The sequence below is a fragment of the Duganella sp. GW821-FHT07G03 genome (genome assembly GCF_059418605.1).
Genome location: NZ_JBWKQE010000017.1, coordinates 1 through 56453, shown reverse-complemented (window position 1 = coordinate 56453; position 56453 = coordinate 1). Strand labels below are relative to the sequence as shown.

The 56453-nt window shown below is 65.1% G+C and carries 53 protein-coding genes and 2 tRNA genes (1 of these 55 running past the window's edge); 21 read left to right on the top strand and 34 right to left on the bottom strand.

Annotation, left to right across the window (positions count from 1 at the left end; all coding sequences use genetic code 11):
• The 4 genes from AC07OK_RS20510 to AC07OK_RS20495 all read right to left on the bottom strand — a co-directional run.
• Positions 1-279, bottom strand: partial view of a bifunctional diguanylate cyclase/phosphodiesterase gene (locus tag AC07OK_RS20510; RefSeq protein ID WP_494692019.1) — the beginning only. 2382 nt of this gene lie to the left of the window's left edge; only the first 279 of its 2661 coding nucleotides appear in the window; its start codon is at positions 277-279; the stop codon falls past the left edge of the window.
• A complete protein-coding gene (locus AC07OK_RS20505; protein WP_494692018.1) occupies positions 276-701 on the bottom strand; it encodes a type 2 periplasmic-binding domain-containing protein in 426 nt (141 codons plus the stop codon). Before AC07OK_RS20505 ends, AC07OK_RS20510 begins: the two co-directional genes overlap by 4 nt.
• A 10-nt stretch (positions 702-711) precedes the next feature.
• Entirely contained in the window at positions 712-1971 is a 1260-nt protein-coding gene (locus tag AC07OK_RS20500) for a hypothetical protein (RefSeq protein WP_494692017.1), read from the bottom strand.
• A gap of 334 nt (positions 1972-2305) precedes the next feature.
• Positions 2306-3220 carry a LysR family transcriptional regulator gene (locus AC07OK_RS20495; protein ID WP_494692016.1) on the bottom strand — a complete coding sequence of 305 codons (915 nt, stop codon included), beginning with the start codon at positions 3218-3220 and terminating at the stop codon, positions 2306-2308.
• Positions 3221-3345: 125 nt separating this feature from the next.
• Between AC07OK_RS20495 and AC07OK_RS20490 the strand changes: the two genes are divergently transcribed.
• On the top strand, positions 3346-4350 hold the full coding sequence (locus AC07OK_RS20490) for a zinc-dependent alcohol dehydrogenase family protein (RefSeq protein WP_494692015.1): 1005 nt from the start codon (positions 3346-3348) through the stop codon (positions 4348-4350).
• 32 nt (positions 4351-4382) lie between these two features.
• Here the strand turns inward: AC07OK_RS20490 and AC07OK_RS20485 are convergent, their stop codons facing one another.
• Positions 4383-5492 carry an alkene reductase gene (locus tag AC07OK_RS20485; RefSeq protein ID WP_494692014.1) on the bottom strand — a complete coding sequence of 370 codons (1110 nt, stop codon included), beginning with the start codon at positions 5490-5492 and terminating at the stop codon, positions 4383-4385.
• Between the two features lie 124 nt (positions 5493-5616).
• On the opposite strand from AC07OK_RS20485, the gene AC07OK_RS20480 reads away from it, so the two are divergent.
• The 5 genes from AC07OK_RS20480 (at position 5617) to AC07OK_RS20460 (ending at position 9624) form a co-directional block, all read left to right on the top strand.
• Positions 5617-6501, top strand: coding sequence for a LysR family transcriptional regulator (locus tag AC07OK_RS20480; RefSeq protein ID WP_494692013.1), 885 nt, complete (start codon positions 5617-5619; stop codon positions 6499-6501).
• A 112-nt stretch (positions 6502-6613) separates the two neighbouring features.
• Positions 6614-6910: an MFS transporter gene (locus tag AC07OK_RS20475; protein WP_494692012.1), complete on the top strand. Its 297-nt coding sequence runs from the start codon at positions 6614-6616 to the stop codon at positions 6908-6910.
• Positions 6911-7009: 99 nt separating this feature from the next.
• The gene (locus AC07OK_RS20470; protein WP_494692011.1) at positions 7010-7309 is read left to right on the top strand and encodes a Gfo/Idh/MocA family protein; all 300 of its coding nucleotides are present in this window, start codon (positions 7010-7012) and stop codon (positions 7307-7309) included.
• Positions 7310-7330: 21 nt separating this feature from the next.
• Complete coding sequence (locus AC07OK_RS20465; protein ID WP_494692010.1) at positions 7331-8107, top strand: Gfo/Idh/MocA family protein; 777 nt, start codon at positions 7331-7333, stop codon at positions 8105-8107.
• A 68-nt stretch (positions 8108-8175) separates the two neighbouring features.
• A complete protein-coding gene (locus tag AC07OK_RS20460; protein WP_494692009.1) occupies positions 8176-9624 on the top strand; it encodes an aminotransferase-like domain-containing protein in 1449 nt (482 codons plus the stop codon).
• A gap of 3 nt (positions 9625-9627) precedes the next feature.
• Here the strand turns inward: AC07OK_RS20460 and AC07OK_RS20455 are convergent, their stop codons facing one another.
• Positions 9628-10548: a bestrophin family protein gene (locus tag AC07OK_RS20455; RefSeq protein WP_494692008.1), complete on the bottom strand. Its 921-nt coding sequence runs from the start codon at positions 10546-10548 to the stop codon at positions 9628-9630.
• 4 nt (positions 10549-10552) lie between these two features.
• Positions 10553-12904, bottom strand: coding sequence for an FdhF/YdeP family oxidoreductase (locus AC07OK_RS20450; RefSeq protein WP_494692007.1), 2352 nt, complete (start codon positions 12902-12904; stop codon positions 10553-10555).
• 142 nt (positions 12905-13046) lie between these two features.
• Between AC07OK_RS20450 and AC07OK_RS20445 the strand changes: the two genes are divergently transcribed.
• On the top strand, positions 13047-17483 hold the full coding sequence (locus AC07OK_RS20445) for an Lhr family helicase (protein WP_494692006.1): 4437 nt from the start codon (positions 13047-13049) through the stop codon (positions 17481-17483).
• A gap of 1 nt (position 17484) precedes the next feature.
• Here the strand turns inward: AC07OK_RS20445 and AC07OK_RS20440 are convergent, their stop codons facing one another.
• A complete protein-coding gene (locus AC07OK_RS20440; protein WP_494692005.1) occupies positions 17485-18057 on the bottom strand; it encodes a type 1 glutamine amidotransferase family protein in 573 nt (190 codons plus the stop codon).
• A 145-nt stretch (positions 18058-18202) separates the two neighbouring features.
• On the opposite strand from AC07OK_RS20440, the gene AC07OK_RS20435 reads away from it, so the two are divergent.
• Together AC07OK_RS20435 and AC07OK_RS20430 are read left to right on the top strand one after the other, a co-directional pair.
• Positions 18203-18616: a carboxymuconolactone decarboxylase family protein gene (locus tag AC07OK_RS20435; protein WP_494692004.1), complete on the top strand. Its 414-nt coding sequence runs from the start codon at positions 18203-18205 to the stop codon at positions 18614-18616.
• A complete protein-coding gene (locus AC07OK_RS20430) occupies positions 18589-18771 on the top strand; it encodes a hypothetical protein (protein ID WP_494692003.1) in 183 nt (60 codons plus the stop codon). The genes AC07OK_RS20435 and AC07OK_RS20430 overlap by 28 nt, the downstream gene beginning before the upstream one ends.
• Before the next feature lie 9 nt (positions 18772-18780).
• On the opposite strand, the gene AC07OK_RS20425 is transcribed toward AC07OK_RS20430, so the two are convergent.
• The 5 genes from AC07OK_RS20425 to AC07OK_RS20405 form a co-directional block, all read right to left on the bottom strand.
• Positions 18781-20112, bottom strand: a complete 1332-nt coding sequence (locus AC07OK_RS20425; protein WP_494692002.1) for a sigma-54-dependent transcriptional regulator — start codon at positions 20110-20112, stop codon at positions 18781-18783.
• Positions 20109-21983, bottom strand: coding sequence for a sensor histidine kinase (locus AC07OK_RS20420; RefSeq protein ID WP_494692001.1), 1875 nt, complete (start codon positions 21981-21983; stop codon positions 20109-20111). The genes AC07OK_RS20425 and AC07OK_RS20420 overlap by 4 nt, the downstream gene beginning before the upstream one ends.
• A 38-nt stretch (positions 21984-22021) precedes the next feature.
• Entirely contained in the window at positions 22022-23014 is a 993-nt protein-coding gene (locus tag AC07OK_RS20415) for a porin (protein WP_494692000.1), read from the bottom strand.
• Between the two features lie 22 nt (positions 23015-23036).
• Positions 23037-24308 (bottom strand): dicarboxylate/amino acid:cation symporter, encoded by a 1272-nt coding sequence (locus AC07OK_RS20410; RefSeq protein ID WP_494691999.1) that lies wholly within the window; start codon positions 24306-24308, stop codon positions 23037-23039.
• 215 nt (positions 24309-24523) lie between these two features.
• Positions 24524-25435 carry a sulfurtransferase gene (locus AC07OK_RS20405; protein WP_494691998.1) on the bottom strand — a complete coding sequence of 304 codons (912 nt, stop codon included), beginning with the start codon at positions 25433-25435 and terminating at the stop codon, positions 24524-24526.
• Positions 25436-25569: 134 nt separating this feature from the next.
• Between AC07OK_RS20405 and AC07OK_RS20400 the strand changes: the two genes are divergently transcribed.
• Positions 25570-26271 carry a PEP-CTERM sorting domain-containing protein gene (locus tag AC07OK_RS20400; protein ID WP_494691997.1) on the top strand — a complete coding sequence of 234 codons (702 nt, stop codon included), beginning with the start codon at positions 25570-25572 and terminating at the stop codon, positions 26269-26271.
• Here the strand turns inward: AC07OK_RS20400 and AC07OK_RS20395 are convergent.
• The 11 genes from AC07OK_RS20395 to cysS all read right to left on the bottom strand — a co-directional run bounded on the left by AC07OK_RS20395 (position 26256) and on the right by cysS (position 36189).
• Positions 26256-26951, bottom strand: a complete 696-nt coding sequence (locus AC07OK_RS20395) for a MipA/OmpV family protein (RefSeq protein ID WP_494691996.1) — start codon at positions 26949-26951, stop codon at positions 26256-26258. The genes AC07OK_RS20400 and AC07OK_RS20395 overlap by 16 nt on opposite strands.
• Complete coding sequence (locus tag AC07OK_RS20390) at positions 26948-28183, bottom strand: beta-ketoacyl-[acyl-carrier-protein] synthase family protein (RefSeq protein WP_494691995.1); 1236 nt, start codon at positions 28181-28183, stop codon at positions 26948-26950. The genes AC07OK_RS20395 and AC07OK_RS20390 overlap by 4 nt, the downstream gene beginning before the upstream one ends.
• Positions 28180-28425, bottom strand: coding sequence for a phosphopantetheine-binding protein (locus tag AC07OK_RS20385; protein WP_494691994.1), 246 nt, complete (start codon positions 28423-28425; stop codon positions 28180-28182). The genes AC07OK_RS20390 and AC07OK_RS20385 overlap by 4 nt, the downstream gene beginning before the upstream one ends.
• Positions 28426-28450: 25 nt before the next feature.
• Positions 28451-29281 carry an alpha/beta hydrolase gene (locus tag AC07OK_RS20380; RefSeq protein WP_494691993.1) on the bottom strand — a complete coding sequence of 277 codons (831 nt, stop codon included), beginning with the start codon at positions 29279-29281 and terminating at the stop codon, positions 28451-28453.
• Between the two features lie 250 nt (positions 29282-29531).
• Complete coding sequence (locus AC07OK_RS20375; protein ID WP_494691992.1) at positions 29532-29855, bottom strand: FlxA-like family protein; 324 nt, start codon at positions 29853-29855, stop codon at positions 29532-29534.
• Positions 29856-30011: 156 nt separating this feature from the next.
• Positions 30012-30104 (bottom strand) — tRNA-Ser (locus AC07OK_RS20370).
• A 114-nt stretch (positions 30105-30218) separates the two neighbouring features.
• Positions 30219-31466: an aspartate kinase gene (locus AC07OK_RS20365; protein ID WP_494691991.1), complete on the bottom strand. Its 1248-nt coding sequence runs from the start codon at positions 31464-31466 to the stop codon at positions 30219-30221.
• 143 nt (positions 31467-31609) lie between these two features.
• Positions 31610-33025, bottom strand: coding sequence for a tRNA lysidine(34) synthetase TilS (gene tilS / locus AC07OK_RS20360; RefSeq protein WP_494691990.1), 1416 nt, complete (start codon positions 33023-33025; stop codon positions 31610-31612).
• 63 nt (positions 33026-33088) lie between these two features.
• Positions 33089-34063: an acetyl-CoA carboxylase carboxyltransferase subunit alpha gene (locus tag AC07OK_RS20355; RefSeq protein ID WP_020706147.1), complete on the bottom strand. Its 975-nt coding sequence runs from the start codon at positions 34061-34063 to the stop codon at positions 33089-33091.
• Between the two features lie 75 nt (positions 34064-34138).
• Positions 34139-34798, bottom strand: a complete 660-nt coding sequence (locus tag AC07OK_RS20350) for a DNA-3-methyladenine glycosylase family protein (RefSeq protein WP_217946319.1) — start codon at positions 34796-34798, stop codon at positions 34139-34141.
• Positions 34798-36189 carry a cysteine--tRNA ligase gene (cysS, locus tag AC07OK_RS20345; protein ID WP_494691989.1) on the bottom strand — a complete coding sequence of 464 codons (1392 nt, stop codon included), beginning with the start codon at positions 36187-36189 and terminating at the stop codon, positions 34798-34800. Before cysS ends, AC07OK_RS20350 begins: the two co-directional genes overlap by 1 nt.
• Positions 36190-36461: 272 nt before the next feature.
• Between cysS and AC07OK_RS20340 the strand changes: the two genes are divergently transcribed.
• Genes AC07OK_RS20340 through AC07OK_RS20330 form a run of 3 tightly spaced genes read left to right on the top strand, consistent with a single transcriptional unit; the run spans position 36462 to position 38420 of the window.
• Positions 36462-37088: a peptidylprolyl isomerase gene (locus tag AC07OK_RS20340; protein ID WP_494691988.1), complete on the top strand. Its 627-nt coding sequence runs from the start codon at positions 36462-36464 to the stop codon at positions 37086-37088.
• Positions 37089-37145: 57 nt separating this feature from the next.
• A complete protein-coding gene (locus AC07OK_RS20335; protein WP_494691987.1) occupies positions 37146-37640 on the top strand; it encodes a peptidylprolyl isomerase in 495 nt (164 codons plus the stop codon).
• Positions 37641-37643: 3 nt separating this feature from the next.
• Positions 37644-38420, top strand: a complete 777-nt coding sequence (locus tag AC07OK_RS20330) for a UDP-2,3-diacylglucosamine diphosphatase (RefSeq protein ID WP_494691986.1) — start codon at positions 37644-37646, stop codon at positions 38418-38420.
• Here AC07OK_RS20330 and AC07OK_RS20325 read toward each other — a convergent pair.
• A complete protein-coding gene (locus AC07OK_RS20325; RefSeq protein ID WP_494691985.1) occupies positions 38407-39027 on the bottom strand; it encodes a transglutaminase-like domain-containing protein in 621 nt (206 codons plus the stop codon). The two genes, AC07OK_RS20330 and AC07OK_RS20325, sit on opposite strands and share 14 nt — an antisense overlap.
• 78 nt (positions 39028-39105) lie before the next feature.
• On the opposite strand from AC07OK_RS20325, the gene AC07OK_RS20320 reads away from it, so the two are divergent.
• The gene (locus AC07OK_RS20320) at positions 39106-39885 is read left to right on the top strand and encodes a substrate-binding periplasmic protein (protein ID WP_494691984.1); all 780 of its coding nucleotides are present in this window, start codon (positions 39106-39108) and stop codon (positions 39883-39885) included.
• Here AC07OK_RS20320 and AC07OK_RS20315 read toward each other — a convergent pair whose 3' ends face one another.
• On the bottom strand, positions 39886-40638 hold the full coding sequence (locus AC07OK_RS20315) for a tetratricopeptide repeat protein (protein ID WP_494691983.1): 753 nt from the start codon (positions 40636-40638) through the stop codon (positions 39886-39888).
• 79 nt (positions 40639-40717) lie between these two features.
• Positions 40718-41227, bottom strand: a complete 510-nt coding sequence (locus tag AC07OK_RS20310; RefSeq protein ID WP_494691982.1) for a DUF6622 family protein — start codon at positions 41225-41227, stop codon at positions 40718-40720.
• A gap of 247 nt (positions 41228-41474) precedes the next feature.
• Here AC07OK_RS20310 and AC07OK_RS20305 point away from each other — a divergent pair, with 247 nt between their 5' ends.
• Both AC07OK_RS20305 and AC07OK_RS20300 read left to right on the top strand, forming a co-directional pair.
• The gene (locus AC07OK_RS20305; RefSeq protein WP_494691981.1) at positions 41475-43007 is read left to right on the top strand and encodes a DUF1800 domain-containing protein; all 1533 of its coding nucleotides are present in this window, start codon (positions 41475-41477) and stop codon (positions 43005-43007) included.
• A gap of 9 nt (positions 43008-43016) precedes the next feature.
• Complete coding sequence (locus AC07OK_RS20300; protein WP_494691980.1) at positions 43017-44405, top strand: DUF1501 domain-containing protein; 1389 nt, start codon at positions 43017-43019, stop codon at positions 44403-44405.
• Positions 44406-44408: 3 nt separating this feature from the next.
• Here AC07OK_RS20300 and AC07OK_RS20295 read toward each other — a convergent pair whose 3' ends face one another.
• A complete protein-coding gene (locus AC07OK_RS20295) occupies positions 44409-44969 on the bottom strand; it encodes a DUF1439 domain-containing protein (protein WP_494691979.1) in 561 nt (186 codons plus the stop codon).
• Positions 44970-45131: 162 nt separating this feature from the next.
• Here AC07OK_RS20295 and AC07OK_RS20290 point away from each other — a divergent pair, with 162 nt between their 5' ends.
• Genes AC07OK_RS20290 through AC07OK_RS20275 form a run of 4 tightly spaced genes read left to right on the top strand, consistent with a single transcriptional unit; the run spans position 45132 to position 48047 of the window.
• Entirely contained in the window at positions 45132-45503 is a 372-nt protein-coding gene (locus AC07OK_RS20290) for a GntR family transcriptional regulator (protein ID WP_494691978.1), read from the top strand.
• Positions 45500-46357 (top strand): ABC transporter ATP-binding protein, encoded by an 858-nt coding sequence (locus tag AC07OK_RS20285; protein ID WP_494691977.1) that lies wholly within the window; start codon positions 45500-45502, stop codon positions 46355-46357. The genes AC07OK_RS20290 and AC07OK_RS20285 overlap by 4 nt, the downstream gene beginning before the upstream one ends.
• On the top strand, positions 46354-47307 hold the full coding sequence (locus AC07OK_RS20280; RefSeq protein WP_494691976.1) for a hypothetical protein: 954 nt from the start codon (positions 46354-46356) through the stop codon (positions 47305-47307). The genes AC07OK_RS20285 and AC07OK_RS20280 overlap by 4 nt, the downstream gene beginning before the upstream one ends.
• A gap of 2 nt (positions 47308-47309) precedes the next feature.
• On the top strand, positions 47310-48047 hold the full coding sequence (locus tag AC07OK_RS20275) for a hypothetical protein (RefSeq protein ID WP_494691975.1): 738 nt from the start codon (positions 47310-47312) through the stop codon (positions 48045-48047).
• Between the two features lie 28 nt (positions 48048-48075).
• Here the strand turns inward: AC07OK_RS20275 and AC07OK_RS20270 are convergent, their stop codons facing one another.
• From AC07OK_RS20270 to rnr, 4 genes are all read right to left on the bottom strand, one after another.
• Entirely contained in the window at positions 48076-48753 is a 678-nt protein-coding gene (locus tag AC07OK_RS20270) for a YceH family protein (RefSeq protein ID WP_494691974.1), read from the bottom strand.
• Positions 48754-48764: 11 nt separating this feature from the next.
• On the bottom strand, positions 48765-49511 hold the full coding sequence (cysE, locus tag AC07OK_RS20265; protein ID WP_116989837.1) for a serine O-acetyltransferase: 747 nt from the start codon (positions 49509-49511) through the stop codon (positions 48765-48767).
• A gap of 123 nt (positions 49512-49634) precedes the next feature.
• Complete coding sequence (rlmB, locus tag AC07OK_RS20260; protein ID WP_070359161.1) at positions 49635-50381, bottom strand: 23S rRNA (guanosine(2251)-2'-O)-methyltransferase RlmB; 747 nt, start codon at positions 50379-50381, stop codon at positions 49635-49637.
• Positions 50382-52850: a ribonuclease R gene (gene rnr / locus AC07OK_RS20255; RefSeq protein ID WP_494691973.1), complete on the bottom strand. Its 2469-nt coding sequence runs from the start codon at positions 52848-52850 to the stop codon at positions 50382-50384.
• A 343-nt stretch (positions 52851-53193) separates the two neighbouring features.
• Here rnr and AC07OK_RS20250 point away from each other — a divergent pair.
• Positions 53194-53278, top strand: a tRNA-Leu gene (locus AC07OK_RS20250).
• Positions 53279-53343: 65 nt separating this feature from the next.
• Here AC07OK_RS20250 and AC07OK_RS20245 read toward each other — a convergent pair.
• Complete coding sequence (locus AC07OK_RS20245) at positions 53344-54444, bottom strand: serine hydrolase domain-containing protein (protein WP_494691972.1); 1101 nt, start codon at positions 54442-54444, stop codon at positions 53344-53346.
• Positions 54445-54573: 129 nt separating this feature from the next.
• Positions 54574-56190, bottom strand: a complete 1617-nt coding sequence (locus tag AC07OK_RS20240) for a response regulator (protein ID WP_494691971.1) — start codon at positions 56188-56190, stop codon at positions 54574-54576.
• Between the last annotated feature and the right edge of the window lie 263 nt (positions 56191-56453).

The window sequence follows — 56453 nt, the reverse complement described above, 5'->3', positions numbered from 1 at the left end:
CGCCCCCTTGCGCTCGACCGCGTATTTGAGCACGCGCAGCGTCTGGTCGATGCCGTCCAGGCTACGCGCCACCTGCGCCTCGTAGGTGCCCATCATTTCACGCAGTGTATCGGTGGCGGCTTCGCGCGCGTGGGCGCGCTCGGCGTCGACCTCGTGAAAAGTCACCACCCAGATCGCCACCAGCAGCAGCAAGGCAAACAGCGGCAGCGAGAAATGCGTGTCCAGCCCGCGCCGCAGCCAGCGCTTGCGCAAGGTGTCGCCTCGGGCACGCACTGTCATCGCGTCACCAGCACGGCTTTGACGCTGGCGTCCAATGCCGCGCGGTCGATATAGCCGATCATCGATGGATTCTCGGCCACCATCTTGCGCACGGCAATGCTGTTGGCCAGCTCGCGCGGCGGCTGGCCGCGGCCGGTGAACACCATCTTGGTCCAGTAGGCCTTCATCAGCGCCGGCGACTTGGCCGCCACCTTGCTGTAGAACTCATCGCGCAGCGGGCTGCCGAGCGGCAGGTCCAGCGCCATGGCTTCGTCGCCGCCCGGGAAGCGGCCGGTCTGCGCCAGGAAGATGTCGGCCACCTGCTCGGGACGCAGCGCCGACATGGGATTCCTGGCCGAGACAATGACAACCAGTTCGGCCGCGCCGGCGCCGGCGCAAGCCAGTACCAGCAGCAACAGGGGGATCAAGCGAAGGCTAGTCATGTCATCCCCTTCAGAACACAAAATCGATCGACGCGCTCATCACGCTGATCAGGTGGCCGGACTGGAAGCCCGGCTGCACATTGATGAAGGTGCCGTTCGAGCCGTGCTGCGGCGTCAGGCGGTCGTATTGCAGCTTGAATGCGTAGTTGGCGCGCAGGTCCCAGCGGATGCCGGCGGTGATGCTGCGCTGCTGCGGTATCGCGTCCAGCATCTGGTTCAAGCCAGCGTTCAACTGGACGCCGGCGCCGGCCAGTTGCGGCGGCAGGCCGCGCAAGTCCAGGCCCGCGATGCGGGTCGGCATATTGGCGCGCGAGACGGCATAGGACAGGTAAGGCGTCAGGTCGCCGTAACGATAGCCGCCGCTGATATAGGCCGCGGTCTTGTCCCCCAGGTAGGAGCGGGCGTTCATGCGCCCCACTTCGCCCATCAGGAACCAGGCGCCCGGATCGTAGCTGGCGCCCAGCGACACCACGTCGGCCCGTTTGGCGTCGACATCGTAGCGCGCAGTCAGCGCAGCGCCTTGCGGCCCGAACTGGTTCAAGCCGGCGAACAGTTCGCGCGCCAGCTTGAGCGTCAGTTCGGTGCTCATCGCGCTGGCGCGCACGGTCAGCGCGCCGCTGGTGGTGGTGTTGGACAGGCCCGTCATCGCGCGCGCCGTGGCATGGGCCTGCGGCGTGGCGATGACATCGGTGTGCCCGAAAAAGACCTGGGTGACGTTGTTGATGCCGGCCGCGCTCCAGCGGTAGCTGGCGTCGACGCCGTCGCTATTGCTGATCGGGATGGCGCCGTACACCTCGACCGGCGGCCGCACCCACGGCAGGGCATAGCCGGCCTTGCGATAGTCGCCGGCCAGGAACAGCGGCAGCGCGATGCGCCCCACCCGCAGGCTCAGGTCCGGCGTGGCCTGGTATTTGACGTTGGCCCATTCGACCATCGGCGCATAGCCGCTTTGCAGCGTACGCTCGGACACCACCTGCAGCACCGCCGACCAGCGGCTATCCAGGTTCAGGCCCAGTTGCATGCCCACGCGGCTGTCCACCGTGGCGCTCCATTCGTGGCTGGCGCCGGCGTTGCCGGGATTGAGGACGTTGCCGGTGAAGTCGGACTGGCTGTCGTTACTGTGCACCAAACCCAGCGTGCCATAGCCGCCAAAGGTCCAGCGCGGCGCGGCGGCGCCGTCGTCGGCTTGCGCCACGGCGCAGGTCAGCATCGTCAAGCTAAAGACCAGCGACACCTGGGTGGCGCGCAGCGGTGAAAAATCAAACGTCATTCGTGGTTCCTGTCTATCGTTACATAGGGCGTGTTCTGCCAAGTGCACCGTGTTCAGGACGCGCGAAGACGCGGACGCCGTCCGCAAGCGCGGGCGGTCAAGCTCAACAAGGTGGGAAGTTCGCGGCTAGCGCGCGTGGCACATGGCTGGGGTGCCGTTCCGGAGAACTGATACGGATGTAAGTACTTTATACTGCCGCAAAGCAACTGTCGATGCATTAGAGTACAACACCAAAAAATCTATCGAAAAACCACGGATTTTGATAAGCAATTGCCAATACAAATAGTATTTGACCATCAAATGTCTTGCATCGCCCATCATCTTGCGAAGGCGACTACACGCGCCTTACACCGACCGCGGCGTTCCTGAACAGGGCGTCGACAAAGTCGACGAACACCTTGATGCGGGCGGCGCGCTGGTGCCGCTGCGGATACAGCAACGATACATCCGGCCCCGGCGCCTGCCATTGCATCAGCAGCGGCACCAGCGCGCCGCTGCGCAGCGGCTCGATCAGCGACACCGACAAATGCTGCACCACGCCCCCGCCGCTCACCGCCATCTCGATCAACGACTCAACATGGTCCATCGCCACCGCGCCGCGCGGCGTGGTGGTGAACGGTTGGCCATCTTGCTGGAAGACCCACGGCCGCAGCTGGCGCGCCTTGGGATAGACGAAGTTCAGGCACGGGATGTCGTTCAGGTCATCGGGATGTTGCGGCCGGCCGTGGCGCGCGATGAACGCCGGCGAGGCGCAACAAATGTAGCGGTTCTTGAAGACGCTGCGCGCCACCAGGCCGGAATCGGGCAGCTCGCCGATACGCAGCATCACGTCCACGCCCTCGTCCACCATGTCGATCAGGCGGTCGTTGGCGGTCAGGCGCACACTCAGCTCGGGATACGCAGCCAGGAAGCCCGGCAGCGCCGGCGCCACGAACTGGCGTGCCAGGCTACCCGGCATGTCGACCCGCAGGCTACCGCGCGGCGCCTGGTGGGCGTCGCTCATGCTGCTTTCCAGTTCCTCCATCTCCTCCAGCAGCCGGCGCGCCTGTTCGACGCAGCGGCGGCCTTCATCGGTCAGCGACATGCTGCGCGTGGTGCGGTTCAGCAGCTTGACGCCGAAATGCGCCTCCAACACGCCGATCTGGTGGGTCACCGAAGACGTCGAAATCCCCAGCTTGGCGGCCGCCCGGCTGAAGCCCCCGGCATCGACGACGGCGCAAAAAACTTTGAGGGCATCCAGACGGTCCACTTTTTCTCCTTGTTCCAGCCTGATTATCCACGATTCCGGGATACTGAATGCGGCGCGGCCTACTTTTTCCCGCCGCCGTCCGGCAGCAGAATAGCTCCATCAACCCATCACCAAGGAGCCCCACCATGAACACCATGCAAGCCGTCGTACTGAACACCTTAGGCGCACCGCTGTCGGACCAGCAGATCGCCCGCCCTGCGGCGGCCGCCGGCCAGGTGCTGGTGCGCGTAATCGCCAGCGGCGTCAACCCGCTCGACACCAAGATCGCCGCCGGCAAGGCCGACCACGCCCAGGTCCAGTTGCCCGCGGTGCTGGGCATCGATATCGCCGGCATCGTCGACAGCGTCGGCGACGACGTACAGGGCTTTGCCGCCGGCGACCGCGTCTTCGGCATGACGGGCGGCATAGGTTATGTACAAGGCTCGCTGGCGCAGTACGCGGCGGTGGACGCACAACTGCTGGCGCGCATGCCATCCCAGCTGAGCATGCGCGAAGCGGCAGCCCTGCCGCTGATCTTCATCACGGCATGGGAAGGCCTGGTCGACCGCGCCCGCGTCGGCGAGGGAATGAAAGTGCTGGTGCACGGCGGCGCCGGCGGCGTCGGCCACATGGCCGTGCAACTGGCGAAGGCGCGCGGTGCGCAGGTGTACGCCACCGGCAGCGCCGACCAGCGCGAGACCATCGAGAAAATGGGCGCGACCTTCATCGACTACCAGACCACCAGCGTCGATCAATACGTCCAGCAGCACACCGACGGCGAAGGCTACGACGTGGTCTACGACACCGTGGGCGGCGCCACGCTGGACGCCTCGTTTCGCGCCGTGCGGCAGTATGGCGGCCACGTGGTGAGCTGCCTGGGCTGGGGTACGCATGCGCTGGCGCCGCTGTCGTTCCGCGCCGCGACCTACTCCGGCGTGTTCACGCTGCTGCCGCTGTTGTCCGGCAAGGGCCGCGCCAACCACGGTGCGATCATGAAGGAAGCCGGCGCGCTGGTCGCCGCCGGCAAATTGAAGGTGGCGCTGGACGCAGGCGTCTACACGCTGGACGCGGCCAGCGTCACCGCCGCCCACACCGCGCTGGCCGAAGGCAAGGCGCGCGGCAAGGTGGTGGTGCAGGTGGCCGACATTTAAGGCTTGGGCGTGTCGGCCTCGCCAACCGGAACTCAGGCCGCCAGCGCCTGCCCCTGGTAAAACGGATAGTCGGTGTAGCCTGCTTCCGAACCGCCGAAGAAGCTCAGACGGTCGTAATCGTTCAGCGGCCAGCCGTTGCGGAAGCGCTCCGGCAGGTCCGGGTTGGCGATGAAGTGGCGGCCGAAGGCCACCAGGTCGGCATCGCCCGCCGCCAGGATCGCTTCTGCCGATTGCTGGTCGAAGCCGCCGGCGGCGATGATGGCACCGGTGTAATGCTTGCGGATCAGCTGCGCGGCCAGCGGCGCCTGGTTCTTGGTCTCGTCCTCGATGTTACCGGCGATGCGGGGCTCGATCAGGTGCAAATAAGCGAGCTTCAGCTCCGACAGCCGTTCCGCCACATAGGTGAACAAGCCTTCGGGATCGGTGTCCGACATATCACCCCAGCTGCCGCTTGGGCCGATGCGCACCGCCACCTTGTCGCTGCCCCATACCGAGATCACCGCCTTGGTGGCGTCCATCAGGAAGCGCGCACGGTTTTCAAACGAGCCGCCGTACATGTCGGTGCGCTTGTTGCTGCCGTCTTGCAGGAACTGGTCGAACAGGTAGCCGTTGGCGGCGTGCAGCTCGACGCCGTCGAAGCCCGCTTCACGGCCACGGATGGCGGCCAGGCGGAAGCTCTCGACCAGGCCGTCGATTTCGGCGATCGTCAACGCGCGGTTGGGCGTGTTCGGCACCCAGCCTTCGGTGGTGTAGGCCACGCCGCCGTGCGGCACTTCCGATGGGCCGACCGGAATGCTGCCGGCCGGCTGCACGTCCTTGTTGGACTGGCGGCCCGCGTGGTACAGCTGGAGGAAGATCTTGCCGCCCTTGGCGTGCACGGCGTCCGTGACCACCTTCCAGCCGGCGATCTGGCTGTCGTTATACAGGCCGGGCGCGCCAAGGTAGCCGTTGCCGTTCTCCGCGGCGATGGTGGCCTCGCCGATCAGCAGGCCGCCCTGCGAGGCGCGCTGCGCATAGTATTGCGCCATCAGCGGGCCGGGTTTGGCGCCGGCTTCGGCGCGCATGCGGGTCAGCGGCGCCAGCACCACGCGGTGGTTGAAGGTGTAAGAGCCGATTGCGACAGGGGACATCAGGGTTTTCATGATTTGCTCACTTGGTTAGGAATACAGCCAATGTAAGGGATATCCATCGAAAGAAAAATAGCTTGCAATTCCCAAGATATCGGACAGATACTTCCGCAATAGATCTTTACCTGCGAGTCACCCCATGGATAGCCTGAGCGGTATTTCGATGTTCGTCACCGTCGCCGAGACGCGCAGCTTCACCAAGGCCGGCGCGCAACTGGGGGTGTCATCGTCCGCGGTCGGCAAGGGCATCGCCCGCATGGAAGAGCGGCTGGCGGTGCGCCTGTTCCACCGCAGCACCCGCAGCATCACGCTGACCGCCGAAGGCGCGCTGTTCCTGGAACGCTGCCGGCGCATCCTCGGCGAAGTGGAGGCGGCGGAGGCCGAACTGTCGGAGCTGTCCGGCACGCCCAGCGGCCGCCTGCGCGTCAGCACCCCGCAGCTCACCGGCCTGGTGATGCCGACGCTGACAGGCTTCATGCGCCGCTATCCCGACATCGCGCTGGAAATCGACCTGTCCGAGCGCATGGTCGACATCATCGAAGAAGGCTTCGACGCCGTGATCCGCACCGGCACCCATCACGATTCGCGCCTGGCCTCGCGCCGCATCGGCGCCTGCCCGCAGGTGGTGGTGGCATCGCCCGGATACCTGGCCAGGCACGGCACGCCGTCGCATCCGCGCGATCTGGCGCGGCACGACTGCCTGCTGCACAAGTTCCCCGCCACCGGCCGCATCGAACGCTGGCCTTTCAAGCTGGCGGCGGACGAACCGGAACCCCAATTGAAGGAGCGCATGACCTGCAGCACCATCGAGGCGATCACCTACGCGCTGCTGCAGGGCGAAGGCATCGCCTTCCTGCCCACCTTCATCGTCGAGGATGAATTGAAGGACGGTCGCCTGCAAATCATCCTGGCCCACTATATGGAGCAGACGGTGACGTTTTCGATGCTGTGGCCGGCCAGCCGCTACGCCTCGCCCAAGCTGCGGGTGTTCATCGACTACGTGGTGCAGAACATGCGCATCTAGCGGCGCACGCTCGATATCGGAATAATTTGTCCGATATCTTCGGAATTGCAGCCTGTTTATCTCTGGACGGCATGGGCCCACACTGGGTTCATCGCACTTTTCGGAGTAAATCATGGCATCGCAATCACCGCAGTACATAACCGGCAGTTCCCCCATCCTCACCGCGCTGACCAGTTATATCGGCCGGCGCACCCTGCTGATCGTCGCGATCGGCGTCTATGCACTCTCCAATGTCGCCGCGTGGTCAGCACAGGACTACTGGCAGTTGATGACGGCACGCGTGTTGCTGGCGTTCGCTGCCGGACTGTACGTCCCCGGCGCCAACGCCCTGGCCAGCGGCAAGGCGATCGACCGCCATGGCCCGCGCGCCGTGATCCCGCCAGCGTCCTGGGCTACGCCAGCGCCCTGAGCATGCTGGCCGCACTGGCGCTGACCACGGCCAACGGCCGCCGCACCCACAACACAACACTCAACCCGGCCTGATTCGGCCGTCGTCAAAGGAAGCATCGTGAACAACACCCAAAAAATCCGCGTCGGCATCGTCGGCGCAGGCACCTGGGCCGAATATGGCCATATCCCCTCACTGAAGCTGCTGCCGCAGTACGAGATCACCGCGATTTTCAGCCGCAGCCAGGAGAAGGCCGACACTGTCGCCGCGCAGCACGGCATCAAGTACGCCGTGAACTCGCTGGAGGCGCTGGTCACCCATCCCGAAGTCGACCTGGTGCTGGTGCTCAATCCCGCGCCCAGCCACGAGCAGGCGATACGCACCGCCATCGCCGCCGGCAAGGACGTCTACAGCGAATAGCCGCTCACCCCTAGCAAGGCCGTGTCGCAGGAATTGATGGCGCTGGCCGACCGCGCCGGCGTGCGCCACACGGTCGGCCTGCAACGCCGCCTCGGCCCGGACTACCGCTACGTGCGCGACCTGCTGCGCGACGGCTACATCGGCGAACTGCGCTCGGTGCGGCTGCACGTCAGCGTCGAATACTTCCAGAGGGAGCGCCTGCAATCGCTGTACTTCACCGTCCCGGCGGAGAATTTTTCCAGCCTGCTGTCGATCTACGGCGGCCACTTCTTCGACGCCGTGTTCAACATCACGGGCCATCCGGACAGCATCCACGCGCTGACGGTCAACCAGTTCAAGGAAGTGACGCTGATCGAAACCGGCGCAATCCTGCCGCACACCTTGGCGGACCAGGTGGTGGTGAGCGGCAGCTTCGCCAACGGCGCCGTGCTGGCGGCCCACCTGGAAGCGGGCAAGCGCAATAACTTCGGCTGGCAGCTGGACCTGACCGGCTCCGCCGGCGACCTGAAAATATCCAGCCACACCAGCTTCGGCAACGCCTTCAACGTCATCGAGGGTGCGCAAGGCGATGCCCAACCCATGCGGGTGCTGCCGGTGCCCGAGATGTACAACTGGCTGCCGGCCAGCGACCTGGGTGGCAGCCAGCTGGAACTGACCAACCTGTACGCGGCCTACGCGCGCGACGTGCAGGATGGCACACATCTGGCGCCCACCTTTGCCGATGCGCTGGTAATGCACGATCTGATTGACAAGATCGAAGCGTCCAGCAGCAGCGGCCTGCGGGTGCGGCTCAAATAGCCACACCGGCGACTCGCCAGCTCGCGGTAAAGTGGCAGCCGCGCGCGGATTCCGTTACGCTGCCACCTATGAAAACCGCGAAACTCTATGAAACCCTGGCCGATTCCATCGCCGGCCAGGTCGCACAAGGCGTGCTGCGCGAAGGCGAGCGCATACCGTCGGTGCGCCAGACCGCCCAGCACCATCAGTTGAGCATCTCGACGGTGATCCGCGCCTTCCTGCTGCTGGAGAGCCGTGGCGTCATCGAAGCGCGGCCGCAGTCCGGCTACTTTGTGCGCCGCCGGCCCGATGGTGCAGCCCAGGCCAACGCCTCGCCGGCCCCGATGTCGCCGGCCGAACTGGCGCGCGCTCCGGCGCTCGACACCAGCACGCTGGTGCTGACGACATTGCGCTCCATCGACCAGGGCAGCATCCCGCTAGGCTCGCCCTTCCCCGACCCGACACCCTTCCCGTGGGCGCGGCTGAACTACCACGCCGGCGTCATCTCCCGGCGCGGGGGCCAGAACCAGCTGCTGTCCGACCTGCCGCCGGGGAATCCGGAACTGATACGCCAGATCGCCCGCCGCCATCTGGAGAACGGCCTGACCGTGGATGCGGCCGAGATCATCATCACCACCGGCGCCACCGAAGCGATCAACCTGTGCCTGCAAGCGGTGGCCAGGCCCGGCGACCTGGTGGCGGTCGAATCGCCGACCTACTACGCGCTGTTGCAGGCGCTCGAGCGCATGGGCGTGCGGGTGCTGGAGATCGCCACCGACGCCATACACGGCATCGATGTCGAGGCGCTGGAGCGCGCCATCGTTGATCAGGGCGTCAAGGCCTGCATCCTGATGCCGAACTTCCAGAATCCGCTGGGCTTCCTGATGAGCGATGAGCGCAAGCGCGCGCTGGTGGAGATGCTGGCGCGGCACGACGTGCCGGCGATCGAGAACGACGTCTATCACGAGCTGTATTACGGCGACAGCCATCCCGGCTCGCTGAAGCAGTACGACACGCGCGGCCTGGTCCTGCACTGCAACTCCTTCTCCAAGAGCCTGGACACCGGCCACCGCATCGGCTGGACGCTGCCCGGCCGCTACCGCGCGCAGGTCGAGAAGCTCAAGTTCCTCAACTCGCTCAACACCGCGGCGCTACCGCAGCTGGCCATTGCCGAATACCTGAAGAACGACGGCTACGACTATCATCTGCGCAAACTGCGCAAGGCCTACGCGCAGCAGGCCAGCATCATGTCGGCCGCCGTGCTGCGCTTCTTCCCGCCGGGGACCGGCGTATCGCAACCGGCCGGCGGCTATCTGCTGTGGGTGACCATGCCGCCGGCGGTACGCGCGCTGGAACTGTATGCGCGGGCGCAGGAGCGCGGCATCAGCGTCGGCGCCGGCAATATGTTCGCCACCGGCGACGCCTATCAGCATTGCATCCGCCTGAACTACAGCTATCCCTGGACCGCCGAGGTGGAGGCGGCGGTGCGCATGCTCGGCCAGCTGGCCGGCGAGCTGACCGCTGCGCGCCTCGGTTGAAGCTCAGTTGATGCTATAGCGCGCGCAGGGCGCAAGCTGCGCGGGTTTGGGCTGACCGCACTGCTCCAGCAACGAACGCTCGATATTGCGCGTCATCGCGTGCAGCGCCAGGCAGTTCGGATCCGTGCCGAAGGGCTCCGAAATCTCCTGGGCGATCGCCTCCAGCGCGAACAGCGTGTAGGCGACAAACACGGATATCAGCGGCGTCGCGAGGCCGATGGCGTCCACCAGGCCGAAAGGCAACAGGAAGCAGTACAGGTAGACGGTGCGGTGCACCAGCACGCCGTATGGATACGGAATCGGCGTATTGCTGATACGCTCGCAGCCGCCGACGGCCGCCGCCAGTTCACCGACCTGCGCGTCCAGCATCCACAGCATCTGTTCCGGCCCCTGTCCCCGGCGGGCGGCGCGCGCCAGCATCAGGCGCAGACGGTCCAGCAGCGCCACGGGGATGTAATCCAGGCCGTCCAGCCGCGCCATATCCTCCTCGTTCAGATAGCGCGCCAGGTCCGGCTTGGGATCGGTGCCGCGCAACTGGTGCGCCAGCGCGTAGACAAAGGCGATCAGGCGCCGCACGAACAGCTTGCGGGCAAAGCCTTCGTCCTCCTGCGGCAGGTAGTTGAGCGCCTGCGACGTCAACGAACGCGCCGCGACCAGGATGCGGCCCCAGATCTGCCTCGCCTCGACAAAGCGCGCATACGCGGCGTTGTTGCGAAAGCCGAGAAAGATCGCCAGGCTGACGCCGACCAGCGGAAACGGCGCCGTATCGAGCGGGATCTTGACGCCGTCGATGCGGCCGCCGGTGGCCACCGCCAGTGTGCTGATCGCCAGCATCAGCAGCAACTGGGGAATGATGGACTTGAGCACCGAGCCGTCCCAGACGAACAGCATGCGCAGCCAGTTGGTGGGTGGACGAACGATCATGGCGTCACCTCCCGCCGTTGGCCGGTACGGCGCCCGGCGACAGCAGCACCGGGATCGACTTCGACGTCGGCGTGCCGGCGCCGTCGGCCACGCTGGACAGCGGCACCAGCGGATTGGTCTCCGGGTAGTAGGCGCCGATGCAGCCGCGCGGGATATCGTAGGCCACCAGCATGAAGCCGTCGGCGCGGCGCTCGACATCGTCGTCCCACACGCTCTGCACGTCGACCCAGTCGCCGGCCTTCATGCCCAGCATGTCGATATCGGCCGGGTTGATGAAGATCACCCGCCGCATGCCGAACACGCCGCGGTAACGGTCGTCCAGCGCGTAGATGGTGGTGTTGTACTGGTCGTGAGAACGGGTGGTCATCATCACCATCAGGCGCTGACCGTGGCGGATGCGGGCGCGCGCGATCGGCGTGTCGCGCTCGACCTGGTGCGGCACGAACTGCGCCTTGCCGCTGGCGGTGTTCCATTCGCGCTCGCGCGAGGCCACCTTCAAATGGAAGCCGCCCGGCACTGCTATCCGCGCGTTGTAGTCGTAGAAATCGTCGAACACCTTTTCGATGTCGTCGCGGATGCGCGCATAGTCGTGGCGGTAGGCCGGCCATGCCAACGCATGCCGTCCGCGCCCTGCTCCGCTGCCCAGCGTGGCCTCCGCCATGTGCGCGACGATGGCGATCTCGGACAGCAGCGCCTCCGATGCCGGCTTGTTGATGCCGTACGAAATGTGCACCATACTCATCGAGTCTTCCACCGTGACGCCTTGCGCCCCCCCGCCCTGCACGTCGATCTCGGTACGGCCCAGCGTCGGCAGGATCAGCGCCTGGCGGCCGTGGATCAGGTGGCTGCGATTAAGCTTGGTGGCGACATGCACTGTCAGCTCGCAGGACTGCAAGGCCTTGAAGGTCAGTGGCGTATCCGGCGTGGCGACGGCGAAATTGCCGCCCAGGCCAACGAACACCTTGACCTTCCCTTCCGCCATCGCGGCGATGGTGGCCACCACGTCGTAGCCGTGATGGCGCGGCGGCTCGAAATCGAAGACTTCCCGCATGCGGTCCAGGAAGGCCTCGGTCGGGCGCTCCTCGATGCCCACCGTGCGGTCGCCCTGCACGTTGGAGTGGCCGCGCACCGGGCACAGGCCCGCGCCACGGCGGCCGATATTGCCGCGCATGAGCATCAGGTTGGACAGCATCTGTATCGTCGGCACCGAGTTCTTATGCTGCGTCAGACCCATGCCCCAGGTGGCGATCACACGCTCGCCGCGCAGATAGACTTGGGCCAGCGCTTCGATCTCCGCGCGCGGCACGCCGGATTCATCGATCAGCAGCGACCAGCTCTCCTTGCGCAAATCCCGCGCAAACTCGTCGAAACCTGCGGTGTGCTGCGCGATGAAGTCCACATCCAGCAAGCGTTTGGAGCCATGCAGCAGCGCGTGGTCGTCCAGCTCCAGCAAGCGCTTGGCCAGCGCCTTGATCAACGCGAAGTCGCCGCCCAGGCGTGGCTGGACGAACATGGAGCAGATCGGGGTGCTGGACATGGTCAGCATCTCGACCGGGTGCTGCGGGCTGGTGAAGCGCTCCAGGCCGCGCTCACGCAGCGGATTGATCGACACGATGGCGGCGCCGCGCCGCGCGCATTCGCGCAGCTCGCCCAGCATGCGCGGATGGTTGGTGGCGGGATTCTGGCCGAAGATCAGCAGCGTATCCGCGTGTTCGAAGTCGTCCAGCGTCACCGTGCCTTTGCCGATGCCGACGGTCCCGGGCAGGCCGCGACTGGTCGCCTCGTGGCACATGTTGGAGCAATCGGGGAAGTTGTTGGTGCCGTAGGCGCGCGCGAACAGCTGGTACAGGAAGGCCGCCTCGTTGCTGGCGCGGCCCGAGGTGTAGAACGCCGCCTGGTCCGGATGGTCCAGCGCATTGAGCTCGCGCGCCACCAGCGCGAACGCCGCCTGCCACGAGATCGGCACGTAACGGTCGCTGACGGCGTCGTAGCGCATCGGCGCGGTCAGGCGGCCGTGCTGCTCCAGTTCATAGTCGGATTGTTCCAGCAGCTCGGCGACGGTGTGACGGGCGAAGAAATCTTCGGTCACGCGCTTGCTGGTCGATTCCGCCGCCACCGCCTTGACGCCGTTTTCGCAGAATTCGAAGGTGGAGCCGTGCTCGCGGTCCGGCCACGCGCAACCGGGACAATCGAAACCGTCCGGCTGGTTCTGTGCGAACAGCGATTTGTAATTGACGCCGCTGACGCGCTCCTTGAGCAGGTTGAGGGCCACGTACTTCAAGGCGCCCCAGCCGGCGGCCGGGTGGGTATAGGGTTCGATCTTGCCTGCGGGGGCGGCTGGTTTGTTGTCATCCATGGCGATGGTGCTCCTTATGTGGTCAGGTCGAGCATAATTCCCGCCGCCCCCTCCACATGAGTACAGATCGCGTCACCGCCGGCAGGTACAGTCGCCGCCGGCGGCGATTGACTTCCAACGCGACATCCCCAACTATAGCGGCATGCGCAAACCGTCCACCGTCGCCGACCTGTGGCAAGACTTCCACCCCGCCGTGGCGGCATGGTTTCGCTCGGCCTTTGCCTCGGCAACCGAGGCGCAGCGGCGCGCCTGGCCGCTGATCCAGGGCGGCCGGCCGACGCTGATCGCCGCCCCCACCGGCTCAGGCAAGACGCTGACCGCCTTCCTGGCCGCCATCGACGCGCTGGTGGCGGAAAGCGCCGAAGCGCCGCTGCCCGACGAGTTACGGGTGCTGTACGTGTCGCCGCTGAAGGCGCTGTCCAACGATATCCGCCTCAATTTGCTGGCGCCGCTGGAAGGCATCAGCCGCGAGCTGGCCGCGATGGGGCTGGCCGACCACGGCATCCGCAGCGCCGTGCGCACCGGCGACACCACCCAGACCGAACGCAACGCCATGCGCCGCCGCGCGCCGCACATCCTGGTGTCGACGCCGGAGTCGCTGTATGTGCTGCTGGGTTCCGACAGCGGCCGCGCCATGCTGTCGACCGTGCACACGGTGATCGTCGATGAAATCCACGCGGTGGCCGGCAGCAAGCGTGGCAGCCACCTGGCCCTGAGCCTGGAGCGGCTCGACGCCTTGTGCGCGCGGCCGCCGGTGCGGGTGGGTCTGTCGGCCACGCAAAAGCCGCTGTCGCTGGTGGCGCAGTTCCTGGTCGGCGCCGGCGGCGATTGCGCGGTGGTCGACGTCGGCCACGTGCGCGCGCGCGACCTGGGCCTGGAACTGCCGCCGGTGCCGCTGGAGGCGGTCATGGCCAACGAGGTGTGGGAGCGCGTCTACGACCGCCTGGCCGAACTGGCGGTGCTGCACAAAACCACACTGGTGTTCGTCAACACGCGGCGCATGGCCGAGCGCATGGCGCGCCATCTGGGCGAACGGCTCGGCGTGAAACTGGTGGCGGCGCACCACGGCAGCCTGGCCAAGGAATACCGGCTCGACGCCGAACAGCGCCTCAAGCGCGGCGAGCTGCGCGTGCTGATCGCCACCGCCTCGCTGGAGCTGGGCATCGATATCGGCGACGTCGATCTGGTCTGCCAGATCGGCTCACCGAGGAATATCGCCGCGCTGTTGCAGCGCGTGGGCCGCTCGGGCCACCAGGTGGGCGGCCTGCCCAAGGGCCGCTTATTCCCCATCTCGCGCGATGACCTGATCGAATGCGCGGCGCTGCTGGACTGCGTGCGCCGCGATGAGCTGGACCTGCTGCATATTCCATCCGCGCCGCTGGACGTGCTGGCGCAGCAGATCGTCGCCGAAGTGGCGTGCCGCGAATGGCGCGAGGACGAGCTGTTCGACATGGTGCGCCGCGCCGCGCCCTACGCGCAGCTGGAGCGCGCCAGCTACGACGCCGTGGTCCGCATGCTCTCCGAGGGCTACACGGGCCGCAACGGCGTGCGCGGCGCCTACCTGCACCGCGACACGGTGGCCGGCGCGCTGCGCGGACGGCGTGGCGGCAAGCTGACCGCCGTCACCTCCGGCGGCACCATACCGGACAACGCCGACTACACGGTGGTGCTGGAGCCGCAGGGCCAGATGGTCGGCACGGTGCACGAAGACTTCGCCGTCGAGAGCCTGGCCGGCGATGTCTTCCAGCTTGGGAATACGTCGTACCGCATCCAGCGCGTCGAAGCGGGCAAGGTGCGGGTGGAGGATGCGCACGGCGCGGCGCCCAACATCCCCTTCTGGCTGGGCGAGGCGCCGGGCCGCAGCGACGAGCTGTCGATGGGCGTGGCGCGCCTGCGCGGCGAGATCGAACGGCAACTGGCCGGCATCCCGAACGCGCCCCCGGACGGCGCGGCCGCCATCGAGCGCGCCGTCGACTGGCTGTTCGAGCATCTCGGCCTGGCCGATGACGCCGCGCGCCAGATCGTCGAATACCTGGCCCGTTCGCGCGCCGCGTTGGGCGCCCTGCCCACCCGCGACACGCTGGTGATGGAGCGCTTCTTCGACGAATCGGGCGGCATGCAGCTGGTGCTGCACTCGCCCTACGGCAGCCGCATCAACCGCGCCTGGGGACTGGCGCTGCGCAAGCGCTTCTGCCGCAGCTTCAACTTCGAATTGCAGGCGGCGGCCACCGAGGACGCCATCGTGCTGTCGCTGTCGACCGCCCACAGCTTCCCGCTGGACGAGGTGTGGCGCTATCTGCGTTCGGCCACCGCCGAACACATACTGATCCAGGCATTGCTGGACGCGCCGCTGTTCAACGTGCGGTGGCGCTGGAACGCCACCACCGCGCTGGCGCTGCCGCGTTACGCCGGCGGCCGCAAAGTGGCGCCGCAACTGCAGCGCATGAAAAGCGACGACCTGCTGGCCTCCGTCTTTCCCGACCAGGCGGCGTGCCTGGAAAACATCGTCGGCGAGCGCGAGCTGCCCAGCCATCCGCTGGTCGACCAGACCTTGGACGACTGCCTGCACGAGGCCATGGACTGCGAAGGCTGGCTGGCCCTGCTGCGCCGCATGGAAGCGGGCGCAGTGGCCTTGATCGCGCGCGACCTGCCGGCGCCCTCGCCGCTGGCGATGGAGATCCTCAACGCCCGCCCCTACGCCTTCCTCGACGACGCGCCGCTGGAGGAGCGCCGCACCCAGGCCGTCATCAACCGGCGCTGGACCGATCCCGCCTCCACCGACGACCTGGGCGCGCTCGACGCCGGCGCCATCGCCAGCGTGGCGGAAGAAACCTGGCCCAGCGTGCGCAACGCCGACGAGATGCACGAGGCCTTGATGTCGCTGGCCTGCATCACGCAGGCGGAGGCGGCCTCCAACGACGGCTGGAGCGGCTGGCTGGAGGCGCTGGCGGCCGGAGGACGGGCGACGCGCCTGCGCGGCGATGCCGCGGCGGCAGGCGGCATCGACTTCTGGGTGGCGCTGGAACGCCTGGCCTGCGTGATGGCCGCCTATCCGCAGGCGCGCACCACGCCGGCGCTGACCGCCCCCGCCGATGCTAGCCTCGACGCCGATGGCGGCTGGACCGCCGATGCCGCGCTGGTTGAAATCCTGCGCGCGCGGCTGAGCGGCTTCGGCCCGCAGACGGTGGCCGCCATCGCCGGCGCGCTCGGTCTGACGGCCAGCAGCGCCACCATCGCCCTCACGCAACTGGAAGGCGAAGGCTATGTGATGCGCGGCCGCTTCTCGCCCGGCTCCGCGACGGAGGAATGGTGCGAACGGCACCTGCTGGCGCGCATCCACCGCTACACCATCAAGAGCCTGCGGCGCGAGATCGAACCGGTGGAGCGCCAGGACTTCATGCGCTTCCTGTTCGACTGGCAGCACCTGTCGCCGGACACCCAGCTGCAAGGAGAGGAATCGCTGCCGCTGCTGCTGGCCCAGCTGGAAGGCTACGAGGCCGGCGCCGGCGCATGGGAAAGCGATCTGCTGTCGCTGCGCATGCAGGACTATTCGAAAATCTGGCTCGATGACCTGTGCCGCAACGGCAAACTGGTTTGGACCCGCATCGGCGCGCCGTCCAGCGCCGCCGGAGGACCGGTGCGCAACACGCCGCTGGTGCTGCTGCCGCGCCGCCAGCTGGGCTTGTGGCATGCGCTGCCGGCGGTGGCCGGCGAGATCGAAGTATCGCCCCGCGCCGCGCGCGTGCTCGACGCGCTGCGGCGCGACGGCGCCATGTTCTTCGATGAACTGGTACAGGACGCGCGCCTGCTGCCGGTGGAACTGGAAAACACGCTGGGCGAACTGGTGGCGACTGGGCTGGTCAACGCCGACAGCTACGCCGGCCTGCGCGCCATGCTGCTACCGGCGAACAAGAAGGCCAGCAACGACAAGCGTCGCCACCGTGGCGCCGGCGCGGCGCCGTCGATGGAGGAAGCCGGCCGCTGGGCGCTGGTGCGGCGCGGGGACGGCGTGACGATCCGCGAGCGGGTCAGCGACATCGCCACCGCCATCAAAGCGCCAGCGGCCGCCGACGACAAAGCCCTTGCCACCCGCGTCGTCGCCCCGCAACGCAAGCCACGCACCGATCCCGCAACGCTGGAACACATCGCCATGACGCTGCTGCGACGCTACGGCGTGATGTTCTGGCGTCTGCTGGAGCGCGAGGCCGCGTGGATGCCGTCGTGGCGTGAGCTGCTGCCGGTCTACCACCGCCTCGAAGCGCGCGGCGAGATACGCGGCGGCCGCTTCATCGCCGGCCTGTCGGGCGAACAGTTCGCCCTGCCCGAAGCCATTCCGCTGCTGCGCGACGTGCGCCGCCGCCAGCACGACGGTGGCCTGGTATGCGTCTCCGGCATCGACCCGCTCAACCTGTGCGGCACGCTGCTGGCCGGCGAAAAAGTCCCGGCGCTGGCCGGCAACCGCCTGCTGTTCCGCGACGGCCTGCCGGTGGCGACCCTGGTGGCCGGCAAATTCAACTACCTGTACCAGCCGTCCGCAGCGGAACGGGAAGCGCTGCATGGCGCGCTGGTGCACGCCTGAATCAGCTGCCCCGGCTGTGCTCGGCCGCGTGCATGGCCAGGTAGGCCTTCAGATTGTCGTCGCCGATGCCCATGGTGCGCAAGATTTCCGCCATGAAGCTGACCGGCGCGCTGCCAGGCGCCGTGACCACGCGTTGATCGGCAACGGCATAGGGCACGTTCTGGTAGTGGGCGGCGCCGGCATAATTGAGTTGCGACAGGTTCAGCGCCGAGTTGGATGTATGGCGGACATGATCGAGCACGCCCGCGCGCGCCAACGCGCGGGTGCCGTCGCAGATGCCGGCGACGACTATGTTGCGGCTGTGGGCTGCGGCCAGCAGCGCGCCGATCTCGGGCGCCCGGTCGGTCTGCCAGATGGTGCCGCCACAGACGATCAGCAGGTCCAGCCCGTCGAGCTGAATGGCGTCGATCGCCAGCTGCGGCGTGACCTTCAGCCCACCGGACGAGGTGACCGGATTGCCACCGGGGCTGGCGTATCCCGTGTCGAAGCCATAGTAGCCGCGCGCGGTTGAATTGATCAGGGCGGTTTCCCAATCGGAAAAATCTTCCGTGAGGATGGTGATGGAACGTTTCATGGCGACCTCCTATTTCGGAAAACACCAGCGTAGCCGAATCGCCTGTCAATTTGTGTCAGGAGCCGTAAGGTGTGATGGCGCACAGAGTACACGGAGATTGCCGCATATCTTGGCGGCTGACAGTTTAACCAACGAAGGAACCGCCATGCGCCTGCCCCTGATCGCCCCGCAAGACCTGACGCCCGAACAAAAGCCGCTGTACGACAATATGCGCAAGGGCATCACCAGCAACTTCAACGACTTCATCGCGGTGCGCGAGGACGGCGCGCTGATGGGACCATGGAACCCGTGGCTGCACGAGCCCGGCATTGGCAAGGCGATCTGGGACCTGACGCTGGCGATGACCGCCAACGCCACGCTGCCCGACAACGCGCGACAGATCGCCATCCTGGTGGTGGGCGCCAGCTACAACGCGGCCTACGAAATCTACGCCCACATCGCCGTCGCCGAGCGCGAAGGCATGTCGGCCGAACGCCTGGCCACGCTGATGGCGGACGTCAAGCCTGCGGACTTGAACAAGGAAGAGAAAGCGTGGCCTATGACATGGCCTATGCGTTGAGCCGTGGCGGCACGCTGCCGGAGCCCTTGTACCGCCTGGCCGTTAACACCTTCGGCCAGCACGGCGCCAATGAGCTGATCTACCTGGTCGGCCTGTATGCGCTGGTGTCGGTCACGCTGAACGGCTTCAACGTGCCGGTGCCCGAACGCGATTAAGACTCGGGCTTATTTGTAGTCGTCCGGCGTCAGCGCGTACTTCTGCATTTTGTAGTACAGCGTCTGCTTGGGCACGCCCAGCGCGGCGCTCACTTCGGTGACGCTGCCGCTGGCCCGGCGCAATTCCTGTTCGATGACGGCGCGCTCGAAGCAGCCCACCTGATCGGCCAGCGGCAGCGGCGCCATGCTGCGCGCCGACAGCAGGCCGTCGGCCCCGCTGGACAATCCCAGCACGAAGCGCTCGGCGATGTTGCGCAGCTCGCGCACATTGCCCGGCCAGTCGTGCGCCATCAGCGCCTGCATCAGCGGTCCCGGCACCGGCGGCGCGCTGCGCTTGTAACGCGCGGCGGCGCCCAGCAGGAAGTGCTCGAACAGCAGCGGGATGTCCTCGCGCCGCTCGCGCAGCGGCGGCAGGTTCAGCACGATCAGGTTGAGGCGGTAGTACAGATCGCTGCGGAACTTCTGCTGGTCCGACCATTCCTTCAGGTCGACCTTGGCCGCCGCGATCACCCGCACGTCCACCGGCACCGGACTGTTGGAACCGAGCCGCTCCACATAGCGCTCCTGCAGCACGCGCAGCATCTTCACTTGCAGCGCCATCGGCAGGCTTTCGATCTCGTCGAGGAACAGCGAGCCGCCGTCGGCGTGCTCGATCTTGCCGATCTGGCGCTTGCCGGCGCCGGTGAAGGAGCCCGACTCGTGGCCGAAGACTTCGCTCTCGAAGATGGTCTCGGGGATCGCGCCGCAATTGAGCGCGACGAAATGACGCTGGTGGCGGCGGCTGAACTGGTGCAGGCAGCGCGCCACCATCTCCTTGCCGGTGCCGGTCTCGCCGTAGATCAGCACGTCGGCCGGTTCGTCGGCCAGGTCGAGGATCAGGCGGCGCAGGTCGCGCATCGCGGCCGAGTCGCCCAGCAGCGTCGCTTCGATGCCTACCCCGTGTTCGATGCGGTGGCGCAGCGCGGCCACTTCCAGCACCAGCCGCCGGGTTTCCATCGCGCGCTGCACCACGTCGGTCAGCTGCTCCGACGAATACGGCTTGGCGATGAAGTCGTAGGCGCCGTCGCGCATGGCGCCGACGGCCATGGTGATGTCGCCGTGGCCGGTCACCAACACCACCGGCAACTGCGCGTCGATGGCTTTGACGGCGGCCATGAAGTCCAGGCCGCTCATGCCGGGCAGGCGCACGTCGCTGACCACCACGCCGTCGAAGCCGGGCGTGACCAGGGCCAGCGCCTGTTCGGCGGTGTGGAAGGCTTGCACCTCGATGCCCGCCAGGTCCAGCGCCTGCGCGCTGCCGGCGCGCACGGTGGCGTCGTCTTCGATCAATAATACTTTCATGCTGTCTCCTGCTGCGCAATGGGCAACTCGATGATAAACCGGGCGCCGCCCGCGGTGGTGGATTCGGCCAGTAGCTGGCCGCCAAACTCGCGGATGATCTGCTCGGATATCGCCAGTCCCAGGCCAAGGCCCTGCCCTTGCGGTTTTGTTGTGAAAAATGGTTCGAATAAATGACTGCGGACCGATTCCGGTATGCCCGGGCCCGTGTCCGAGACGGCGATCATGGCTTTCTTGAAACTGCGGGTCACGCTGACGGTGAGCTGACGCATGTCGCAGCCGGCCATCGCGTCGAGCGCGTTGGTGAACAGGTTGACCAGCACCTGCTCGAGCCGGTTGCTGTCGCACAGCGCGTACACGTCCTGGCTCAGCATCGACATGCGGAAGTTGACCCGCTCCTGCTCCACCCGCCGCTCCACCAGGAACAGCGCGGCGGTGATCGCGGCCGCCACCGGCACCGGCCTGAGGCTGGCGTCGGACTTGCGGGCGAACTGGCGTAGCTGGCCGGTCAGCGCGCCCATGCGGCCGACCAGTTCCGAGATGGTGGTCAGGTTGTCCTTGGCTTCGTCCAGGCGGCCGCGCTCGATCAGCACGCGGGCGTTGTCGGACATGGTGCGCAGCGCCGTCAGCGGCTGGTTCAGTTCGTGCGTGACGCCGGCCGACATCTGGCCCAGCACCGCCATCTTGCCGGCCTGGACCAGCTCGCTCTGCGCCTGGCGCAGCTTCTGCTCGGCCTCGCGGCGCACGACGTTTTCCTCGCTCAGGTTGTGGGTCATCTGTTGCAGGCTGGCGGTGCGCTCGGCCACCATGGTTTCCAGGTGGTCGTAGGCGCGCTGCAAGTCCACGCGCGCGCGCTGGCGTTGCCGTCCCAGCCGGCGGCGCTGACGGGCGTACAGCACCAGCATCAGCAACAGCGCCTCCGACAGCAGCGTGAACAGGAAGGCATTGCGGGCGCTGGCCTCGGCCGGCGCCAGGTCGGACAGGTAGACGAATTGCCATTTGCGCGGCGCCAGCGAACGGGTCTGGCTGAGCATGCGCGCATGCTCGGCCGGCGCCGGCGTGGCGACGATGGTGGCGCCGCTGTCGAGCTTGCGCAATTCGCGCATGCCCAAGGGCAGCAAGGCGTGCGAGAAATACTGGCGCGACACTTCCAGCTCCAGCAACACCTCCGCCGACAGCGGCGCCAGCGTGCGGTATTTCCAGTCCTGCACCGAGCTGAGGAAGACGACCCCGTGCGCATCGGTCAGCATCACCTTGTCGGCGCCCTGCACCCAGCCGTTTTCCAGCGTCTCGATGTTGACCTTGACGGTGGCCACGCCCAGCATGCGGCCGTTGTGATAAATGCCGTGCGCGAAGAAGTAGCCCGGCTCGCCGCGCGTGGTGCCGACGCCGTAGAAGCCGCCCGGCGTGCGCCGCAGCGCATCGCGCACATAGGGACGGAAGGCGACGTTGTCGCCGACGAAGCTGTCCGGCTCGCGCCAGTTGCTGGAGGCCTGGGTCAAGCCTTGCAGGTTGACGATGTAGATGGTGGTGGAGCGGGACAGGCGGTTGACCTGTTCCAGGTAGGCGTTGACCTCGGCGCGCAGGGCTTCATCGTCCGGCCGTTGCAGCAGGGCGATGACGTCCTTGTTCAGTTCTAGCGTGCCGGGCAGGAAGTCATATTTGGACAGCAGGTTTTCCAGGCTGACGGCATAGCTGTCGAGCCGCTGGGCGCCGGCCAGGCGCAGCTTGTCGGTGGCTGCGTTTTCGGTCCAGCGCCAAGCCAGCAGCGCCACCGCGAGGCAGCACAGCAGCACCAGCACCCACGGCGCGACCCGGCGCAGCAGCCGGCGGCCCGGCCGTGACGGCAAGTCGGTCTGCGCTGCTGCGGCCATAAACTCCCCTGTTGTTATTGTAGTTTCATCCGCTCACATTAAAACACATGGCGCACGCCGAGGTTGAATCCGGTGGTGCCGGTGCCGCTGTCGGTCGCCGTGCCGACGTGGAAATTGGCGCCGTTGCGGTTGAGGATGCGGCCATAAGCAGTGTACAGGTCGGTACGCACCGACAGCGGGTACAGGTAGCCGATCGCCGCCTGGCGCGAACGCTGGTGCGCCGCCGAGTCGTCGCGATGGTCGATATAGGAAGCGAGGAACTTGCCCGCGCCCGCCGCCACGCTCACGCCCAGCAGCGCATCGCGGCTGGTGATGCCGAGCAGGTCCTGGTTGCGCGAGTAGGCCGCGTGGCCGGTCACGCCGTCGATGCGGTAGCGCCCGGCCAGCATGGTGTAGCGGGTGTGCGCGGTGGCCAGGGCATTGTCGCGCTGATGGTGGGCCAACACCAGGCTCAGCGGGCCGTTGTCGTAGCTGGCCGAGCCGCCGATGCTGCGGTTCTTGGCGCTGTCGCCGGCCGTTTCGCCGAAGCCAACCATCACGTCGGCCGAGAAGCCTTGATAGCGCGGCGTGATGTACTCGACCGAGTTGTCGACCCGGGTGCTCGGGAAGAAGACGTTCTGCGCATTGCCGGCGAAGCCGGTGACGAAGGGATCGGCCACATCGCGCAGGGCCTTGTAGTACGGCATGTACTGGCGGCCCATGCTGACCGCGCCAGCCTTGCCGGACAGGCACACATAAGCCTGGCGGCCAAACAGCAGGCCGCCCTGCCCGGCGGCGCCGGTGTCGATGGTGAAGCCGTTCTCCAGCACGAAGCCGGCGCTCATGCCGCCGCCCAGGTCTTCCTTGCCCTTGAAGCCGATGCGCGAGCCGGAGCCCACGCCGCTGCTGATGTTTTGCAGGTTGCCGGCGGCGCCGCCGCGCTCCAGCACCAGGCCGGCGTCGGCCACGCCGTACACGGTCACACTCGATTGCGCCTGCGCGACAGCCGATACCAAACCCAGCGCCAATGCGCTCATCACATACTTTTGCATCTTTCAGTCTCCTCTAATTATTTCAAGCCGCGCGCATCGTGGCGGCGACAGGGTGTTCCACTTCTTCTTCCAAAGCACCTTCCCACTTGGCGACCACGGCGGTCGCGACGGCGTTGCCGACCGCGTTGGTGGCCGAGCGGCCCATGTCCAGGAACTGGTCGATGCCCATCAACAGCAGCAGGCCCGCTTCCGGAATATGGAACTGGTTCAGCGTGGCGGCGATCACCACCAGCGAGGCGCGCGGCACGCCGGCGATGCCTTTCGAGGTCACCATCAACAGCAGCAGCATGGTGATCTGGGTGCCCAGCGACAGGTCGATGCCGTAGGCCTGGGTGATGAACAGCACGGCGAAGGTGCAGTACATCATCGAGCCGTCCAGGTTGAACGAATAGCCCATCGGCAGCACGAAGCTGGAAATCTTGCGTTGCACGCCGAACTGGTCCAGCGCCACCAGCAGTTTTGGATAGGCCGCTTCCGAGCTCGCGGTCGAGAACGCCAGCAGGAAAGGTTCGCGGATCAGCACCATCAGGCGGAACACGCGCTTGCCGATGAAGGCGAAGCCGCCCAGGATCAGCAGCGCCCACAGGCACACCAGGCCGAGGTAGAAGCCGCCCATGAACTTGGCGAAGGTGGCCAGGATGCCCAGGCCGTTGGTGGTGATGACCGAGGCCATCGCGGCGAACACGGCCAGCGGGGCCAGGTTCATGATGGCGCCGGTGATGCGCAACATCACCTGGGCCAGCTGGTCGATCACGGTGGTCAGCTTGGCGCCGGCTTCACCCATGGCGCTCAGCGCGCTGCCGAAGAAGATGGCGAACACCAGCACTTGCAGGATCTCGTTGTTGGCCATCGCCTCGATCGGCGACTTCGGCACCATGTGGCTGACGAAGTCCTTCAGCGTGAAGGCCGAGGTTTTCAGGCCGGTGGCGGCGTCGATCGCCGGCAGCGGCAGGCCCAGGTGGGAGCCCAGCTGCATGAAGTTCGACAGCACCATGCCCAGGGTCAGCGACACCAGCGAAGCGATCACGAACCAGCCCATGGCCTTGATGCCGACCCGGCCGGCCGCCTTGGCGTCGCCCATGTGGGCAATCCCGACCGCCAGCGTGGAGAACACCAGCAGCGAAATGATCATCTTGATCAGCCGCAGGAAGACGTCGGTGACGATCGAGATGTGGCTGGCGATGTCGGCGCTGAGTGCCTTGTCGGGGAAGGTGTAGTGGCAGGCATAGCCGACCAGCACGCCGAGTACCATGGCGATCAGGATGTAGAGGGTTAATGGACGTTTCTTTTTCACTTGGCTTCTCCGGTTTTTGTTGTCGTCACCGCTCAGCAAGCGCAGGCGGGTGTGGGCTACATAGCAATGGCTGTGCCAGCCTTTGACAGACATAAATTCGGAAGCAAGTCCTTGATTCTAAATATAATTCATTTTGGAAACATTTGACGGGGCGCGGCGGGCGACCCGAAATCCAAACACCCGGAGCGGGGTTTGTATGGAAAGTTGGACGACGCTCAGGCCGACGGCGGGGTTTGGCTCCACTCGTACCAGCCGCCGTCGTAGACGCTGATCTCGGGCCAGCCCATCAGCCATGCGTAGAAAAAGGCCATCGAGGCGCGCCAGCCGGTGCCGCAGTAGAAAGTGGTCGGGCTGCCGTGCCCGATGCCGTGCTCGGCCCATCGCGCGACGATGTCCGCCGCCGGCTTCATGCAGCCGTCGGCGCGGTGGTAGGCGCTCATGCTGTTGACGTCGCCGTCCTCGCCCGCCCTGCCCCAGCGCGCGCCGGGGATGTCGCCGGCGGCGATGTAGCTGTAGCCGGAGACCTGGCCCATGAACTCGGCCCTGGTGCGGATGCTGGCCAGCACGCCGTCGCCACGATCCAACAACGCCCTGACCTGGGCGGTGCTGACCAGGTACTCGGGATGCGCGGGGAAGGCGACGCCGAAGTCGGGCGCGGCCACGCACGCGGCCGCAGGCCCGCGCGCGCACGGGTGGCCGCCGGCCAGCCAGCGCGCGTAGCCGCCGTCGAGCAGGCGCACGTCGGCCACGCCGGCATACAGCAGCAGGTGCGCCAGCCGCGCGGCTGCCAGGTTGTTGCGGCCGTAGAGGATGACGGTGGTGTCGCGGCGCACGCCGCGCGCCAGCAGCAGCGCCAGCAGGGCCTGGTCGGAGACCTTGTTCCATAAGGGTTGCTGCTCGATGTCGCAGGTGTCGAGATACGTGGCGCCCGGAATATGGGCTTGCTCGAACAACGCGGCGCCGCCGCAGCCGACGTCGAACAGGCGCCAGTCCGCCGCCGGCGCTGCCGCCACCCGGGCGCCCGCCGTCAGCGCCGCCAGCCACGCGGGCGTGACGAGCTGGCGCCAGCGGACCAGGTCCGGGCGGAAGTCAAAACCTACTGCATCGCGTGGAATTTTGTTTGACATGTCCGGTGAGTTCGTTTAATTTATAGTTGCAATATAAACAAATTTATAGTCAAAAAAATATTCTCCGTCTCTCGCTCAGCCCGTGCTCCTCGGCATCCGACCTGGTCCCCCAACCGAAAACAGAAGGCAATTAGATGACATCCACGAAAAGCATATCCGCCACCCTCGCACTGAGCTTCTGCCTGCTCCATGCTGGACAATCGCAAGCCGACGTCTCTGTCGGTCCGGGTAATGTCTACATCGCCGCCAACGACTCGGCTATCAGCTTGCTTGTCGTCGATTTAACGAACGCCCAGACGCTCGGTGCGGGCGACTACTCGGCCTCCACGTTCAACTACCAATTCGCCCCGGTCGGGAACAACGTGGTCGGCGGTACGGTGGCTCCTTTTCTCGCCACCTACGACGGCTCGCACTACAACGTCATCGCGGTGGGCGACAGCGTCGTCGCCCCGATCGGCGTGTACCGCGCCTTCACTTCGGCCACTTTTGGAGGGAGTAATACGTTCACCCTTGGATCGACCACGACCGTGTTCGCTGGCCTGTATGAACAGAGCAGCGCAGGCATCAGGCAGCCGATCGGTTTTGCCGACGGTGGGTTGACATACGCGCTCTACAACTCGGGCTATGCCGGAACCGGGAACGTCACCTTCCCCGTCGTCGGCAGCGATATCAGCGGAGGTAATGCGACTGGCACCTTCGGGCGCAGTTACAACTTCAGCATCGGCATCATACAGTCGCCAGTCCCCGAGCCATCCAGCGCGGCCATGTTCGCCGTCGGCGTGATCGCGTTGCTAGCGCGCTCGCGGCGCAAGCATAGGTCTCAATCGAAACGGTAGCTGACCGCCAGCAGTCCGGAATCGAGCGAACGACGGCGCACCGCGGGATTGCTGCGGATGGCGTCGTCCAGCCAGGTGCGGCGCAGGTTGGCGACCAGGTACCAGTGCCCGCCCAGCTGCGCCTCCACCAGCAGGCCGGCAAACGGATTGCTGGCCGAGCGCGCCACGCCGTCGTAGTAGCGGACGTAGCTGGCGGAGCGGTATTCCAGGCCGGCTTGCGGATAGAAGGCGTAGCGGCCCTGCTCGATTTCCGCCGCATACATCAAGTCCAGCATGGTGCCGTGCGATTTGCCGAGATCGCGATACAGATTGGCCATGAAGGCGCCGGCCGGCGTCACCTGCAAGGTGCCCAGCCCCAGCGGTATCGACGAGCGCTGCTGCGTGTGCGGCGGCGCGCTGCCGCGGTAGCCGTCTTCCAGCACACGCGTCAGCAGTTCGACACTGCCGTAGCCGACCGGCGCCAGCTTGACGCCGAAGGTATCGATGCGCGCAAACACCGGCCCGTAGTCGAAGTTGGCATACGGGACGGCGCTGCCGTTGCGCGACTGCGCCGGCACCGCGACCGGCGCCACGCTGACGCCCAGTCCGATATCGCCCACCAGATGCGCCGCCTCCTGCGCTCGCGCGCCGCCGGCGCACAGCAGCGCCAGCAAGACCAACCGCCGGCAAGCAGCGCTCATCGAAACGCGCCGACGATCAGCGCGACGTTGCTGCCGCCGAAGGCAAAGGAGTTGGACATCGCCGCTTGCAAGGTCAGCCCGCGCCGGCACTCGCGCGGCACGAAGTCGAGATCGCATTCGGGGTCGGGGCGGTCCAGGAAGGCGGTCGGCGGCACCGCGCCGTGGCGCAAGGTCTGGGTGGTCAGCACGAATTCCAGCGCGCCGGCCGCGCCCAGCGTATGGCCGTGCATGGACTTGGTGGAGCTGACCAGCAGCTCGCGCGCCGCCGCACCGAAGGCTTGCTTGATCGAGGTGGCCTCGGCCACGTCGCCGGCCGGCGTGCCGGCGCCGTGGGCGTTGATGTAGCCGATCGCCGATGGCGGCAAGCCGGACTGCTCCAACGCCTGCCGCATCGCCCGTTCCTGGCCATCGGCGTCGGGCTTGGTGATGTGGGTGGCGTCGTTGCTGGTGCCGTAGGCGAGCAGCTCGGCCAGGATGGTGGCGCCGCGCGCCTGCGCCGACTCCAGCGATTCCAGCATGACGGCGGCACCCGCCTCGCCCAGCACCAGGCCGCCACGCCCGGCCGAGAACGGCCGGCACGAACGCTCGGGGTGTTCGGCGTCGAGCGGCGCCAGCACGCGCAACGCATCCCAGGCGCTGACCACGCCGTAGCCCAGCAAGGCCTCGGAACCGCCGGCCAGCACGCGGTCGGCATAGCCGTGGCGGATGTGGCGGTAAGCTTCGCCGATGGCTTGCGCCGACGACACGCAGGCGCTGCTGTAGTTGTTGACGCTGCCCTTGAAGCCGCACCGCAAGGCGATCTGCGCGGCCGCCGCATTGGTCATGCCGGCCACGACCGACATCGGCCGCACGCGGGTCTTGCCATCGACGAACAGGTCGACATAGCCGGATTCAACGGTGAGCGCGCCGCCCATGCCGCTGCCCCAGAACACGCCGCTGCGCTCGGGAGCGACGCTGGCGTCCAGGCCGGCCTGGGCCAGCGCTTCACTGGCGGCGGCCCAGCCCAGCAGCGCGAAACGATCGAAGATCGGCAATTCCGAGGTCTTGACCAGCTCGGGCAAGGGGCCGCGGATCTGCGCGGCGGGCGTGCCCGGCCGCTGGCGCTCACCGGCCAGCTGCAGCAGGCCGATGCCGCTGCGGCCGGCCAGGGCTTGCTCGAAATTATGATCGGCGCCGACGCCCAGCGAGGAAATCGCTCCCAGGCCGGTGATCACCACGCGCTGCGTAGTCATGCGTTGGCGGCCTTGCCGGCCAGATAGGTATCGATCTGGTCGGCGATGTCCTGCACCACCACCAGCTTGGGACGCTCATCGCCCACCTCGATGCCGAACTCCTCTTCCAGATCGAAAATCAGTTCAATCACGGTCAGCGAATCGGCGCCCAGCGCTTCGAGTTCGGTTTGCGGCTGGATCGTTTCTTGGGCTACATCGAGGCTCTTGGCCAGCAGTTTGGCGACGGTTGGGAAGGAATTCATAAAAATAGTCTCGGTATGGTAGGTGTTAAGCGCGGTCCAGCAAGGCGTCTTCGGACGGCAGGTGCTGGTTGAAAAACGCGATCGTTTCGTCGGCAACAAGTTCTTTCTCATTGTCGAGGGTGATGATGTGGTAGCTGTTATGCAGGATGATCTTGCGGCGGCTCGGCGAGCTGATGCTGCTCTCGACCAGGTCGGCGCTCTTGGTGCTGGCGACGTCGTCTTCCTCGGCGTGGATGATCAGCGCCGGCGCGACCACCTTGGACAGCTGGCTGCGCACCTGCTTGATCAGGCGCTGCGCCTGGAAGATACCCTCGGCCGACAGGCGCGAAGCGCCGGCCGCCGACGAATCGCTGACCTTCATTTCGCGGGCGATCCAGCGCCGCAGGTTTTCATTTTTCAGCCCGTAGGGATAGCGTTCCTGGTAGGAGTACCAATGGCGCAACGGCGTGTAGTACGCCAGCGGCAGCAGGAAGCGGTATTTCGGGATGCTCCAGCCGTCGTAGGCCAGCGTGGTGGCCAGCAGGCCGAGCGAGGCGATCTGGTCGCCGCGTTCGATCGCCAGGCGCAAGGCCAGCACCGCGCCGATGCACAAGCCCACCACCGATACGCTCGCATGAGTTTGCTTGAGCTGGTCGAACAGGCGCGACACTTCCTCGAACCAGCGCTCGCTGCGCGTGGTGCGATACGAGTCCGCCTGGCCGGACGAATAGCCATAACCCGGTATCAGCGGGATAACTACAGTGTAGCCTGCACGTTGCAGACGCTTGCCCACATACTGCATTTCCAGCGGGTTGCCCAACAGGCCGTGCAATGCCAGCACGGCATGCGGACCGCCTGCCAATTCAATAGTCTTCATACTACCCTGTTCAAGAAAATCTTATTATTGTTGACCGTCAGTGCGGTCTTATTCGCCGTTGCGCGAAGATGAGAATAGGGGAACATCATACCCCTGATTCACTAGGAATTTCCAGTGCAGGCTGCGCCCTGCGGGCCAACTTGCGGCAGGCATTTTACAAGCCTCGTCTAACCACGGGATGTGCGCTTCATTACAGATTGGATAGGGAATGCCGCGCCGTTCTGAAGCGCAGCAGGCACCACGCGCGGGCTCAGGCGAGTGTATCGACTATGCTGCCCACGGTGGCGTCGTTTGATTTCTTTTTTTCTGCGGCGGCAAGTTCTTGCTGGTGTCTCAGTTGCTCCAGCGCAGTCTTCTGCGCGGCGGCCGATTGCAGCTGCTGGATCTGCGTTTGCAGCGCCTGTATCTGGATCTGCAGCAACTTCAGGCGCTCTTTCGCGCCAGGGGAAGTGTCCTGGGTCGCCTCCCGCAGCTTCTTCATCAGGTCGCCCATTTTCGCTTGCAGCACTTCAATCGCATTATTGCTGCTTGAAGTGTTGCTACTGCCTGCACTCGATCCCACCGCCTTGATCATCGCCGTCCCCTCATGCCATATCCGCCATTATCGGATACAAGCACATGACTCCTTAGCATTGTTACAAATTAAATATTGCAATTATAGCCAATCGATCGGGTGCGCATTTAGAGAGCGAAAATGAAAAAACCCGCCGAAGCGGGTTTTTAAAAATACTGGCGGAGACGGTGGGATTCGAACCCACGATACAGGTATAAGCCGTATGCATCCTTAGCAGGGATGTGCCTTCGGCCACTCGGCCACGTCTCCTAGTCGATCACTCAACTATGTCTTTTCTACCAAACTACGCTAGAGCAGACGACCGTCATAGTATAGAGCGAGACCGGATTGGTCAAGGCTAGCTGACGATATTTTTTGAAAAAATTATGCCTTCTCCAATTCGAACGCTTTATGCAGCGCGCGCACGGCCAGTTCCATGTATTTTTCGTCGATCAGCACGGAGATCTTAATTTCCGACGTCGAGATCATCATGATGTTGATGCCCTCTTCCGACAGCGTGCGGAACATCTGCGACGCCACGCCCACGTGCGAACGCATGCCCACGCCCACCACCGAGATCTTCGACACTTTGGCGTCGCCGGTGATGCTGGCCGCGCCCAGCTCTTCCTTGGTGCTGTTGAGCACGTCCACAGCGCGCTGGTAGTCGTTGCGCGACACAGTGAAGGTGAAGTCCGTCTTGCCATCCACCGACTGGTTCTGGATGATCATGTCGACTTCGATGTTGGCATCGGCCACCGGGCCCAGGATGTGGTACGCCACGCCTGGACGGTCGGGCACGCCCAGCACGGTGATTTTGGCCTCGTCGCGGTTAAACGCGATACCGGAGATGACTGCTTGTTCCATGTGTGTATCTTCCTCAAACGAAATCAGGGTGCCCGAGTTGGCTTCTACTTCCAGGTCCAGCATCGGGTCGGTCAGCGACGACAGAACGCGGGTCGGCACGCGATAGTTGCCGGCGAATTCCACCGAGCGGGTTTGCAGCACTTTCGAGCCCAGCGACGCCAGTTCCAGCATTTCCTCGAACGTGATCGCCTTGAGCCGGCGCGCTTCCGACACCACGCGCGGATCGGTCGTGTACACGCCGTCTACGTCGGTGAAAATCAGGCATTCGTCGGCCTTCATCGCGGCGGCGATCGCCACGGCGGAAGTGTCCGAACCGCCGCGACCGAGCGTGGCGATATTGCCGTCATCGTCCACGCCCTGGAAGCCGGTGATGATGACGATCTTGCCGTCGTCCAGGTCGCGATTGACTTTTTCATTGTCGATCGACTGGATGCGAGCCTTGGTGAAAGCGGAATCGGTTTTAATCGCGACTTGCCAGCCGGCGTAGGACACGGCTTTCTTGCCGATCGCCAGCAGCGCCATCGACAGCAGGCCGACCGACACTTGCTCGCCGGTGGAGGCGATCATGTCGAGTTCGCGCGGGTCGGGCTGGGCCTGAATTTCCTTGGCCAGGGCGATCAGGCGATTGGTCTCGCCGGACATGGCCGAGGGGACGACGACGATGCGGTGCCCGGCGTCATGCCACTTGGCGACACGCTGCGCCACGTTCTTGATACGGTCCGTCGAACCCATCGACGTACCGCCATATTTGTGCACGATTAAAGCCATAACAGAGAGTTTTCCGCTCAAATAAAGGTAAATGGAACCCTTAACTCTACATGCCGCACTGCAAAATAACAAGTCAAAAAACTCATAAAGTCATACCGTATAGACATATCTACATACAAAATTCGGCAGATAGGGGCTATTGTCTATACAGCCTGCCAACGCAGGCGCCAGCGTGAAACGCCCTCACCCACCAGGTGATTGCAGTCCATGCCGACGCCGGCCGCGAACAGCACCTGTCGGCCAGCGCTGACCACCGGCAGGCGCGAACGCTCCCAGGCCGGGATGTTCAGCGCCTGGTAATGATACTTGAGTCCGCGCGTCGGACGGTTGTGGGCCGGCTTGAGGCGTTCGCCGCCCTTGCGGAACTCGATCAGCAAGGGCTGGGCGCGCAGCCAGTCGGCGTCCAGCCCGCCTTCGCCCTCGCCGGCCGGCTCGAAGTGCAGCACGCCGCCGTAGGCCGGGAACGCCATCTCGGTCTCGCCGTTCCATTTGAACGAAGTGCCCGGCGTTTTGTCGAACTCGTCTTCACGCGTACCTTCCAGGTCTGCCAGCTTCGGCGTGATGTGCAGGCGGTCGCGGTGGCGCCTTACGTGACAATCGGGGTGCGTTACCAGCGGTTGCGCGCCGTCGCGCGCCTCCAACAGCTGCACCAGCATTTCGGACAGCCAGGCCGCGCTCGGCATGCGCAAGCTGCGGGTGGCGAACCAGTGGCGCAGCATGTTGTAGCTGCGATCCAGGCTCAGCAGGCGCAGCTTGGCGATATCGATGCAGTCATCGACCAGGCATAGGGCCAGGTCCTGCTCGGCCAGCTCAGTCAGCAGGCGCTGGGCCGACTGCGCGTGCTGGGCGCTGCGCGCAAAGCGCTCCTGGAAGCCGGGGAAGGCCTGGTCCAGCGCCGGCATCACCTTGTGACGCAGTGCGTTGCGGGCAAAGCGCGGGTCGTCGTTGGATTCATCCTTGATGTAGACGATGCCGTGCTCGCTCACATACGCGGCCAGTTGCTTGCGCGAGGCCGGCAGCAATGGACGCGCCATCATCAGGTCGGGATTGGCCAGTAGTTCGGGCGCGGCGTTGGCGGCGTCCATGCCGGACAGGCCGGCGGGGCCGGAGCCGCGCAGCAGTTGCAGCAGCACGGTCTCGGCCTGGTCGTCCAGATGGTGCGCGGTCAGCAGCAGCTTGACGTCGTGCGCGGCGCACAGCGCGCCCAGCGCGGCGTAGCGCACCTTGCGGGCGGCCGCTTCGGTGCCGCTCTTCTGCTGGTTCGCCAGCTGCACGCGGCGCGCTTCGAAGGTGACGCCCAGCGCGGCGCAGGCTTGCTCGCAGTGCGCCAGCCAGGCGTCGGCGTTGGCGCTGAGGCCGTGATGGACGTGGAAGGCGTACAAGGCCACGCCATGCGCTTGCGCGTAGGCATGCGCCAGGTGGAGCAGCGCCGACGAGTCGAGCCCGCCGCTAAGGGCGACGGCCATGCGCGGGGCCCCGGTCGGCTGCTGCTGCGCCAGCGCGGCGGCGACGGCTTGTTCAAAGGTCGAGGACAGGGTCGGGATCTGTTGCTTCTTCAATTGCTGCTCCAAAATGCAAACCGGGGGCATGCGCCCCCGGTCGTTGTGTCATGCCGCGCGCGATTACTCTTGCGGCGTGGTTTCTTTGAACTTACCGTAGCTCATCAGCTTCTCGTGACGGGCTTCCAGCAGGTCCTTGGTCTTCATGCCGTGGAACTGGCGCAGCGAATCAGCCAGCGCGCGCTTGAGCAGCGTGGCCATCTGTTTCGGATCGCGATGCGCGCCGCCCAGCGGCTCGGTGACGATCTTGTCGATCAGGCCCATGGCCTTCAGGCGGTGCGCGGTCAGGCCCAGCGCTTCGGCCGCATCGGCGGCGCGCTCGGAGGTCTTCCACAGGATCGAGGCGCAGCCTTCCGGCGAAATCACCGAGTAGGTCGCGTATTGCAGCATCAGCACCGCGTCGCCCACGGCGATCGCCAGCGCGCCGCCGGAGCCGCCTTCGCCGATGATGGTGGCGATCAGCGGCACTTTCAGTTCCGCCATCACGTACAGGTTGTGGCCGATCGCTTCGGACTGGCCGCGCTCTTCGGCGTCGATGCCCGGGAACGCGCCCGGCGTGTCGACGAAGGTGAAGATGGGAATGCCGAACTTCTCGGCCAGCTTCATCAGGCGCATGGCCTTGCGATAGCCTTCCGGCTTCGGCATGCCGAAGTTGCGCAGCGCGCGTTCCTTGGTGTCGCGTCCCTTTTGATGGCCGATGACCATGCAAGCCTGGCCGTTGAAGCGCGCCAGGCCACCCACCACGGACAGGTCGTCCGCATAGCTGCGGTCGCCGTGCAGTTCGTGGAAGTCGGTGAAGATTTCGTTCACGTAGTCCATCGTGTATGGACGCTGTGGGTGGCGCGCGATCTGCGCAACCTGCCAAGGGGTCAGCTTGGCGTAGATGTCTTTGGTCAGTTGCTGGCTCTTTTTGGCCAGACGGTCGATCTCCTCAGAGATGTCGACAGCCGAATCGTCTTGGACGAAACGCAGCTCTTCGATTTTGCCATCGAGTTCGGCGATCGGTTGCTCAAAGTTGAGGAAAGTCGTTTTGGTCATTGTACCTCCGTGATTATTCTCAGCCATGCGGGCACGATTCAGGCACAAAAAGGCCTCGCACAGCGATTAGAGCATCTATTCTACAGCAACCGGGTCCAGGCTACGCCATAAGTACCAGGTCGCCACCGTGCGCCACGGCTCCCAGTTGGCCGAAACCTCGCGCGCGTCGCTACGGGACACAGGTTCGCCGGAAAAATAATTCTGGCTGATGCCCTGGATCAAACCGGGGTCATCGAGCGGCAAAACATTCGGCCGCAGCAGATTAAATATCAAAAACATCTCGGCTGTCCAGCGGCCGATGCCGCGGATCTGCACCAGTTCGGCGATGACGGCCTCGTCATCCATCTGGTCCCACTGGCTGGTGTGGACGCGCTTGTTCTTGAAGTGGTCGGCCAGGTCGAGGATGTATTCGGTCTTGCGCTTGGACAGGCCGCAAGCCGACAACTGCTCGGCGCCGGCCTTGATGATCTGCGCCGGCGAGCATTTCGGGCTGACCAGCAGCAGCTTCTTCCAGGCGACGTCGGCCGCCTTGGTGGTCACTTGCTGGCCGACGATGGAGCGCGCCAAGGTGGTAAACGGGTCGTCGTGGCCGACCAGGTGCAGGTCGCCAAATTGCGGGATCAGCTTTTTCATGATGCGGTCCCGCTTCATGAGCTCGATCTTGGCCTGTTCCCAGTAGGGCGGCACGGCCGATACTGCGCCGTCTGCGCCCTCGTTATCCTTGGCGGTGACCATTATGCGCGGCGCCAGTTGGTCGTGCCGTCAGGCTTGTCTTCGAGGATGACGCCGGCCGCCAGCAGAGCGGCGCGGATCTGGTCCGATTCGGCGAAGTTGCGCGCCTTTTTGGCTTCGATGCGCTTGGCGATCTGTTCCGCGATGGCGGCGTCGCCGGAGGCGTCGGCCGCGCCGACCGCCGCCTGGCGGAACTGCTGCGGCGTGCGGGCCAGCAGGCCGATGACGCCGGCCAGGGCCTTGAGCTGACGCGCCACGGCGGGCGATTTCGATTTGTTCAGCTCGCTCACCAGGTCGAACAGCACGGCCAAGGCGACCGGCGTGTTGAAGTCGTCGTCCATCGCCTCGGCGAAGCGCACGGCGTACGGCTCGCTCCAGTCCAGCGCCAGGCCGTCGCCTTCCACGCCGTCCAGCGCGGTGTACAGGCGGGTCAGCGCGACGCGGGCGTCGTCCAGGTGCACGTCCGAATAGTTCAGCGGGCTGCGGTAGTGGGCGCGCAGGATGAAGAAACGCACCACTTCGGCGTCGTACTTCTTCAGCACGTCGCGGATGGTGAAGAAGTTGCCCAGCGATTTGGACATCTTCTCGTTATCCACGCGCACGAAGCCGTTGTGCACCCAGTAGTTGACCATCGTGTGGCCGAACGCGCCTTCCGACTGGGCGATCTCGTTTTCGTGGTGCGGGAACTGCAGGTCCGCGCCGCCGCCGTGGATGTCGAAGTGTTCGCCCAGCAGCGCCGAGCACATGGCGGAGCACTCGATGTGCCAGCCCGGACGGCCCTTGCCCCACTTGGAATCCCACTTGACCTCGTCCGGCTCGGATTCCTTGGACGCCTTCCACAGCACGAAGTCCAGCGGATCGCGCTTGCCGGTGTTGACGTCGACGCGCTCGCCGGCGCGCAGGTCGTCCAGCGACTTGCCGGACAGCTTGCCGTAGTTGGGGAAGTTGCGCACCGCGTAGTTGACGTCGCCATCCGCGCCCTGGTAGGCCAGGTCCTTCGCTTCCAGCGTCTCGATCAGCGCCAGCATCTGCGGCACGTACTCAGTGGCGCGCGGCACCAGCGTGGCCGGCAGGATGCCCAGCGCGCCGGTGTCTTCGTCCATGTATCGCGTGAAACGGGTGGTCAGCTGCGAGATGGTCTCGCCGTTCTCGACCGCGCGCTTGATGATCTTGTCGTCGATGTCGGTGATGTTGCGGGCATAGGTGACCTCGTAGCCGGAGGCCAGCAGCCAGCGGTACATGACGTCGAACGCCATCATCATGCGGGCGTGGCCGATGTGGCAATAATCGTAGATGGTCATGCCGCAGACGTACATGCGGACTTTGCCTGCCTCGATGGGAACGAATGTCTGCTTGTCACGCGCCAGCGTGTTGTAAATCTTTAAATTGCTCATCGGGCTCTTGCGGTTTCTTTGCTTGTTCTTTGTAGTGCGCGTGCCGCAGTCCCGGGCAATACGAGGACCGGGCGCGGCGCAGTAGGCGCGCACCTGGTATTCATCGCATCACGTTGGAGACCGGCTGACACTCGGTAGTTATTCTTTCCACCTTCTAAGGGGTAGAATGGACAAGTATAGCATTGATAAAAACAGCATAGACCCAATCTGCTTTAGGATTTTTGGCTAGTCGGCCAGTTCAACCCGGATAAAACCACTACGAGGAAGTAACAATGCACCAAACTCAGCCATCACTGTTCGCCAAACTGATGACCATGTTTGCCGGCGTCGCCCTGTCCGGCGCGGCCCTGGCAGCCGCTCCGGCCGCCCCAGCCAACAACGCCACGCCGCAAGTGGAAATCAAGACCTCGATGGGCGACATCGTGGTCGAGCTGAACCACGAGAAGGCGCCTAAATCGGTCGACAATTTCCTGACCTATGTCAAGGCCGGCTTCTACAAGGGCACCATCTTCCACCGCGTGATCGACGGCTTCATGATCCAGGGCGGCGGCTTCGATGAAAAGCTCAAGCAAAAGAAAACCAACCCGCCGGTGACTATCGAGTCGCAGAACGGCCTGACCAACAACAACTACACGCTGGCCATGGCCCGCACGGGCGACCCCAACTCCGCCACCTCGCAATTCTTCATCAACGTGGCCGATAATGAAGCCCTGAACTACCCCGGCCGCGACGGTTTCGGCTACACGGTGTTCGGCAAAGTCATCAAGGGCCAGGAGGTGGTCGACAAGATCAAAGGCGTGCTGGTGGACGACAAGGGCATGTTCCAAAACATCCCCGTGATCCCGGTCGTGATCAAGTCGGCGACGATTTTGAAGACCCCTATCCAGCCAAAACTGTAAAATAGCGGCCGCGTCGTATTTCGCATCACATTTTCACCACTACCTCAGGATAACAACATGACCAACGTAATCATCACCACCAACATGGGCAACATGACCGTCGAACTGAACGACGAGAAAGCGCCTAAATCGGTCGCCAACTTCCTGGCCTACATGGAAGCCGGCCACTACGCCAACACCATTTTCCACCGCGTGATCGACGGCTTCATGGTCCAGGGCGGCGGTTTCGAGCCAGGCATGAAGCAGAAGCCAGCCGACACCACCGTGGAAAACGAAGGCAAGAACGGCCTGAAGAACGACACCTACACGCTGGCCATGGCCCGCACCTCGGCGCCGCACTCGGCATCGGCCCAGTTCTTCATCAACGTCAAGAACAACTCCTTCCTGGACTACCCGGGCCAGGACGGCTGGGGTTACGCCGTGTTCGGTAAAGTCATCGAAGGCACCGAAGTGGTCGACGCCATCAAGAAAGTCAAAACCACCCGCAGCGGCATGTTCGCCGACGTGCCGGCGGAAGACGTCATCATCGAGAAGATCGAACTGGCTGCTTAATTAATGAGCGATGCCAACATGCGCGCGGACCAGGTCTGCGCGCTGTTTATCTCCGACCTGCATTTGCAGCCCGCGCATCCCGCGACCAGCGTAGCGTTTTTCGACTTCCTGGACCGGCATGCGCGGCGCGCGCAACAGTTGTACCTGCTGGGCGACCTGTTTGAATACTGGGCCGGCGACGACGATATCGGCGATCCCTATCACCAGCGCATCATTGCCGCGCTGCGCAGCGTGAGCGATGCGGGCGTGGCCGTCTACTGGATCGCCGGCAACCGCGATTTCCTGGTCGGCGCGCAGTTCGCCGCCGCGGCCGGCCTGACCCTGCTGCCGGAAACCTGGGTGACCGAGATCGGCGGCCAGCGCCTGGTGGTGCTGCACGGCGACGCCCAGTGCACCGAGGACGTCAAGTACATGGAGTTCCGCGCCATGGTGCGCCAGCCCGCGTGGCAGCAGCAGTTCGTGGCGATGCCGCTGGCGCAGCGCAAGGCCATCATCGCCGGCATGCGCGAGAACAGCCGCAAGGACCAGGGCAACAAATCCTACGAGATCATGGATGTGACGCCGCAGGCGATCCGCGACGTGTTCGCCGCCACCGGCGCCGACGTCATGATCCACGGCCACACCCACCGCCCCGCCCTGCACATGGTGGACGGCAAGCGCCGCTACGTGCTGCCGGACTGGGAGCCGGACGCCCTGCCGCCGCGCGGCGGCTGGATCGCCATCGACAGCGCCGGCGCCATCACGCGCCACGCGCTCGACGGCGCCGTCATTCCAGCGTAATCGCCACCCCGTCGGCCGGCGGCGCGGCGTCGATCGGCGTCACGCAATAGGCCGAGATCGACGCCAGTTCGCGCATGCGCCGCACCAGCTCCGGCCACGGTTGCGCCCACACCTGCGGATACAACTGCTCGCCCGGCGTCACCACCGGGAAGGCCAGGTTCTCCGCACCCGGCGTGAACTCGCAATGCACGGTGGCCTTGTTGCCGCGCGCATCGCAGCGGTACCAGCCGCCCTCTTCCAGCCACACCGCCACCAGGCCATGCGTGCAGAACGGCGAATCGGCGTCGCGCAGCGTCAGGCGCTGGTAGCAGAAGCCGGACGGGATGCCGTTGGCGCGCAGCAGCGCCACCAGCAGATGGCTTTTCGCGGTGCACAGGCCGGTGCCCAGCGCCAGCGCCTCGGAGGCGCTGCAGCTGATCTCGTCGCGCTTGTAATCGATGCTGTGCTCGATCCGGTCGCGCACCCATTCGAAGCAGCGCTGCGCCGTGGCGCGCGGCGTGCCGGCCTGCAGCGAGCGGGCCAGCGCCGCCACTTCGGGATGATGAAAATCGACGACATCGCTGGCGGCGACGAATGCGGGCAACATGGCGGGCAACTTGGCGTTCATGGGTCTCCTCTTTATCAAACGAACAAGATTCTCCCACAGTTCTGGCGGCGACGCAGTGGATGGCCCTATAATCAATTCATGACGAAACGTACCTGGTTCTTATGTAGCAGTTTTCTGGCCACCACCGTGCTATTGAGCGGCAGCGGCTGGTGCGCTCCCCAGGCGTTGACCGTGGCCTGGCGCGACAAGCCGCCCTACCACTACATCGAGCAGGGCCAGCCGCAAGGGTTCCTGCTGGAGCGCGTGAAAAACATTTTCAATCTCGCCGGCATCCCTGCGCAATTCGTCAACGAACCGCAGAAACGGATCTGGGCCAACTTCACGCACGGCACCACCAATTACTGCTCGATCAGCTGGTACCGGCTGCCCGAGCGCGAGGCGGTGGCGCAGTTCACCTCCCCCATCCATGAAGACTTGCCGCACACCGTGCTGATTTCGCAGGATTACGTGCAGCGGGTCACGGCGCATCCGACGCTGACTTCCTTGCTGGACGACCCGAGCTTGACGCTGGGCGTGGTCGAAGGCGTGTCCTACGGGCCGGTGCTGGACCAGATGATCAAGAGCGGCAAGATCCACATCATGAGCCGCACGGTGGAGACCACGCTGATGATGCGCATGCTCTCGGTGGGCCGCGCCTCGTTCATGTTTGTGGACCGCGAAGACTTGAACTATTTCCGCCCTCGGGAAAAGTTGTTGCAGTCGGCGGTGCAGTATGATTTTCCCGACATGCCGCCGGGGATGAAGCGCCACATCGCTTGCAGCAAGGACGTGGCGCCGGAGATCATCGCCAAGCTCAACCAGGCCATCGCCGCCACCGGGGGCGCCTACAACCCCGGCCACAGCGTCAAGCCGAAGTAATCAGCGCTTGACGGCTGTCATCGCCGCGTTCAGCCGGCGTATCAATTCCTGGTTCATGTCGCGCGTATGGCGGGTCCAGCGCTCCATCGTGCGTTGCAGCTCGGCGTGCAGCAGGCCGGCGCGCGCCGTGTCGCCGGCGCCGGCCGCCCAGATCGCGAACTCGGCCTGTACGGCAAAGCTGTTGTAGCGGCCCAGCGCAAACTCGAACTCCGCCTTCGCCTCGTCCTGGCGTCCGGCCGCGGCCAGCGACTGGGCCAGCAGCAGCGACACCTGCTCGCCGCGGAAATTGGCGTCGGCCGCGCGGATGGTTTGCAGATGCGTCACGGCGGCGGCGGCGCGGCCGCAGGCCAGCGTGGCGCGCGCGGCGCCGTAGCGGATTTCCAGGTCGCCCGAGAACGGTCCTTGCAGGCAGGCTTCGTAGGTGGCGGCCGCCTCGTCGGCGGCGCCGGCCTCCAGCTGGGCGGTGGCCAGGCGCATCTGGTTCTGCGCGGTGGGGGTGTAGGCGTAGGCGTCGCGCGCCTCGCGCAATTCGCGGCCCGGATCGAGCGAGCGGGCCGCCGCCGTCACCACCTTGCGGGCGCCGTGGTTCAGCTTTGAATCCGGCAGATAGATCGCGATGAAGTACACGATGCTGCCCAGGCCGGGAAACATAAACAGGATCATCAGCCAGTACATCTGTTGCCCGCTGCGGATCACGTGCACGGCGAAGAACAGCGCCACCAGCACGTGCAGTCCGATTCCAAATATCGTCATGAGGCTAACTCCAACATTTCGTCAATGTCGCGAATTGTAGAAGCTCTTGCCCCGCACCACAAGGAAACGTGCAAATCCATCAAGCCACAATTGCCTCGGGCTGGGCCATCCAGGCGGCCACATAGCGCGAGACGCGGCCAACGAACACGCCACTGAACAGGCCGAACAGCACGGTGACGGTGGCGGCGAACGCCAGGTCCTGGCGCAGCTCGGGATGCATGGCCGTCTGCACCGCCACCACGTACTTGGTGACGAAGATGGCGATCATCAGCATCAGCGGCGCCCAGCTGCCGCGCTGCCGCACGGTGCCGGCGGCGCGGTTGACCGCGATGACGGCGCCGCTGCCGAGCTTCCACGTGAGCGCCGCGCCGGCCACCATGCCCAGCGCCCAGACACCCCAGACGCCGCCGCCCAGCGCGCCATGCGCGTTCATGCTGGACAACGACAGCAACAGCATCACCGCCGGGATGATGAACAGTTTCTGCAAGGAGATCTCACGGTCGCGGCTGGCCAGCACGCCGCGATACAGCAGGAAGGCCAGCAAGGCCCAGACGTAGGTAGGAGTGTGGCTGACAATTTGCTGAATCATGATCTGCTCCGCAGGGCTGGTTAAGGTGACGCCACTATGCCCGCCGGCGCAACGGCGTGGAACACGATGCGACGAAACGCGGCAAAACGGCGCCAAATGCAAGCGTGCGGCGCAAAGCGCAGGCAGCCGGCGGGCAAAACGTTGCACCGTAATGCTTCGTTACAAATAATCGGTGGCGGGACGAGCGGACTCGGCATAAATTACTACACAGCAATGTCTGACCCCGTACTTCGTGGAGATTCCCGTCATGACCCCAACACCGACCGCGGCCGCCGCCGCCCGCTTCCTGGCGCAAGCCTCGATGGGAGCCAACCGCGCCGAGATCGCCAAGGTGCAGACGCTGGGCTACGCCGGCTGGATCGATGCCCAGCTGGCCGCGCCGCGCTCCGGCACCCGCTGGGACTGGCTGATGGCCAAGGGCTACAACGACATCGCCAACCGCAACTCGGAGAACGGCTTCGACGCCTGCGCCTGGCGCAAGCTGATCACGGCGCCCGACACGCTGCGCCAGCGCGTCACGCTGGCCCTGTCGGAAATCTGCGTGGTGGCGATCGACGGCCTGGTGGGCGCCGGCTGGCGTGCCTTCTCGGCGGCGGCCTACCTGGACCTGCTGGAAGACTACGCTTTCGGCAATTACCGGGCGCTGCTGGGCGCGATCTCGACCAGCGCGGCGATGGGCCAGTACCTGACCTTCCGCGGCAACGTCAAGCAAAACCCCACCACCGGCGCCCTGCCCGACGAAAACTATGCGCGCGAGCTGATGCAGCTGTTCAGCATCGGCCTGGTCCAGCTGAACGCCGACGGCACAGCGCAACTGAGCAACGGCGTCCCCAAGGAAACCTACGGCCTGGCCGACATCACCGGCCTGGCCCGCGTGTTCACCGGCTGGGACTTCGACCTGGCCGGCCAGACCGCCGCCGTGCCGGACTTCCTGCGCCGGCCGATGACGCAGGTGGCCAAGCGGCACGAGACCGGCGCCTCCAGCTTCCTCGGCGGCACGGTGGCGGCCGGCCTGTCCGGCGCCGACGCGCTGAAGGCGGCGCTGGACATCATCTACGGCCATGCCAATGTGGCGCCCTTCATCAGCCGCCAGCTGATCCAGAAGCTGGTGACCAGCAATCCGTCGCCGGCCTACGTGGCGCGCGTGGCCGCCGTGTTCGACCATGACGGCCGTGGCGTCAAGGGCAACCTGGCGGCGGTGGTCAAGGCGCTGCTGCTCGATCCCGAAGCCCGCGCCGCCACCTACGTCGGCCCCGGCTACGGCAAGCTGCGCGAGCCGATGCTGCGCTTCATCGGCTGGGCACGCGCCTACAACGCCGCCTCCGCCACGGACGCCTGGGCCATCGGCAACACCAGCGACGCGTCCAGCCGCCTGGGCCAGAGTCCGCTGCGTGCGCCGTCGGTGTTCAATTTTTACCGGCCCGGCTATGTGCCGCCCAACAGCGCGGTGTCCAAGGCCGGGCTGGTGGCGCCGGAGTTCCAGCTGACCAATGAAACCTCGGTGGTCGGCTACGTCAACTATATGCAGCGCGCGGTCAAGGGCGTCGGCGACGTGCTGCCGGACTACAGCACCCTGCTGCCGCTGGCGGCCAACGGCCAGCAACTGGTCGACGAGATCAACCTGGTGCTGGCGGCCGGCCAGCTCGGCAGCGCCAGCGTCGGCCTGATACGCGGCGCCATCGACACCATGTCCGCCAAGACCGACGCCGCGCTGCACAACCGCATCTACGCCGCCCTGACCCTGGTCATGGCCGCGCCGGAATACCTCGTTCAACAGTAGGGAGCCGCCATGACCACCAACTCTTCCCGCCGCGCCTTCCTGCAGCGCGCCTCGATGCTGGCCATGAGCGGCGTGGCCGCGCCGCTGGCCGTCAACCTGGCGGCGATGGCCGAAGCCTCGGCCGCCAACGCCAGCGACTACAAGGCCATCGTCTGCGTGTTCCTGTACGGCGGCAACGACTACGCCAACACCCTGGTGCCCTACGACGCCGCCAGCTACAACGCCTACTACGCGCTGCGTTCCAACCTGGCCTACCAGCACAGCGCGCTGTCGGGCACGCTGCTCAACACCGGCGCGCCGCCGGTCGACGTCAACGGTGTCGCCCACCAGTACGCGCTGGCGCCGGAACTGGCGCCGCTGCTGCCGATCTTCGACGCCGGCAAGATGGGCGTGCTGCTCAACGTCGGCACGCTGGTGCAGCCGACCAGCAAGCAGCACTACCTGGCCAAGGCCGTGCCGCTGCCGTCCAAGCTGTTCTCGCACAACGACCAGCAATCGGAATGGCAATCGTCGATGGCGGAGGGCGCCACCTCCGGCTGGGGTGGCCGGCTGGGTGACCTGTTCGAGGCGGGCAACGGCAACGCCACCTTCACCTGCGTCAATGTCTCCGGCAACGCCGTGTTCCTGTCCGGGAAAGAGGCGGTGCAGTACCAGGTGTCGACCAAGGGCTCGGTGCCGTTCAGCGCCTTGCAGAGCCCGATGTTCGGCTCGGCCAGTTGCAGCAGCGCCTTGCGCGCGCTGATCACGCAGCCGCACGCGCACGTGATGCAGTCCGACTACGCGCGCGTGACGCAGCGCGCCATCTCCGCCAACGACGTGCTGACCTCGGCGCTGGCGGGCGCGCAGGCCATCAACACGCCCTTCCCCGCCAATAACAACCTGGGCGACCAGCTGAAGATGGTGGCGCGCATGATCTCCAGCGCTTCGGCGCTGGGCGCCAAGCGGCAGGTGTTCTTTGTGGCTATGGGCGGCTTCGATACGCACGACGGCCTGGTCAAAGTGCATCCGGGCCTGCTGAAAAGCGTGGCCGACGCGCTGGCGGCCTTCTACCAGAGCACGGTGGAGCTGGGCGTGGCCAACCAGGTGACGGCCTTCACCGCGTCCGACTTCGGCCGCACGCTGAGCGGCAACAACGATGGTTCGGACCACGGCTGGGGCAGCATGCACTTCATGCTGGGCGGCGCCGTCAAGGGCGGCCGCTACTACGGCAAGGCGCCGGTGGTGGCCAGCAACGGGCCGGATGACGTCGGCCAGGGCCGCCTGCTGCCGACCACCTCGATCGAACAATATGCGGCCACGCTGGGCGGCTGGCTGGGCGTGTCGAACAGCGACCTGCTGGCCATGCTGCCCAACCTGGCCAACTACAACGCCAGCGCGCGCAACCTGGGCTTCGTCTAGCGCTTATTGCGCCGGCTGCAGATTGGCGACCAGCGCGCCGGGCTTGGTGCTGATCCCGGTCAGCACGAACTGCACGCCGGCGTAGCGCAGGTCTTCCGGACGGAAGGTGTGTACCGGCACGTCCTTGAGCGTGCTCTCGCCCAGCAGATTGGCCACGCTGGCGATCTGGTTCTGCTTGCCCTCGTCCATGCCGTCGACCACGAAGCGGTCCACATGGGCGTCGCCGATGTAGATGACGTTGCGCGCGCCATCCACCTTCAAGCGCCCCGACACCGCCATGCTGCCGTGCCACGACTGGCGCGCCAGCAGCGGCGCCACGTTCACCTCCAGGGTCAGCGCCACGCGGTCGTTCTCGGCCAGGATGGCCAGTTGCGGATGGCTCAGCTCGACCTCGAACACGCCCAGCACGCGGTGGCGCACGGGGAATTTGCGGTCCAGGTTCTGCTGCATGCGCTCCTGCGGCAATTCCACCTGGCGCGGGCCGATCAGCGTGGAACAGGCGGCCAGCAGGCCGGCCAGCATCAGCGGCGCGGCCAGTTTGATCGTGCGTTGAAAGTGCATCATGGTGTCCTTTTGCAAAAAAACATAAGGCCGCCATTATGACCCAAGCCCGCAACAAGTCTCGCCGCCGACAAAAAACCACAAGAATCGCTTGCCTTTTTTAATTCTAGTGTTATAGTTTACTACAACACCAATTCATTAACACACATCAAGGGGACCACATGTATGTCCACGATAGGCTGGAATGACAATGCGCCGATTTATCGGCAGCTCAAGGAGAAGGTCATCGGCATGATGCTTGACGGCCTGCTCAAACCCGGCGACGCCCTGCCCTCGGTAAGACAGGTGGCCGCCGACTATCAACTCAATCCGATCACCGTATCTCGCGCCTACCAGGAACTGGTGGACGAAACGCTCGTAGAAAAAAGAAGGGGACTAGGTATGTACGTCACTGACGGCGCCCGCGACAAACTGCTGGCCACTGAACGCGAGCGCTTCCTGCGCGAAGAATGGCCGCTGATGCTGGAACGTATCCGCCGCCTCGGCCTGGAACTCGATACCCTGCTCAAGCCGATCGCCAGCGGGGGTGCGTCATGAGCGCCATCATCACGGCGTCCAAGCTCAGCAAGAAATACGGCAAGCAAGCCGCGCTGAACGGCGCCAGCTTCACGGTCGAGGCAGGCCGCATTGTCGGCCTGATCGGCCCCAACGGTTCCGGCAAGACCACCACCCTCAAAGCCATCCTGGGCCTGACCCAGTTCGAAGGCGAGCTGAGCGTGCTGGGCATGGACCCGCGCAAGCAGCGCGAGGCGCTGATGAACGACGTCTGCTTCATCGCCGACGTCGCCATCCTGCCGAAGTGGCTGAAGGTCAAGGACGCGATCGCCTTTGTCGAAGGCGTCCATCCCCGCTTCGACCGCAGCAAGGCCGAGAAATACCTGGCCAACACCAAGCTGACGCCGGACATGAAGGTCAAAGCCATGTCCAAGGGCATGGTGGTGCAGCTGCACCTGGCGCTGGTGATGGCGATCGACGCCAAGCTGCTGGTGCTCGACGAGCCGACCCTGGGCCTGGACATCCTGTACCGCAAGCAGTTCTACCAGAACCTGCTGGAAGACTACTTCGACGAGAACAAGACCATCCTGATCACCACCCACCAGATCGAAGAAGTCGAGCACATCCTGACCGACCTGATGTTCATCCAGGATGGCCGGATCTCGCTGGCGGCGTCGATGGACGAGGTGGGCGAGCGCTTCACCGAAGTGATGGTCGAGCCGCAGTTCGTGGCGGCCGCCAACGCGCTGCAACCGATGAGCCAGCGCACCGTGTTCGGCAAGCCCATCATGCTGTTCGATGGCGTGCCGCGGCTGCAACTGTCGACCTTCGGGGAATTGCGCACGCCCAGCGTGGCCGACCTGTTTGTCGCGACGATGAAAGGAACCTACGCATGAAAACGATGAAATGGCTGATCAAGCGCGAACTGTGGGAGCACAAGGGCATGCTGTTCTGGGCTCCCGCCGTGATCGCCGGACTGATCGCGGCATTGGCACTGACCGGCATCTTCCTGGGCCACAACGCCAACTTTAACGACGACGGCCAGACCATGTCGATCGGCACCGTCACCGTTGAAGGCGCGATGCGCGCGCGCATCGTCGAAACGGCGTCGCAGGCCTACATGCTGTCGTCGCTGCCGATCATGATGGTGCTGAGCTTCCTGGTGTTCTTCTACTGCCTGGGCGCGCTGAACGACGAACGCCGCGACCGCAGCCTGCTGTTCTGGAAATCGCTGCCGGTGTCGGACCTGACCACCGTCATGTCCAAGGTGGCGCTGGCCCTGGTGGTGGCGCCGCTGATCACGGTGGCGATCGGCACCGTGCTGTCCTTGGTGATCCTGCTGGCCGGCTGCCTGGCGATGCTGGTGCACGGCACCAACCTGTTCGGCGCCCTGCTGGTGGCGCCGGACCTCTACCTGACGCCGCTGCGTCTGGCGGGACTGCTGCCGGTCTACATCCTGTGGGCCTTGCCGACGGTGGGCTGGCTGCTGATGGTGTCGAGCATGGCGCGCTCCAAGGTGTTCCTGTGGGCCGTGGGCACGCCGCTGGTGACGTCGCTGCTGCTGATGTGGGCCGAGAAGGCGCTGCACTTCGGCTTCAACGCCGGCTGGTTCGTCACCCGCGTGGTCGACCGCATCCTGCTGGGCGTGATTCCGGGTTCGTGGATCATCTTCGAAGCCGACACCGTCACGCTGCACCATGAAGCCAACAAACTGGCGCTGCCGGACACCATCTTCAGCGCCTCGTGGGGTACGCTGAGTGGCGTCAGTGTCTGGATTGGCGTGGCAGCCGGCGTGGCGATGATCGCCGCCGCCGTCTGGATGCGCCGCCGCCGCGAGGAAGGCTAAGCATGGCCGGCAAACAGTATATGCGCGCCGCGCTGCTGGCGGCCGCCGTGGCGGCGCTGCCGGCCACGGCGGCCGAGACGGAGGCCGGGGAGGGACAGATGGTCGTCATCAACGGCACCCGCAGTCCGGAAATGCAGCCTTACCGCTACATGCTGTCCGGCCTGGACGCCTTTGACAGCCAGCACGCGCTGGCGCCGAATGCGCAGCAAGTGCGCTTCCGCATGCACACCAAAAGAAAGGCGCCCGCAGGCGCCATCGACACGCTGTCGCTGCGCCTGTTCGGCAACGAGACCGACATCCCGCTGCCGCTGGCGGCCGATCACAGTTTCAGCCTGCCGCGCAACCGGGCAGCGGAAGACGACAACGCCGACGTGGTGCTGAACCAGAAGAAGAACTACTACGGCTGGATGCCGGACATACGCAGCGCCGGCGTGCCGGCCGACATGCGGCGGCTCGGCGATATCCGGCTGGAGTGCCGGGTGCTGATCGCGGTAGCGAAGAACTACATCCCCTTCCTGATGCGCGCGACGATCAACACCCTGACCTTGACCACGGACTGGTGTTCGTTCAAGGACTTCACTTTGAGCGTGCACAGCGACCGCGTCATCGCCAGCGCCACGCTGGTGGATGGCGCCAGCAGGCTGGAGCTCAAGGTCGACGAGGATGGAAAAATGTACTCGGTGCCGCTGAACGACAAGGTCTACACCAACGACGCCTTGATCGAGTTCAGGTTCGAATAAGCACGGGGGTCAAGTCTGACATTCGACGTTATTCGAACTGCTGGCGGAATTCGGCAAACTGCGCGCTCAGGTCTTCGACCTGCTGGCGCAGTTGCTGGACTTCCTGCTCCAGCGCGGCGACGCGGCCGCCCTGCCCGGCCACGCTGACCGAACCGCCCATGCTGGCGGCGGTTTCTTCGCGCGCCAACGCCTCTTCGCCACCGAGCAACTGGCCGTAGCGCGGCTCCTTGGTGCCGGGCGCCAGCGCCAGCTTCGAGACCAGCGGCGGATATTTGTCGATCAAAAATTGCAGCGCCTGCTCGACATCGGCCACCGATTTAAAGTCATGCAGACGGCCGGTGCGGGTGCGGATTTCGCCGGCGGTCTGCAGGCCGCGCAGCATCAGGATGCTCAGCACGGCCAGCTTGTCCTGCTCCAGCGACCACTTGATGCGCATGCGGTGCTCGTACTTGGTCACCCGCGCGCCCGCCTGCGTGATGCCGTTGACGTACTTGCGCTGCATCAGCCGTTGCAGCACCTCGGCCACCGTCTCTTCCGACAACGCCATCACCGGGTCGCGGCTCGACAGCTGGTTGCAGCCGTTGACCAGCGCGTTCAACGACAGCGGATAATTATCCGGCGTCAGCGCTTCCTTCTCGGCCAGCACGGCCAGCACGCGGATTTCAAACGGGTCCAGCACTTCAACGCCATCGGGCGACGATTCCATAAGCGGCTTCCTTATTCAACAAGCTTGTTGAGTTGGTCTGAATTCAATTTATCACATTCGGGCACGCCCTGACAGTGCAAGCCCGCCGCCTTCATGGTGGCGAGGATGCGTTCGATCTGTTCTTCCTGCTTCACCGCGTGATTGATCAAGCCGTGCAAGGCCTTCGACAGCGGATCGTCGCCGTTCGGCGTGACGCCGTAGGCGCTGAACAGGTTGGCGGTGGCGCTGGTCGCCGAGGCCGGTTCCTTCTGCACGATGTGCGCCGGATTGCCGACCGCCGTGGCGCCCGCGGGCACCGGCTTGAGCAGCACGGCGTTGGAGCCGACCTTGGCGTACTCGCCCACCGTGAAGCCGCCCAGCACCTTGGCGCCGGCGCCGACGATAACGCCGCGCGCCAGTGTCGGATGGCGCTTGGCGCCGGTGTGCAGCGAGGTGCCGCCCAGGGTCACGCCCTGGTAGATGGTGCAGTCGTCGCCCACCTCGGCGGTCTCGCCGATCACCACGCCGAAGCCGTGGTCGATAAAGACCCGGCGGCCGATGGTGGCGCCCGGATGGATCTCGATGCCGGTGACGATGCGGGCCAGGTAGGAAATGAAACGGCCCAGCCACTTCATCTTGTGCGTCCAGCACCAGTGCGCCCAGCGGTGCATGACGATGGCTTGCAAACCGGGGTAGCAGGTCAACACCTCCCAGGCGTTGCGGGCCGCAGGATCGCGTTCGATGATGCTGTTAATGTCTTGGCGCAGGCGATGGAACATGGGTGGTCAGGAGTGCAACGGAAACGCTCATGGTAGCGTATTCGGTCGTGGGTTGCTGGGAAGCGGCTTGCAAGGAGGGGAAACCGGCGGCCCTCGTCACAGGCCGCCGGGTAGTCGTATCGCTTAAATGTCTTTGGCGATGCGCTGGCGGCGTGCCTCGTACAGACAGACGCCGGATGCGACGGAGACGTTCAGGCTCTCAACCGAACCGAACATCGGAATGCTGACCAGCATGTCGCAGGTCTCGCGGGTCAGGCGGCGCATGCCCTCGCCTTCCGAACCCATGACCAGCGCGGTCGGGCCGGTGAAGTCGGCTTCGTACAAGCCTTTTTCGCCATCGTCGGAGGTGCCGATCAGCCAGATATCGCGGTCCTTCAAGTCGCGCAGGGTGCGCGCCAGGTTGGTGACGGTGATGTAAGGCACGGTCTCGGCCGCGCCACTGGCGACCTTGGCGGCGGTGGCGTTCAAGCCCACGGCGCGGTCCTTCGGCACGATCACCGCGTGTGCGCCGACACCGTCGGCCACGCGCAGGCAGGCGCCCAGGTTGTGCGGATCGGTGATGCCGTCCAGCACCAGCAGCAGCGGCGGGCCTTCGATGGCGTCCAGCAGTTCGTCCAGGTTGCGCGCCAGCGCCAGCTGCGACGCGAAGGCGATCACGCCCTGGTGGCGGCGGGTGCCGACGATCTTGTCCAGGCGGGCCGAATCAACCGGCATCACGCGCACGCCGGCGGCCTTGGCGTTGGCGACCAGGTCCTTCATGCGGCGGTCGTCGCGGCCGATGTCGACAAAAATCTCTTCCACGGAGCTCGCCTCATGACGCAAACGCGAGGTCACGGCGTGGAAACCAAAAATCATTTTATTCTTACTCATTTATCGCTTCTTTTTACTTTTTGAGACAGTCTTCGCTGCTCGGGGTGCTACCGGAGCAGCCGCCCCGGCATTAGTCTTGCGGCCGCCGCGCGAGTTGGCGGCAGGCTTGGCCGCGGCAGGCTTGGCGGCGGCTTTGGCCGATGATTTGGCTGGCTGCGCTTTCGGCACGGCCGGGCCCGGCTTGATGTTGGTCTTGCGGTCCTTGGACTGCGCATCGGACTTGTCGGCGCGTGGCGGCGGCGCATCGGCCCCGGCCAGGCGCAGATCGATCTTGCGCGCTTCCAGGTCCACGCGCACCACTTGCACGCTGACGCGGTCGGTCAACTGGAACTTCTTGCCGGTGCGGTCGCCGCGCAGTTCGTGACGGGCGTCGTCGTACTGGAAGTAGTCGGCGCCGAGGTCGGTGATGTGCACCAGGCCTTCAACGAACAGCTGGTCCAGCTGCACGAAGATGCCGAAGGTGGTCACGCCGGTGATGATGCCGGTGAATTCCTCGCCCAGCTTGTCCTGCATGAAGTAGCACTTCAGCCAGGCTTCGACATCGCGCGACGCTTCGTCGGCGCGGCGTTCGTTGGCCGAGCAGTGCACGCCCAGCGCGTCCCACACGGTCAGGTCGACGGTTTTTTTCTCTTTGCCTTCGGCCTTGTCCTTGGCCTGCTGCTTGCGGGTGGCGTTCGAGACGTTGGTGTTGAGCACGCTGGTGCTGGCCACTTTCGGCTCGTACTTCTTACCCAGCAGGATGGCCTTGATGGCGCGGTGCGTCAGCAAGTCCGGGTAGCGGCGGATCGGGCTGGTGAAGTGGGCATACGCCTCGTACGCCAGGCCGAAGTGGCCGATGTTGTCGGGAGAGTAGACCGCCTGCTGCATCGAACGCAGCAGCATGGTTTGCAGCAGCGACGCGTCCGGACGCTCCTTGACCTGCTTCATCAGCACGGCGTAGTCGCCGGCGGCCGGCTTGTCGCCGCCGTTCAGCGTCAGGCCGACCTGCTTGAGGAAGGTGCGGACCTGCTTGAGCTTTTCAGCGGTCGGGCTGGCATGGATGCGGTAGGTGCCGGGATGCTTGTGGCGGATCAGCAGGTCGGCCGCGCAGACGTTGGCGGTCAACATGCATTCTTCGATCAGCTTGTGGGCGTCGTTGCGGGTGCGCGGGATGATCTTCTCGATCTTGCCGGACGGGTTGCAGACGATGTAGGTCTCGGTGGTCTCGAAGTCGATCGCGCCGCGTTCGGTGCGCGCCTTCAGCAAGGCGTGGTACACCTCGTACAAATTCAGCAGGTGCGGCACGATGCCCGGACGGCGCGCGGCCTCGGGTCCCTTGGTGTTGCCGAGGATGTCGGCCACTTCGGTGTAGGTCATGCGCGCGGCCGAGTGGATCACGGCCGGATAGAACTGGTAAGCCTTGATCTCGCCCTTGGCGGTGACGACGGCGTCGCACACCAGCGTCAAACGGTCGACCGCCGGGTTCAGCGAGCACAGGCCATTGGACAGCTTCTCCGGCAGCATCGGAATCACACGGCGCGGGAAGTAGACCGAGGTGCTGCGCTCGAGCGCGTCGGCGTCGAGCGCGTCGTTCGGCTTGACGTAGTGGCTGACGTCGGCGATCGCGACGATCAAACGGTAGGCGTTGGCGCGGCCGATCTTGACCGGCTCGCAGTAGACCGCATCGTCGAAGTCGCGCGCGTCTTCACCGTCGATGGTGACCATCGGGATGTCGCGCAGATCGACGCGGTCGGCCAGATCGGCGTCGCGCACATGGTCCGGCAGCTTGTTCGCTTGCTTGAGCGCGGCGTCCGAGAACACATGCGGCACGCCGAACTTGCGCACGGCGATTTCGATTTCCATGCCGGGGTCGTCCAGCGAGCCCAGGATTTCAACGATCTTGCCGACCGGCTGCTTGAAGCGCATCGGCTGCTCGGTCAGCTCGACGCTGACGATCTGGCCGGCCTTGGCCTTGCCGATCGAGCCTTCGACCAGGATGTCCTGGGCGATGCGCTGGTCTTCCGGCGCCACGATCCAGGCGCCGTTTTCGTTCAGCAGGCGGCCGATGATGTGGGTATTGGCGCGGGTGACCACCTCGACGATGGTGCCTTCCGGGCGGCCGCGGCGATCGACGCCGATGACCTTGGCCAGCACGCGGTCGCCATGCAGGACTTTCTGCATTTCTTTTTCGGGCAGGAACAGGTCTTCGCCCGGCTCGTCCGGGATCACGAAGCCGAAGCCATCTTTATGGCTGGCGACGCGGCCGGCGATGAAGCCGGTCTCGGTGGCCAGCGAGAAGTGGCCGCTGTCGTCGGAGACGATCTGGCCGTCGCGCTGCATGGCGTTCAGGCGGCGCGACAACACGGCCTGGGCCTCGGTCGCGACCTTCAGCGACTTCGACAGTGCGCGCAGATCGAGCGGCGCCTTGGCGCTGCGGAAGATGCCGAGAATTTCCTCCCGGCTGGGAATGGTATGGGTAGATTGGTTCAAAAGTATTTCTGTAGTTATTATTGACAGTGTTCAGAGGAAATCCGGCCTGGCAAAATCGTCAGGTGCATATATATGACACGACGACAGGCGTAGTGTACTTGGAAACGCCCTGATTGACTAATTTGCGACCGGTTTTGCGAATTCAAGCGGATTTTTTATGTTGTGGCGTTTGACTTCCCGCAAAATTCCTCTATAATCTTGGTCTCTCGCAGCGACAATGTTGAAAAACAGCGGCAAAGTGAGAAACTGCTAGACAGGGTTGATGTGCAGTAAGGAGCGAAAGCTCATCTGGCGCAAAACTCTCCCCGTCGTTATAATAGCAGAGTTGTTGAGAAGCATCAGTGCCCACGTGGCGGAATTGGTAGACGCGCATGGTTCAGGTCCATGTGCCGCAAGGTGTGGGGGTTCGAGTCCCTCCGTGGGCACCACAAAATTCCGCAAAAAAGCCGCAGCGCCCTTAAAAAGGTCTGCGGCTTTTTTCATTCATGCGTCCCTACAGTTTGCTGAGGAAGCGCCCGATCAGGTTAAAGATCAACATCTCGTTCGCCCCACCCTTGTCTATCGGCAAGTCCCACAGCGCGGCCGTGGCGAAGGTCATCCGCAAGTCCGGCACCAGCATGGCCAACTGCCCGCCAAAACCGTAGGCGGTGATCACCTGATGGCCGCCCAGCATGCCGCGCCACCACAAATAGCCATAGCCGACATCGCTCATATCCCCGATCGGGCCGATATGCACATGATTGGCGAAACTCTCGGCCAGCCACGCGGCCGGCACCACGGACTTGCCCTGCCACATGCCGCCGTCGAGCGCCATCCACGCCAGCTTCATCAGGTCGCGTGCCCGCAACTGCAAACCGAACGAGCCGAGTATCGTGCCGGTCGCGTCGCGCTCCCAGGCCACTTGGCGGATGCCGAGCGGCGCGAACAGCTTGCGCGTGGCGACCGCCAGCGTGTCCTCGCCATACGCATCGGCGACGATGGGCGACACCAGATGCGAGACGGCGCTGTTGTAGTTCCAGTACGGTCCGTTCGGCCCCAGCGGCGCCACCGGCAGGCGCAGCGCCAGGCTGGTCAGGTCGGGAGTATGCAATAGCTCCTGCATGTGGACGTCCTCATCCCACTCCAGTCCACTGCGCATGCGCAGCACCTGGGCCAACGTGATATTGCCCGCCACCGAACCAGGAATCTTGGCCAACTCCCTGGGCAGCAATTCACCCAGCGTGGCCGTGGCGCCGCGTATCTTTCCATCGCCGATGGCCTGCCCGGCCAGCAGGCTGCCGACGGTCTTGGTGGCCGAACGGATGTGGCGCAGGTCGGAGGATTTGCCGTCGGCATAGTAACGCTCGCCGATCAGGCTGCCGTTGCGCACCACCAGCAGGCTGCGCATCTCCGGGATCTGCGCCCCTTCGGACAACAGACCTTGCATCGCTGCCGCCGCCACGCCCTCGCTCTCCGGCGCCGCCGTGCGCCAGTCGTCGTCGGCGATCACCGACGCAACCACGTTTTCCTGCGCGCCACCGGAATTGCCGCCTCCGCAGGCGCTCAACAAGGGGGCGCCCAGGCCCAGCAGCATTACATCGCGTCGCGTCACCATATCTGCCCATCGCCAAAAGAGTGGGACCGCCGCGTGGGTCGCATGCGGCGAGTCGATGGGGACGATGCTATGCCAACGGCGCGGCGAACAGAGAGTGCCGGAAGTCATGCATGGCGGACTCGGCCAGCATCATTCCGGCGCCATGCTCCACTCCAGCTTGAGATGCGCGCCGATCTCGCGCAACAACTCTTGCTCGTCGACCGGTTTGCTGAGGAAACCGTTGGCGCCGACCTGGCGCGAGCGCTCTTCCTCTTCCGGGGTCGAGCTGGCGGAAATCATCAACACCGGCATGGTGCTGGTGCGGGCGTCGGCACGCAGGCGGCGCGTGGTTTCGATGCCGTCCATGTCCGGCATCACCATGTCCAGCAACATCAGGTCCGGCACGCCGGACTGCGCCTGCCGCAAGCCGTCGGCGCCGTTATCGGCCTCCAGCATGCGAAAGTCCAGCGCGCCCAGCAAATCGCGCAGCAAGGCGCGGTTGGTGGCGACGTCGTCCACCACCAGGATGGTCTTGCGCGGCCCCAGGTAGCCGGTGGCGTTGTGGCCGTCGTTGCTGATGGCGGCAGGCGCCGCCACCACCGGCATCGCCACATCGAACCAGAAGCGACTCCCCGTACCCAGTTTGCTTTCCACTTTCAGCTCGCCGCCCATCAGCCGCACCAGCTGGCCGCTGATCGCCAGGCCCAGCCCGGTGCCGCCGGCGCGGCGCGACGCGTCGCCCACCTGTTCGAACGGACGGAAGATGGCGTCGATATGGGCGGCCGCGATGCCGATGCCGTCGTCGTGCACTTCGAAACGCAGCGTGGCGGCATCGGCGGCGGCGCCGGCGCCGGGCCCGGGCCCGGCAGGCAACGGCAGCACGCGCAGGCGCACCGTGCCGCGGTCAGTGAACTTGACGGCGTTGCCCAGCAAGTTCAACAGCACCTGGCGCAGGCGGGTTTCGTCGGCGCTGATCGCCTCCGGCAGGCCGGCCACCAGCTCCAGCTCGAAACGCAGCTGCTTTTGTTCGGCGCGCACGCGCATGATGTCGGCCACCACCGACAGCAGATCGGCCAGCACCACCGGCTTGGGATGGAAGTCCATCTTGCCCGCCTCCACCCGCGACAGGTCGAGCACGTCGTTAATCAGCGCCAGCAGATGCTGGCCGCCCTGCTGGATCGTGCCGACGCCGCTCTTCTGGGTCGGCGTCAACCCCTTGTCGCGCTTGAGGATCTGGGTGTAGCCGAGGATGGCGTTGAGCGGCGTGCGCAATTCGTGGCTCATCGCCGCCAGGAAGGCGCTCTTGGCGCGGTTGGCCACTTCGGCACGCTCCATGGCGATGCGCAGTTCGGCATTGGCGCGCTGCAGCTCGGCGTTGACCGCCTCCAGCTGCGCCGGACTGGGAATGCGCAGCGCCACCGGCACCAGCCGCACCAACACGACGGCCGTCACCATCGAGGCGGCGGCGGTGATCGTCTTGAGCATCACCGACAGCCAGTAGTCCGGGTGCCAGATCACCCAGATGTCGGCCACGTGGGTGCTGCCGCAGGCCAGGATGAAAATGCCGAAGGCGATGAACATCCAGTCGAACGGCAAGTCGCGACGCTTGCGGATAAAGTAAAGCAGCGTGATCGGAATGGTCAGGTAGGCCAGCGCAATCAGCGCGTCGGAGATCACGCTCAGCCACAGGATCGACGGCGTCCAGAGAAAACAGTGACCATGCGGCATGAAGCCCTGGCTGCCGAACCAGCTGCTCAATGTGTCCATCGCCTACTCCTTTGCCTAGATGACGGGGCCAGCATTCAGGAGCTTACGAAAGTGTGAGCAAACAAGCAAGCAGCAAATCAGGCGTGTGGCCCGGTGCAATCTTTATCAAAAATCAGCATTCCGCTCTTGACGGCAACGCGCCGCTCCCCTATGATTCTGGCCTCTGTTGCAGAACATGTGACAGAGAGCAGTAACAGTGCCCACGTGGCGGAATTGGTAGACGCGCATGGTTCAGGTCCATGTGCCGCAAGGTGTGGGGGTTC

What these genes read in the sequence shown, in the direction of transcription:
- AC07OK_RS20505 (WP_494692018.1), bottom strand. Translation starts at nt 701, where the DNA reads ATGACTAGCCTTCGCTTGATCCCCCTGTTGCTGCTGGTACTGGCTTGC.
- AC07OK_RS20500 (WP_494692017.1), bottom strand. Translation starts at nt 1,971, where the DNA reads ATGACGTTTGATTTTTCACCGCTGCGCGCCACCCAGGTGTCGCTGGTC.
- AC07OK_RS20490 (WP_494692015.1), top strand. Translation starts at nt 3,346, where the DNA reads ATGAACACCATGCAAGCCGTCGTACTGAACACCTTAGGCGCACCGCTG.
- AC07OK_RS20485 (WP_494692014.1), bottom strand. Translation starts at nt 5,492, where the DNA reads ATGAAAACCCTGATGTCCCCTGTCGCAATCGGCTCTTACACCTTCAAC.
- AC07OK_RS20480 (WP_494692013.1), top strand. Translation starts at nt 5,617, where the DNA reads ATGGATAGCCTGAGCGGTATTTCGATGTTCGTCACCGTCGCCGAGACG.
- AC07OK_RS20475 (WP_494692012.1), top strand. Translation starts at nt 6,614, where the DNA reads ATGGCATCGCAATCACCGCAGTACATAACCGGCAGTTCCCCCATCCTC.
- AC07OK_RS20460 (WP_494692009.1), top strand. Translation starts at nt 8,176, where the DNA reads ATGAAAACCGCGAAACTCTATGAAACCCTGGCCGATTCCATCGCCGGC.
- AC07OK_RS20455 (WP_494692008.1), bottom strand. Translation starts at nt 10,548, where the DNA reads ATGATCGTTCGTCCACCCACCAACTGGCTGCGCATGCTGTTCGTCTGG.
- AC07OK_RS20450 (WP_494692007.1), bottom strand. Translation starts at nt 12,904, where the DNA reads ATGGATGACAACAAACCAGCCGCCCCCGCAGGCAAGATCGAACCCTAT.
- AC07OK_RS20445 (WP_494692006.1), top strand. Translation starts at nt 13,047, where the DNA reads ATGCGCAAACCGTCCACCGTCGCCGACCTGTGGCAAGACTTCCACCCC.
- AC07OK_RS20440 (WP_494692005.1), bottom strand. Translation starts at nt 18,057, where the DNA reads ATGAAACGTTCCATCACCATCCTCACGGAAGATTTTTCCGATTGGGAA.
- AC07OK_RS20435 (WP_494692004.1), top strand. Translation starts at nt 18,203, where the DNA reads ATGCGCCTGCCCCTGATCGCCCCGCAAGACCTGACGCCCGAACAAAAG.
- AC07OK_RS20425 (WP_494692002.1), bottom strand. Translation starts at nt 20,112, where the DNA reads ATGAAAGTATTATTGATCGAAGACGACGCCACCGTGCGCGCCGGCAGC.
- AC07OK_RS20420 (WP_494692001.1), bottom strand. Translation starts at nt 21,983, where the DNA reads ATGGCCGCAGCAGCGCAGACCGACTTGCCGTCACGGCCGGGCCGCCGG.
- AC07OK_RS20415 (WP_494692000.1), bottom strand. Translation starts at nt 23,014, where the DNA reads ATGCAAAAGTATGTGATGAGCGCATTGGCGCTGGGTTTGGTATCGGCT.
- AC07OK_RS20405 (WP_494691998.1), bottom strand. Translation starts at nt 25,435, where the DNA reads ATGTCAAACAAAATTCCACGCGATGCAGTAGGTTTTGACTTCCGCCCG.
- AC07OK_RS20400 (WP_494691997.1), top strand. Translation starts at nt 25,570, where the DNA reads ATGACATCCACGAAAAGCATATCCGCCACCCTCGCACTGAGCTTCTGC.
- AC07OK_RS20395 (WP_494691996.1), bottom strand. Translation starts at nt 26,951, where the DNA reads ATGAGCGCTGCTTGCCGGCGGTTGGTCTTGCTGGCGCTGCTGTGCGCC.
- AC07OK_RS20390 (WP_494691995.1), bottom strand. Translation starts at nt 28,183, where the DNA reads ATGACTACGCAGCGCGTGGTGATCACCGGCCTGGGAGCGATTTCCTCG.
- AC07OK_RS20385 (WP_494691994.1), bottom strand. Translation starts at nt 28,425, where the DNA reads ATGAATTCCTTCCCAACCGTCGCCAAACTGCTGGCCAAGAGCCTCGAT.
- AC07OK_RS20380 (WP_494691993.1), bottom strand. Translation starts at nt 29,281, where the DNA reads ATGAAGACTATTGAATTGGCAGGCGGTCCGCATGCCGTGCTGGCATTG.
- AC07OK_RS20375 (WP_494691992.1), bottom strand. Translation starts at nt 29,855, where the DNA reads ATGATCAAGGCGGTGGGATCGAGTGCAGGCAGTAGCAACACTTCAAGC.
- AC07OK_RS20365 (WP_494691991.1), bottom strand. Translation starts at nt 31,466, where the DNA reads ATGGCTTTAATCGTGCACAAATATGGCGGTACGTCGATGGGTTCGACG.
- AC07OK_RS20355 (WP_020706147.1), bottom strand. Translation starts at nt 34,063, where the DNA reads ATGACCAAAACGACTTTCCTCAACTTTGAGCAACCGATCGCCGAACTC.
- AC07OK_RS20350 (WP_217946319.1), bottom strand. Translation starts at nt 34,798, where the DNA reads ATGGTCACCGCCAAGGATAACGAGGGCGCAGACGGCGCAGTATCGGCC.
- cysS (WP_494691989.1), bottom strand. Translation starts at nt 36,189, where the DNA reads ATGAGCAATTTAAAGATTTACAACACGCTGGCGCGTGACAAGCAGACA.
- AC07OK_RS20340 (WP_494691988.1), top strand. Translation starts at nt 36,462, where the DNA reads ATGCACCAAACTCAGCCATCACTGTTCGCCAAACTGATGACCATGTTT.
- AC07OK_RS20335 (WP_494691987.1), top strand. Translation starts at nt 37,146, where the DNA reads ATGACCAACGTAATCATCACCACCAACATGGGCAACATGACCGTCGAA.
- AC07OK_RS20330 (WP_494691986.1), top strand. Translation starts at nt 37,644, where the DNA reads ATGAGCGATGCCAACATGCGCGCGGACCAGGTCTGCGCGCTGTTTATC.
- AC07OK_RS20325 (WP_494691985.1), bottom strand. Translation starts at nt 39,027, where the DNA reads ATGAACGCCAAGTTGCCCGCCATGTTGCCCGCATTCGTCGCCGCCAGC.
- AC07OK_RS20320 (WP_494691984.1), top strand. Translation starts at nt 39,106, where the DNA reads ATGACGAAACGTACCTGGTTCTTATGTAGCAGTTTTCTGGCCACCACC.
- AC07OK_RS20315 (WP_494691983.1), bottom strand. Translation starts at nt 40,638, where the DNA reads ATGACGATATTTGGAATCGGACTGCACGTGCTGGTGGCGCTGTTCTTC.
- AC07OK_RS20310 (WP_494691982.1), bottom strand. Translation starts at nt 41,227, where the DNA reads ATGATTCAGCAAATTGTCAGCCACACTCCTACCTACGTCTGGGCCTTG.
- AC07OK_RS20305 (WP_494691981.1), top strand. Translation starts at nt 41,475, where the DNA reads ATGACCCCAACACCGACCGCGGCCGCCGCCGCCCGCTTCCTGGCGCAA.
- AC07OK_RS20300 (WP_494691980.1), top strand. Translation starts at nt 43,017, where the DNA reads ATGACCACCAACTCTTCCCGCCGCGCCTTCCTGCAGCGCGCCTCGATG.
- AC07OK_RS20295 (WP_494691979.1), bottom strand. Translation starts at nt 44,969, where the DNA reads ATGATGCACTTTCAACGCACGATCAAACTGGCCGCGCCGCTGATGCTG.
- AC07OK_RS20290 (WP_494691978.1), top strand. Translation starts at nt 45,132, where the DNA reads ATGTCCACGATAGGCTGGAATGACAATGCGCCGATTTATCGGCAGCTC.
- AC07OK_RS20285 (WP_494691977.1), top strand. Translation starts at nt 45,500, where the DNA reads ATGAGCGCCATCATCACGGCGTCCAAGCTCAGCAAGAAATACGGCAAG.
- AC07OK_RS20280 (WP_494691976.1), top strand. Translation starts at nt 46,354, where the DNA reads ATGAAAACGATGAAATGGCTGATCAAGCGCGAACTGTGGGAGCACAAG.
- AC07OK_RS20275 (WP_494691975.1), top strand. Translation starts at nt 47,310, where the DNA reads ATGGCCGGCAAACAGTATATGCGCGCCGCGCTGCTGGCGGCCGCCGTG.
- AC07OK_RS20270 (WP_494691974.1), bottom strand. Translation starts at nt 48,753, where the DNA reads ATGGAATCGTCGCCCGATGGCGTTGAAGTGCTGGACCCGTTTGAAATC.
- cysE (WP_116989837.1), bottom strand. Translation starts at nt 49,511, where the DNA reads ATGTTCCATCGCCTGCGCCAAGACATTAACAGCATCATCGAACGCGAT.
- rlmB (WP_070359161.1), bottom strand. Translation starts at nt 50,381, where the DNA reads ATGAGTAAGAATAAAATGATTTTTGGTTTCCACGCCGTGACCTCGCGT.
- AC07OK_RS20245 (WP_494691972.1), bottom strand. Translation starts at nt 54,444, where the DNA reads ATGGTGACGCGACGCGATGTAATGCTGCTGGGCCTGGGCGCCCCCTTG.
- AC07OK_RS20240 (WP_494691971.1), bottom strand. Translation starts at nt 56,190, where the DNA reads ATGGACACATTGAGCAGCTGGTTCGGCAGCCAGGGCTTCATGCCGCAT.